The organism is Sinomonas flava (assembly GCF_039531875.1).
GTDB classification, from domain to species: domain Bacteria; phylum Actinomycetota; class Actinomycetes; order Actinomycetales; family Micrococcaceae; genus Sinomonas; species Sinomonas flava.
This window is the reverse complement of record NZ_BAAAQW010000014.1, coordinates 143,597-195,124: the sequence shown is the minus strand read 5'-3', so window position 1 is coordinate 195,124 and position 51,528 is coordinate 143,597. Positions and strand designations below refer to the sequence as shown.

The following is a 51,528-nucleotide window of genomic DNA, read 5'->3' as shown; positions in this document are numbered from 1 at the left end:
TGCAGGAGATGAGCCAGAGCGAGATCGCTGCCGAGCTCGGGGTGAGCCAGATGCAGGTCTCGCGCCTGCTGCGCCGCCTCCTGGACCGCATGCGCCGCAAGATCGCCGCCTAGACCGGCACCCCCACACCCTGAACCCCCACGCCCCCGCGAGGCGCATGCCTTCGCCTAGGTGAAGAGGCTGGACCCCACGCAGCGGGGCAGCCTGCCGTTTCACGCAGAGAAGCGCTGGGAATCAGCTCTCCGATGCCGGATCGCTTGGCCCGCCGCTTTTCGCGCTGGCCGGAGAGAGGGGGCAGGGATGCAGATGCTGTTGACAGCGTTATCCGTGGGCCCGGCCGCCTCAGCGAGGGGCGCCCGGGGAACGAGGGGCAGGATCCTCGCGGCTGCCGAGGACCTCTTCGCCACGCGGGGGATCAGAGGGGTCGGCATCGAGGAGCTGATTGCACGCTCCGGGGTGGCCAAGGCCACCTTCTACCGGCATTTCCGCAGCAAGGATGCGCTGATCCTCGCCTGTCTCCAGGGCTGGGGGCGTGCGCGAACGGCGATAGCCCAGGCGGTCCGCGCCTCCGGCACGAGCGGCAGGGACGCCCTGCTCGGCCTCTTCGACGCCCTCGACGGGTTGTTCCGTCAGGGGAAGGCGCCCGGCGCCCTCGAGCAGGTGATCATTGAGATGGGCCCGGAGCACCCCTTCGCGAAGGAGGCCGCCCGGCAGCTCGACTCGACGCTGGCGGAGATCGAGGAGATCGCCGCCGAGGCAGGGCTTGAGGACCCCGAGGGGGTGGCCTGCACGCTCCAGGCGCTCATCTGCGGCGCGGTGGTCGCCGCGGCCGAGGGAGACGCGGAGGCGGCAGCCCACGCCAAGCGGATGGCGGCGGCCCTGCCCGCCCTCGCTCCCGAGGCGCCGCCCGACGCCGTCGGGCCCGGCGGCAGCGTGCGCGGCAAGCCCTCCTGCGACTGAGCCTTCCGAGGGGCGCCCTGCCGAGCCCCCTGCAACCAATCCCCACCTTGCCCGTTCCCTTCGCCGCTGGACAGCGGCAATTTTTCTGTGCCCGGGCCTCCCCGGGGAGGTGTCCTGCGGAAAAAGTTGCGCCACACCCCTTGCTCGATCTTTGATCAAATCTTAGGATGGTGTGCAACGCATCACATGATGCGCACCTGATCACAGCGGTCCCGATCCTCTGCAGCGGGCGGGACCCCGACCCGGACTACCGCACCGGCGGCTGCCGATGACGACAGCCGCCGGCCCGCCACACACCACTCACCTCCTCTCGAGGGCCCGCCCCAGAGCGGTCCACCCACATCCGAAGGGAAACCCCCATGTCCCATGTCGTTGACGACGCTCCCCTGTCGTCGTTCCACAAGAAGCTGGCGCTCTACTCCTCCGGCGGACCGTTCCTCGACGGGTACATCCTGAGCATCATCGGCGTCGCGATGATCCAGATCACGCCGCAGTTCAGACTCTCGGCCTCCGAGCAGGGCCTCGTCGGCGCGGCGGCCCTCATCGGCATCTTCTTCGGCGCCTTCCTCGGCGGCTGGCTCACGGACAAGTTCGGCCGGCACCTGCTCTTCACCGTCGACCTCATCGCCCTGGTCGCCTGTTCGATCGCCCAGGCATTCGTGGGGGATGCCGTATGGCTCATCGTGCTTCGCCTGCTGATCGGCTTCGCCGTGGGCGCCGACTACCCGATCGCCACCTCGCTGCTCGCGGAGTTCACCCCGAGCAAGTGGCGCGGCCCGCTCCTGGGCGCCTTCGTCACCATGTGGTTCGTCGGCGCTGCCGTCGCCTACATCGTCGGCCAGTTCCTCCTGACCTTCGCCGACGGCTGGCGCTGGATGCTCGCAAGCGCGGCCATCCCCGGGCTCATCATCGTGCTCCTGCGGATGGGAACTCCCGAATCCCCGCGCTGGCTCGCGAAGATGGGCCGCCATGAAGAGGCCAACGAGGTCCTCGCCAAGGTCTACGGCCCGCACGTCACCCTCGCCGACCTTCCCGAAGAGGGTGGCGCGAACGTCGGCCTCGGCGAGCTCGTGCGCTCCGGCTATGGCAAGCGCATGGCCTTCATCACGATCTTCTGGACCTGCTCCATCGTGCCGCTCTTCGCGGTCTACGCCTTCGGCCCCGCCATCCTCGAGGCCCTCAACCTCAGCGGCGACCTCGCGCACCTCGGCTCGGCCGCGATCACCGTGATGTTCCTGATCGGCTGCCTCGTGGCCGTGTTCCTGGTGAACCGCATGGGCCGCCGGCCGCTCATCATCCACAGCTTCCTCTGGGCCGGACTCGCCCTGCTAGGCCTCGGCCTCTTCCCGAGCGCGGACCCGATGGTCATCATGATCCTCTTCGCCGCCTATGCCCTCCTCATCGGCGGGACCCAGATCATGCAGTGGGTCTACCCCAACGAGCTCTTCCCCACCGAGGTGCGCGGATCCGCCGTCGGCCTCGCCTCCTCGCTCAGCCGCATCGGCGCAGCGACCGGCACGTACCTCGTCCCGCTGGCCCTCTCCGGCCTGGGCATCGGCACCACCATGATCATCGCCGCGATCATCACGCTGCTCGGGATGGTCGTCTCGATCGCCTGGGCCCCCGAGACCCGCGGCATGACCCTCGGCCAGGCAGCGGCCCTCGAGACGGCTGCCCCCAAAGGCACCCGCTCCCGCAACCGCGTCCTGAGCTGACCCTCCTGTCCTCCCACCCAACACTCTCGAAGGAACCTGACATGAAAGACGTCGTCATCGTCGGCGGCGGTCTCGCCGGGCTCTCGGCAGCCTGGCGCCTGCGGCACTGGGACACCGTGGTCCTGGAGTCCGAGAACCGCGTCGGCGGCCGCATCCGGTCCGAGCGCCGGGGTGCATACTGGCTCAACTGGGGCGGCCACGTCTTCGCGGGCGAGGGGTCCTCGACCGACGCCCTGCTGAACGAGGTGGGCGTCACGGCCGTCCAGATCCCCGGGTCCCTCCAGGCGCTGTCGATGAACGGGACGTTCATCAAGAAGGGCCACATCGCCACGTACCCATTCCGCATCCCGATGTCGCTGGCGTCCCGGATCGACACCTTCCGGGCGGGCCTGAAGGTCGTGGCCGGTGTCGGCAAGTACACGGGAGTCGTGCGGAAGCGGTCGGGCGAGTCAGGTGCGCAGCGGCAGCAGCGCATCTACGACTTCGAGAACGAGACCTCGTTCCAGGACTTCGTCGGAGACCTGTCTGAGGACGCTGCCGCGCTCTTCAAGACCACCGTCACCCGCTCCGCCGGGGACATGGACCAGATCTCCGCCGGCGCCGGCATCGGCTACTTCAGCCTCGTCCTCGGCTTCGGCCAGGGGCTCAGCCGCGGGATCGTCGGCGGGCCGTCCACGCTGACAGAGTCGATCGCCGCCGCCCTCGGAGACCGGGTCCAGCTCGACGCCACCGTCCAGGAGGTCGTGCACAAGAAGGACTCTGTCGTGGTCCGCTACCACCAGGGAGGGATCAGCCGCGAGGTGGAGGCGCGCGCCGTCGTGCTCGCGACCACCGCGGATGTGTCCAACCGGATCGGGGTGGACCTGCCCGCGGAGCTGCGCGACGCCCTCGGCCAGATCAAGTACGGCCCGCACGTGAGCACGGCCTTCCTCACCGACGAGATCACCGCCCGGCCGTGGGACGACATCTACGCGATCGCCGCCCCGAAGCGCTCCTTCGCGATCGCACTGAACCAGGCCAGCATCGTCCGCGGCACCGAGTCCGTGCGCAAGCCCGGCGGCAGCTTCATGACCTTCTCCCCGGCCAGCCTCGGCCGGGCCCTGCTGGAGAAGAGCGACGAGGAGGTCATCGCCACCCACCTCGCCGACCTCGACGCCGTGCTGGGCCACGGCTTCGCGGACAGCGTCGTGGAGGCCCAGACCGACCGGTGGACGGTTGCCTCCCCGTACTGCTTCCCCGGTCGGGCCAAGATCCAGTCCACACTCATGCGCGGCACCGACCGCGTCTTCCTCGCCGGGGACTACCTCGGCACCCTCTACACGGAGAGTTCCATCACCACCGGGTTCTCCGCCGCCCAGGAGGCCGCAAGCCTGCTTGCGACCGAGCGGCAGAGCACCACCCCTCACCTCCGCCTGGCCGCCGGTTCCTGAACCAGGCCGCCGACCCCCCGAACGAACTTCCCAAGGAGTCACCAGCATGACCACCCAGCTCTCCGGCGTCCTCACCGCCCTTTCCACTCCATTCAACCAGGACGAGACCATCGATGTCGTCACCCTGCGCAAGGTCGTGGACCGCTCGATCGACGCCGGCGTGGACGGCGTCGTCGCCGCGGGCTCGACCGGCGAGGTCGGCGCCCTGTCCTCCGAGGAGCGCCTGCTCCTGATCGAGACGGTCATCGAGCACACCGCCGGGCGCGTCCCGGTCATCGCCCAGACCGGAGCGACCTCGACCGCCGAGGCCATCCGCCTCTCCCAGGCCGCCGAGAGGGCCGGCGCGGACATGCTCATGCTCATCACCCCGTACTACGAGCCGCTGTCCCTCGAGGAGACGGTCGCGTACATCAAGGACGTCGCCGGCTCGGTCGAGCTGCCCATCATGCTCTACAACATCCCGGCCGTCACCGGGGTGAACCTGGACCCGGCCACCGTGCGCTCCCTGGCCGAGGAGGTGCCGAACATCCGCTACATCAAGGACTCCAGCGCGAACTGGGAGCAGGCCCTCCAGCTCATCCACCACCACAGCGACGTCATCGGCACGTTCATCGGCTGGGACGCCTACCTGTACAGCGCGCTCGCCGAGGGTGCGGCTGGGGTGATGGCCGGCACGGCGAATGTCGTGCCCGAGGAGATCGTCGCCGTCGCCCGCCTCATCGCCGAGGGCGACCTCGTCGGCGCCCGCGAGCAGTGGAACGTCCTCTACCCGGTCATCGACGCGCTCCTGTCCGTGCCGTTCATCCCGTCGGTCAAGGCCGGTCTGGGGCTGAGGGGACTTCCCGCCGGGTCGCCGCGGCGGCCCACGGCAGACCTCGGTGGCGACGACCTCGCGCGCCTCAAGCAGGCTCTGGCCGCGCTCGACGCGTCCCGGTTCCAGACCGCGCACGCCTAGGGGAAAGGACCAGCACATGTCCCTCCAGACCAGCACTACGAACGCCTGCAGCGCCACGACCAGCACGGCGCAGGTCCGCAGGTCCCAGACGGCTGCCGGCCTCATCGCGGACGCCGAGCTCCCGCCCGGGGAGCACTTCATCGACGGGGCCTTCCGGCCGGGGACCTCCGGGCCGGCCACCGAGGTCATCGACCCCTGCACCGGCGGCCCGGTCGCCTCGGTCGCGGACGGGACGGTGAAAGAGGTCGACGCCGCCGTCGCGGCCGCCCTCGCCGCCAAGGAGGCGTGGGGCCGGCTCGTGCCCAAGGAGCGCTCCGAGGTCCTCCACCGGATCGCCGACCGCCTCGCCGAGCACTCCGACCTCCTCGTCCGCCTTGAGTCGGCCAACACTGGCAAGCCGCTCATGGTCTCCGAGGACGACGTCGCGGGCACCATCGACACCTTCCGCTTCATGGCAGGGGCGCTGCGGGCGACGACGTCGATGGCCGCCGGCGAGTACGCGCAGGACCACCTCTCGCTCATCCTGCGCGAGCCGCTGGGCGTCGTGGGGGTCGTGACGCCGTGGAACTACCCGCTGCTCATGGGTGCGTGGAAGATCGCCCCCATCCTGGCCGCGGGGAACACCCTTGTCATCAAGCCCTCCGAGCAGACCCCGCTGACCACGCTCAAGTTCGCCGAGCTGGTCGCGGGCCTCCTCCCGGCCGGCGTGTTCAACGTCGTCACGGGGCGCGGGTCCGTCGTCGGGCAGCGCCTCTCGGAGCACCCTGACGTGGACATGATCGCCCTCACCGGATCGGTCAGCAGCGGCAGGTCGGTGGCCCGCGGAGCCGCGGAGACACTCAAACGGGTCCACCTCGAGCTCGGCGGCAAGGCCCCGGTCGTGGTGTTCGACGACGCCGACCTCGCCGCCGCTGCCTCCTCGCTGCGGGCCGCGGGGTACTGGAACTCCGGCCAGGAGTGCGGAGCAGCATGCCGGGTCCTCGTCCACGAGTCCGTCGCCGCGGAGTTCACGGAGCTGCTCGTGCGGGAGGTCAGCACCCTCGTCGTAGGCGAGCCCGGCGCAGGGGCCGACGTCGAGATCGGACCCCTGAACTCGAAGGGCCACTACGAGAGAGTCCTAGGCTACCTCGAGCGCGCCCGGGCCGAGGGCATCCGCGCTGCGATCGGCGGCGGGGCGCTCGAGGGGCCCGGGTACTTCGTGGCCCCGACCGTGCTCGTGGACGTGCCCGACGGCGCCGAGTGCTCCCGCGAAGAGATCTTCGGCCCCGTGGTCACGGTCGAGACCTTCAGCGACGAGGCCGAGGCGATCGCCCGGGCCAACGAGGTCCCGTTCGGGCTCGCCGCCTCGGTGTGGACCGAGAGCGGGCGACGCAGCCACGATGTCGCGTCACGGATCGACGCCGGCACGGTCTGGGTCAACGCTCACCTCGTGCTCGCCAACGAGGTCCCGTGGGGCGGGTTCAAGGGCTCCGGGTATGGGCGCGACCTCTCCCTCTACGCCCTCGACGACTACTCCCGCACCAAGCACGTCATGCACAGCCGGGGGCGGTGACCCCCAGCCGTTCCGGTCGGGTCAGGCGCGGTGCAGGACGCCCTCCTGGGCGTTGGGCGCCGGCGTCTGGCCCTTGACCGGGACGTCGCCGAGGGCGTCGTCGATCGCCGCGAGCAGGTCGTCGCTGAGCTCGACGCCGGAGGCCGCCGCGTTGGCGTGGACCTGCTCGGGCCGCGAGGCGCCGGTGATGGCCGACGCCAGCTCGGTGCGGCGCAGCACCCAGGCGAGAGCCATCGTGGGGAGATCGAGGCCGGCTCCCTCGGCGACCGGGACGAGCCGCTGGACCGCCTCGAGGATCGGATCCTGGAGCACGCGGTCCTTGAACGCGTTCATGGCGTCGTTGGCGAAGCGGCTGTCCTCGGGCAGGGCCTGGCCCGGCTTGTACTTGCCCGTCAGGACGCCCTGGGCGAGGGGCGACCACACGATCTGCGAGATCCCGTTGGCCATGCAGAGCGGGAAGACCTCCTCCTCGGGGGCCTGCCAGAGCATCGAGTACTGCGGCTGGGACGAGACGAACAGGCCGGGCCCGGCGATGTCGATCGCGGCCTGGATCTGCTCGGGCCTCCACTCGCTGAAGCCGAGGTAGCGGGCCTTGCCCTGCTCGACGACCTTCTGCAGCGCCTCGATGGTGTCCTCGATCGGCACGCTCGCGTCGAACCGGTGCGCCTGGTAGAGGTCCACGTGGTCGGTCTGCAGGCGGCTGAGCGAGGCGTCGATCTGCTTGGCGATCTGGTCGGGGGAGAGCCCCTGCTCAGCCGGATCGTCGGACATCTGCCCGAAGACCTTCGTGGCCAGGATGTAGGAGTCGCGGGGGTGCTTCGAGAGGATCTCGCCCCAGGCCGTCTCCGCGGCGCCCCGGCCGTAGACGTTGGCCGTGTCGAAGAAGTTGATCCCGGCGTCGAACGCGGCCTCGGTGCAGGCACGCGTCTGCTCCGCCTCGATGCCGCCTGAGTAGGTCAGCCACGAGCCGAGGGAGATCTCCGAGACCTCGAGGTCAGAACTGCCGAGCGTGCGGTAGCGCATGGGTTCTCCTTCTCAGTAATCGCTTTCCCACATGCCTACTCCTGCGCCCGGGGGCTCGGCAAGGGGTTTGCCATGGGAAGGCAGACGACGGGCGACGGCGGCAGGTGAGTGCCGCCGTCGCCCGTCGTCGCGCTGTGCTCAGCGCCCGGTCACCTGCGCAGGTAGCCGATGACCTTGCCGATGACGGCGGCCCTCGCCTCCCGCGTGCTCACGCCCTCGAGGCCGAAGCCCATGAGCACGGTGTCCCGGGTCGCGATCGAGTTGCCGACCGGGAAGCCGGCGGCGTCCGTGCGGATCCAGTCGTTGCCGTTCGCGGCGCTCCCGGGAGGGGCGCCCGGAACGGTCCAGCCGTCCATGCCGGTCTCGAAGGAGGTCGAGCCCTGGCCCGTGGAAACCGCGACGTCGTCGACGAAGACGCCCAGCCCCTGCGTCGCCCAGTCGCTCGCGTACGCGATGGCCACCTCGACGTCCTTGCCGGCGTAGGCGGAGAGGTCGATCGACCACTGCTGCCATCCGCCGGAGTTGCCGCTCGCCGCGTTCCACGAGCCGGTCGTGCCGGTCGCCGTGCAGCTGCTCCCGCCGTCCCACGTCTGGTAGTGGGCGAGCTGCGGGTGCAGGTCGACCCACCCTGCCGCGCAGCTCTCACCTGTCGCGGTAGACGTGTGGCCGTTGGCATCGGGGAGCGTGGTCCAGTCGTTCTGGCCGGCCGTCCGCGCCTCGACGAACAGGTGGTCCCAGTCCGCCTCGGTGTCGTACGAGGTCCAGAAGGAGAGCTTCGCGCCTCCTGCCGGGACGGAGACGGTGTTCGCCAGCCGCTTGTAGGAGATGTCGGCGAGCTGGGAGTAGACGTACTGCGTCCCGGTGTGCGGGGCGTACGGGCCTCCGGGCTTGTCCCACACGGACGCCGGCCAGCTCTCGAACTGCTTGAACTTCTCGACCGGCAGGACCCCGCTCGTCGCGACGTAGGACATGGTGTCGTTCTGGTTCTTGGCGCTCTGCCCACCGTTCAGGCCCCAGGTCAGGCCTGTGAAGGGAACATCCTTCCCGAGGACGCCGAACGGCTTGCCTGTCGCATCGAGACCGTCGCGGGCCACCACGTTGTACCCGCCGAACCAGTACTGCAGGACGTCGTTGACGCCGTCCCCGGAACCGCGGAGTGCGAGGCAGCGGCGGGGGTCGACGCCCGCGGGCAGGGGTTCGCACGCAATCTCGCCCTTGGGGTCGTACATCTGCGTGCCGACGTTGCCCGTGTACTGGTTGCCGGCGGTGTCCCCGGTATAGGCCACGGCTCCGCCCTCGTTGAGGTAGGCGCGGAACTCGAGCAGCTCGTCGAGGGCGAGCCGGTCCGCGTTCCCGGGCCCGCGGCCCGCGGTGCGCGTGACGATGTCGTCCCCCGTGTACCAGATGGCGGCCTTGTAGTGGCTCAGGACGCCGAGGGCGTCGGGCGCCGTCCGATTCCGCGCGTCGACGTCGTACACGTCCGCTCCGACGCTGTTGTCCTTGAGTGCGTTGACGTAGTAGTCAAGGTAGTTCGGGCCGGATTTCTGGACCGGTGAGGCGCCGGTGTAGTCCTCGGCCGCGACGATGAGCACCTGGTTGCCGGTCTCCGAGACAGCCTTGTAGGTGAACGAGTCGCTCTTCTGGCCCCCGCCCTCGAACCAGACCTCGACCGAGTCGCCGGGACTCGTCCCGGTCACCGTGCCGCGCACCTGGTGGTAGTAGGTCGCGGCAGGCGCGTATCGTTCGCCGCCCTGCCACTCGGAGGTCGGCGCCGACTGGACGGCGCCACCGTTGACCCGCCACTTCGCGGTGACGGCCCCGACGCTGCGCTTCGCGAGGACCGCGACGGTCTGCGGGTCCCCGTAGGAGTAGGCGAAGGTCAGGTCCGCGCCGGGAATGCCGCGCTTGTAGGGGTCGTCGCTCTTGAGGTAGAAGGGCTTGGTCTGCGTGCCGAGCACCGAGACGGGATTGTCCGGTGTGAGCGCTGACTTCGCCACGGACTCGGCGAACGGAAGGTTCCGCTGGAACTCGGCCTGCACGAGTGCCTCGTCGTCGGGGAACACGAATCCGCAGCCGTCGCAGCCCTCCGAGAGCTCCGGCGTCCACGCGAGCGTTCCCAGTGCCGTGTGGGCGTAGTCGTTCGTCTCGCCGTTCGTGACGTACAGGACGTCCGAGCTCAGCCCGGGGTGGAAGTCCTTGATCGCGGGCTTGTCGAGGTTGCCGGACAGGGCGTAGTAGATCGGGTCGTCCGCCGTGGGCGTCCCGATCTGCCACCCTTCGCTGTACAGCAGCCACTGCCCGTTGGAGTGGTAGTTGACCTGGAACTTGAACTTGATCCTGTCCAGCAGGCCCTTCATCGCCACCGTCTCAGGCTCCGAGACGGGCGCCGTGCCCCGGTACGTCTCGCTCGACGGCAGCCCGGAGGAACCCTCGTCGTCGTACCCCCAGTGGTTCGGGAAGTTCCGGTTGAGGTCCACACCGTCGCCGGAGGTGATCTGCCCGTCGCCGTTGATGTCGCGGGTGTTCTTCCGCCAGAGGCGCTCGTGGTCGAACGTGAACTGGTAGCCGTCAGGGTTGGCCACCGGCACGAACCAGAGCTCCGAGGTCTGCAGGAGCTTCTTCACTTCCGGGTCGTTCTGGCGCCAGCGGTCAATGTACGAGTTCATGATCCGTCGGGTGACCTCGGTGGCAATCCATTCGCGGGCGTGCTGGGTCCCGTTGTAGAGCACCGCAGGCCTCGTTCCGTCCGCGATCCCCCCTGCGCCTTGGGTCAGCTTGATCCCGAGGATGTCGCGGCCCTGGATGGTGGTCCCGATCTTGACCAGCTTGGCGATCTGCGGATACTGCGCGGCGACCTGCACGAGCTCGTCGCGGATGCCGCCGGGCTGGTCCCAGGACCGCCAGACCTTGTAGCCCGCGGCGGCCTGCGCGGCCGCGAACTGCTTCACGGTCTGCCCGCCGTTGACCTTCTTCAGCTGGGCATTGATGCCGTGGCCGCGCAGGTAGTCGCTCTCCTGCTGGGTGAGGACGAGGTCCACGTCGACGTCGGCGCTGTCGCCGCCACGGGCCTTGGGCTCCACGTCGTGGCCGAGGCGGACGAGCTCCGCGAGCTGGGCCGGCGTGACGGTCGCAGTGTAGGCATCCAGGTCATCACCTCCCTTCGGGGCCGCGACGGACGCCACCGGCGTCAGGCCGACCAGCAGGGCGGCGACCATTCCGATGACCACAGACAGCACAGACGGACGCTTCACGAGAACCCCCACGGCTCCAGATGCGAATGTGATGCAGGTCACCATTTCATCGGCGAGTGGATTAATGCAAGGTGCGGTGAAGCGATCGCTGGTGAGCGCCGACAACGTGGGACCAGCTCATCGGACTCGCCCGGGGTAGCCTTGTGAGGCCTCCCCTGAGAGTCCGGGCCCATTGTCCCTACCCGCGTCCACCAAGGCTCCCTACTGTGAGGCTCAGTGCAGCCTCGAGACAGGCCGGGCGGCGCGTCGAAGGGTGTGGTGAGACGGATGCGTGCTTGTCGGGTCCTGTCGTCAAGGGCGGCACTGGCATCGTCGGCGGTGCTCATCCTCTTCCTGAGCGCATGCGCCCAGGGCGGCGCCGGGTCGTCGTCCGCTCCGGGCACGTCCGCGTCCTCGGGCACCGGCAATCCTGCCTGTGACCTCATCACGCCAGAGATCGCCGCGAAAGTGGATCCGACCCTCAGCGGCTCCGGAGGGGGCCAGCCGGGCAAGCCGCCCGGGAGCCCGGCCTACCTGTGCGGCTACACGAGCAAGTCGGACAAGGGCCTCAACGCATTGTCCGTCGCCCTGACGTCGCCGGCCTCGGCTGACGATATCGAGGACGTGAAGAAGACCTCGGACTGCTACCCGGTGACGGGCATCGGAGACTTCGCGTGCTTCCAGTGGACGGGGTGGTTCCGCGGCGAGGGCAGCGGGGCATCGGCAAATACGATCCTCCACGCGGTGCGAGGCACGGAGACCCTCGACCTTCGCTATCTGGCTCCGCCGCCCACCATCCCCGGATCCTCGGCCACCGGCCCATCACCCGACGGCACCGCGGTCGCGCGCGCCGTGGCCCAAGCGGCAGTTGACGCCGGCTGGGGCAATGGGACCGCGCTCGACGTCCCGTCCGCCCCGCAGGTCGGGCCCCCCGCCACCACCGACAACCCGGTCTGCGCGCTGGTGAGCGCCGACAAGGTCAAGCAGGCCTTCGGTGCGACGACAGACGCGCAGCTCCTGCCGGGGGAGACGAGCTGCCGCTACACCTTTGGGAAGCAGGGCACACCGGGGCCGGACTCCATCGTCTTCTCCGTCCAGCTCGAGAAGGGCGCCGCGTCGTCCCCCGCGTTCGGCACCCTCCAAGGCGAGAAGGTCTCGGGGGTCGGGGACCGGGCCGCGGTCACCACCGGCACGTTCCCGCGGGTCAAGTCGGATCGGCCTCCGGGCGACGAGCCGATCACCACCATCGACCTGATGGTGGTGCGGGGCAAGGACGCTGCCCTGTTCACCGTGCAGGTGCTCATCTCCCCGACCGGGCCCACACTGGACCAGACGAAGGACCAGCTGATCGGCCTGGCACGCGGGATCCAGTTCTGAGGGCGCCGTAGCCCCCGTGGCAGGCAGGCCCTCACGACAGGGAAGGAGACCCCGTGGCCGACGGCGTCCGCGACTTCGAGCCGACAATACGCACCGACTTCCACGGCGCGATGACGTACGGCAGGTATCTGGACCTCGAGCGGCTCCTGCACGCGCAGCACCCCGTGAGCGAGCCCGAGCACCACGACGAGATGCTGTTCATCATCCAGCACCAGACCTCGGAGCTCTGGCTCAAGCTCATGCTGCACGAGCTCCGCGAAGCACGTGCCCGCTTCGCCGTCGATGACCTCGGGATGGCGCTCAAGTGCCTGGCGCGCGTCAAGGCGATCCAGAAGCAGCTCACCGACCAGTGGACCGTGCTCGCCACGCTCACTCCGCGCGAGTACGCGCAGTTCCGCGGCGCGCTCGGGCACGCATCGGGCTTCCAGTCGCACCAGTACCGGGCGGTCGAGTTCATCCTCGGCAACAAGGACCGCCGCATGCTCGAGGTGTTCACCTCCGAGCCGGAGGCGCACGCGATGCTCGGGCAACTCCTCGCCGAGCCGACCGTGTACGACGAGTTCCTGCGCGCCGTCGCCCGCGCCGGCTACCCCGTCCCGGAGGAAGTCCTGGAGCGGGACGTGAGCGGGCACTGGACGATGCAGCCCGCCCTCGTGCCGGTCTTCCGCAGGATCTACGAATCCGACGACACGCCCTGGGGGCTCTACGAGGCGTGCGAGGCGCTCGTGGACGTCGAGGACAACTTCCAATTCTGGCGCTTCCGCCACCTGCGGACGGTGCAGCGGACCATCGGCCTCAAGCGGGGGACGGGCGGCTCGTCCGGTGTCGGGTTCCTCAGGCGCGCGCTGGACCTGACGTTCTTCCCCGAGCTGTACGCCGTCCGCACCGAGATCGGCACCTGACCCCTGTCGAGCGGCAGGCGCTCGCGTCAGGCACCGGTCCGCGGGGCGAACATGATGACCGCGACGCCCGCCAGGCACACGCCCGTCCCGATGACGTCCCAGCGGTCGGGTCGGAAGCCATCCATCACCATGCCCCACGCCAGGGACCCTGCCACGAACACCCCGCCGTACGCCGCGAGCACGCGGCCGAAGTTCGCGTCCGGCTGGACCGTCGCGATGAATCCGTAGATCCCCAGTGCGATCACCCCGAGCCCGGCCCACCACCACGGCTTCCCGTCGCGGACTGACTGCCACACGAGCCATGCCCCGCCGATCTCGGCAAGGGCGGCCAGGGCAAACAGGATCACGGACTTGAGGATGCTCACGCGCCCATGATGCCAGCGGCGCCCGGCACTCATTCCCGGGTCAGGCTCAGGCGAGGAGCTCGCCGACCAGCCGCCGGCAGAGGGAGTACGCCTCGTGCGTCGGGTCGATGACGGCGAAGTGGTCGCCGGTCGTCTCGTGCAGGACGGCGGGGTCCCCGGCCGCCTGCGCCGCCGTGACGTAGTCGGCCGAGAGGGCGAACGGCACCGCCTCGTCGGCGCGCGAGTGGACCGCGTGGACAGGCACGCCGATCGGCAGCGCGCGCATCGGGTCGGCGAGCCCGAAGGACCGGGCCATCTCGGGCGAGTCCGCCGAGGCCCCGCCCATGAGGTTTCGCGCCGCGCCGTTGCTGAGCCCGAGCTCTTCCGCGGCGGCGAGGCTCAGCACCCCCGCCTGGCTCACGACGCCGGCGAGCACCACACGCGGTCCCGCGCCGGGGGCGCCTTCCGGCAGCCGGTGCCGCCCCGCGGCCCACGCGGCGAGGTGCCCTCCTGCGGAATGCCCCAGGCCGACCACCCGCCCCGCGCCGAGCGCCCGCGAGAGCCGCCCGGCGTCGTCGTCCGCGAGCACGCCGAGACCCGGCACATCGGCGAGGCGGTCGATCCCGGCGGCGACGTCGAGGAACGTCGCCGGCCACCCGCCGTCGCCCGCGGACCGCGTGCCGTCCTCGAGGTCGGTCCCGGCCCGCCGGTACTCGAGGTTCCACGCGGCGAAACCCTGCGCGGCGAGGTCCGCGGCGACGGGCGCGCCGAGCTCGGCCGTGTACCTGTCGCGCCAGTAGCCCCCGTGGACCACGACGACGACGCCGCGCCACCCGCCGTCGGGCGCGGGGAGATACAGGTCGCCCCACTGGTCGGGGTGCGGGCCGTAGGGAATGCGGACGGGCTGGGTCACACCCGCGACTCTACTGCGCCGGGATACTGCCGCTGCGCATGCGCCATGGCCCTCCCGCTCGCCTCCCATCCTCGGTAGCGTGGGGCGGGTCCCAGCCCGTCGCCCCAGACCTCGCCCCCACACGGAAGGCCCCCATGCCGGCAGCCCCCTGGATCACGGACATCACTCCCCACCGCGGAGCCCTCCCGCCGCGCGCCCACCTCGACACGGACGCCGTGAGCCTGACGCTCGACGGCGAGTGGGCCTTCCGCTTCTGGCCCACCGCGGGCGGGGCGCATCCCGGCGGGGGAGCGGTGCCCGGATTCGCCGATCCCGGACTCGACGATGCCGGCTGGGACCGCGTCCGGGTCCCGCACTGCTGGCAGCTCGAGGGAATTCCCGGCGAGCCGCGCTATTCCGCGCCGGCCTACACGAACGTGCGCTACCCGTTCCCGATCGACCCGCCCGAGGTCCCGGACGAGAACCCCACCGGCGAGTACCGCCGCACCTTCGCGGCGCCGGAGGCGCCGGCGGGCGGCCGGTGGCTGCTCCGCTTCGAGGGCGTCGACTCGGCCTTCGAGGTCTTCCTCAACGGCCACCGCCTCGGCGAGGCGAAGGGGTCCCGCCTGACCCACGAGTTCGATGCCACCGAGCACCTCGCACCCGCCGGCGCCGCAGGGGGGAACACCCTCGCCGTGCGCGTGCACCAGTGGTCGTCCGGCTCCTACCTCGAGGACCAGGACATGTGGTGGCTCTCGGGGATCTTCCGCCCTGTCACCCTGCTGCACCGCCCTGACGGCGGAATTGAGGACCTCTTCGTCCACGCCTCCTACGACGCCGCCACGGGATCGGGCGAGCTCCTCGTCGAGGTTCCCGGCGCGGGGCCCGCGGGCGGCGACGCAGCCGCCGGGGCCGGGTCGGGCGCCGTCGTGCGCATCCCCGAGCTCGGGATCGAGGCGCCCGTGAACCAGCCCATCGCGGTGCCTGCCGTGGAGCCGTGGAGCGCAGAGTCGCCCCGGCTCTACCGCGGCACCGTCTCGGCCGGCCCGGCGTCGGACCCGGTGGAGACGGTCCGGCTCGCGATCGGTTTCCGCACGATCGCGATCCAGGACGCGACCCTCCTCGCCAACGGGGCCCCGCTCAGGCTCCGTGGCGTGAACCGCCACGAGTGGCACCCCGTCACTGGCCGCACGCTGGACGAGGCCACGATGCGGGCGGACGTCGAGCTCATGAAGCGTCACGGCATCAACGCTGTCCGCACGAGCCACTACCCGCCGGACGCGCGCTTCCTCGCGCTCTGCGACGAGTACGGGCTCTGGGTCCTCGACGAGTGCGACCTCGAGACGCACGGCTTCGAGCGCGTCGGCTGGCGCGGCAACCCCGCGGACGAGCCGGAGTGGCGCGACGCGCTCCTCGACCGGATCCAGCGGACCGTGGAGCGGGACAAGAACAGCCCGTGCGTGGTCGGCTGGTCGGTCGGGAACGAGTCCGGGCGCGGGACCAACCTCGCCGCCATGGCGGACTGGGCGCGCGAGCGGGACCCCGACCGGTTCATCCACTACGAGGGCGACCCGGACAGCTCCTACGTGGACGTCTACTCCCGCATGTACACCGGGCACGCCGAGACGGAGCTCATCGGGCGCGACGAGGAGGCCCCGGCCCAGGACCGTTCCAACGACTACCACCGCCGCGCGCTCCCGTTCCTCCTGTGCGAGTACGCGCACGCGATGGGCCCCGGCCCGGGCGGCCTGGCCGAGTACGAGGACCTGTTCGAGAACTACCCCCGCCTCGCGGGCGGGTTCGTGTGGGAGTGGATCGACCACGGTATCCTCCAGCGCACCGCTTCGGGCCCGGATTCCGGGGCCGAGTTCTACGCCTACGGCGGGGACTTCGGCGAGGAACTCCACGACGCGAACTACCTCGCGGACGGGCTCCTCTTCCCCGACCGCACCCCCTCGCCGGGCTTGGCCGAGCTCGCCAAGGCCTACGAGCCGGTCCGCGTCGAGCCTTCCGGCGAGTGCGTCACCGTGCGCTCGCGGCTCGCCCACACCACGACCGGGCACCTCGCCTTCCGCTGGCACCTCGCGGACGACGGCGAGCCCGTCGCCTCGGGCGCGCTGGCCGTTCCCGTCCTCGGCCCCGGCGAGTCCGCGGACGTGCCCCTGCCCGCCGAGGTGACGGCCGCGCCGGAGCCGCGCGGCGGCGTCGTGCGCGTGCTGACGGTGGGCGCGCACCTGGCGCACGACGCCGCGTGGGCGCCGGCCGGGCACGAGGTCGCCTGGGGGCAGGCGCGGCTCGGGGCCGGAGACGGAGCAGCGGTCAGGCACGGCCCGTCCCGTCCGACGGGGGACGCCCAGCCGGTCGAGACTCCGGAGGGCTGGGAGCTGGGGCCCGCCGCCTTCGACCCGTTCGGCACCCTCTTGCGGCTCGGGGACCTGCCCGTGCGCGGGCCGCAGCTGGACCTGTGGCGCGCTCCGACCGACAATGACGAGCGCGCCGAGGTGGACCCGCCCGCCCAGGCGTGGCGGGCGCTGGGCCTCGACCGGCTCCGCCACCGCGTCCTGTCGGTGATGGCCGAGGACGGGGCGCTGAGCGTGGTCGCGCATGTCATGCCGGCCGCGACGGACGTGGGCTACGAGGTCGAGTACCGGTGGCGGGCCGAGGGCGCGGCGGTGCACGTCGATGTCGTCGGGTCGCCGGTGGGGACGTGGTCCGTGCCGGTGCCGCGCCTCGGTGTGCGACTCGCGGTGCCGGCGGGGCTGGACCGCGTCCGGTGGCTGGGCCTCGGCCCGGGCGAGGCCTATCCCGACTGCGCCGCGGGGGCGCGCGAGGGCCGCTGGGAGTCCAGCGTGGCCGGACTCCAGACCCCGTACCTGCGCCCGCAGGAGAACGGTGCACGGCGCGGCGTCCGCCGGGCAGAGTTCTCAGGGAGACACGGGGGAGCGGGCCGCCAGCTGACGGTCACGGGCGGGCCCTTCATGCTCACCGCCCGTCCCTGGACCACGGAGGCGCTCGACGCCGCCGCCCATCCCACTGAGCTCGTTCCGGACCCGGACTGGCTATGGGTGAACCTCGACGCCGAGCACCACGGCATGGGGACGGCCGCCTGCGGGCCCGGGGAGCTCCCGCGGTACAGGCTGCATGCCCAGCGGTTCGCGCTGCCGCTCGCGTTCCACGTGGAGGACTAGCGGCAGGCTGTCGGGGTTTGCCCCCGCCGCCGGTCGGGTAGCGGGCGGAGGTCTGACCTCAGAGGAGGATCTGTGCCTCAGGAAGCACTCGCCGAAGCGCGATCGAAGGAGAGCCGCGTCCGGCGCTATCTCGGCCTGCTAGGGCCCGGGCTCGTGACGGGCGCGGCGGATGACGACGCGTCCGGCGTCGCGACCTACGCCCAGGCCGGCGCGAGCTTCTCGAACGCCATGCTCTGGGCGGCGCCCGTCACGCTGCCGATGATGCTCGCCGTACAGGAGATCTCCGACAGGACGGCGCTCGCTACGGGGGAGAGCCTCGGGACGCTCATCCGCAGGAAGTTCTCCCGCAAGCCGCGGATCGTGATCGGGATCCTCATCGTCGCGCTCCTCGTCGCCAACACCCTCAACATCGCGGCGGACCTCATGGCCGTCGGCCAGGGCATGCAGCTCCTGGGGGCCGGGCCTGACCAGCTCTGGGCCGCCATCGCCGGAGTGGGCATCGTGGTCACGCTGATGAGCGGATCCTTCGGCGTGATCGCGCGGGCCTTCAAGTGGCTCTGCCTGTCGTTGCTGGGCTACGTCGCCGTCCTGTTCGCCGCGGACGTCGACTGGCCGGACGTTCTGGCGGGCCTGGCGCTGGCGCAGTTCCAGTGGAGCTGGGACTACCTCGAACTGCTCGTCGGCGTCCTGGGCACCACCATCTCCCCATATCTCTTCTTCTGGCAGTCGGCCCACCGGGTGGAGGAGATGCGCGCCGAGGAGCTGGGCGGACGGTGGCCGATCGCCCTGCCCGACCGGGACGGTCCCGCTGCCCGGCAGAAGCTCCGGGCAGCGCGTGCGGACGTCTTCACTGGGATGGTCTTCTCGGTGCTCGTGATGTTCGCGATCATGGCGGCGAGCGCAGCGACCCTCGGCAAGGCCGGCGGGGTCACGATCGCCTCCGCCGCGGACGCCGCCAAGGCCCTCGAACCCGTCGCCGGGCCGGCCGCGCAGGCGCTCTTCGCGATCGGCCTCATCGGCGCCGGGATCCTGGCCATCCCGGTCCTCGCCGGTTCGGCGTCCGTGGGGCTGTCGGGGCTCCTCGGGACCCGGTGGGGCTTCGACCGGAGGCCGCGGAAGGCCCGGGTCTTCTACGGGCTGCTCGTGGTCGGCATCATCGGCGGGGTCATCCTCGCCGTCACCCTCGACGATCCGATGGGGCTCCTGGTCTTCGTCGCCATTATCAACGGCATCGCCGCGGCGCCCTTCCTCATCGTCACGATGCTCGTCTCGGGGGACCGGAAGATCATGGGGGCGTATGTCAACGGCAGGGTCGCGGCCACCATCGGCTGGGCCACGGCGGCACTCATGGCGGCGGCCGGCGTCGTCGGCGTCTGGACCACGCTCACGGGGACGGGGTCCTGACAGGGAACTCCATCCTCGGTCCTCACGGATGATCCGCCGGGTGTGACCGGGCCACGAGCCACACTCCCGCGATCGCAGCGGCTCCCGCGAGGAGGAACCCCGCGAACGCCTCGGGCGGCGCGGCGTCGGCCTCCCCGAGGACGACGATGCCGAGGGTCACGGCCGTCATCGGGTCGACGACGGTGAGTCCGGCGACGACGAGTTCGTCGCTGCCGCCAGCGTGGGCCTTCTGGACGAAGCGGGCCCCTATCACGACTGCCGCCGCCAGGCCCGCCAGGCCGGCGACGGAGAGCCAGGCGAAGTTCCCCTGGTCGATGCGTCCGAGGACCGCCTTGGCGAGCGTCGCCACGAACCCGTAGAGGACTCCGGCGACACCGGTCGAGAGGATGGCGCTCGGGCGGGTGCGGTTGCGGGCGGAGACAAGGAGCGTGGCGGCCAGGGCGAACGCCAGGAGGATCAGCGTGGTGCGGAGATGCCGGTCGTCGATCTGGACGTCCTGAGCCGACCCTGCGGCCACCGCGACGAAGGCGGCGATCCCGAGGACGCTCAGGAGGATGCCCGCCGCCCGCCGCCGGCCCGGGAGCTGGCGGGAGCTGCGGGCAGTGGCCAGAGCCGTCACGACAAGGGCCGCGGCGCCGATCGGCTGGACCACCATGAGCGGCGAGAACCGGAGGGCCGCGAGCTGCAGGAGGATCGCCGCGCCCAGCATCGCGGTTCCCGCGAGCCAGACCGGCCGGCGCACGAGGACGCGCAGCGAGGTCTGCCGGCCGCCGTGCGCTCCCACCCCGCGCCCTTGGCAGATGGTTCCGAGCGCGAGGAACACCGCCCGCACGAGCGCGATCGGGATCCCGAGCCAGTGGGTGGCGGAGAAGACCCTCGCCGCTCCCACCGAGAGGCTGGCTCCTGCGACGCGCGCCGCTTCGAGGGACAGCATCCGCGGAGCCTACCCGCGGAGTCGTCGCGACAAACACCCGTCGCAACACATGCGTTCGCATCGCGAACAGTTGTGCATCATGCGAACGCATGGCATCCTGAATGAGGGAATCCGGAGAGGCAGAGAACTCTCCAGACGTCAGCGAGGGAAGCGAGGAGCACGTGAGCGTGCCGACCATCAAGGCAGTGCGGCTGAGCCCGCGCGAGCAGCTGGGGGAGAAGCAACTCGTGGTGCTCGGGCCGTCGCTAGGGACCTCGACCGCCATGTGGGACGACGCCGCGCGGCTCCTCGGCAACGACTACGACATCCTCGGCTGGGACCTCCCCGGCCACGGTGCCTCGCCGTCGCTCGCGCCCGAGGCCGAGCTCAGTGTGGGCGACCTCGCGGACGCCGTGGTGGCCGTGGTCGACTCCATCCAGCCGGGCGCCCGCTTCCACTACGCCGGCGACTCGGTGGGCGGCGCCACGGGTGCCGAGATCGCGCTCCGCCACCCCGACCGACTCCTGAGCCTCGCGATGGTCTGCTCGTCGCCCCGCTTCAACGGTGCCGAGGCCTACGCCGAGCGTGCTGACGCCGTGGCGCAGCAGGGCACGGCGATCCGCCTCGAGGCCTCTGCCCAGATCTGGTTCGCGCCCGGCTTCCTGGGAGAGCACCCTGCGGAGTCCTCGCGCCTGCTGGACACGCTGCGGGATGCCGACCGCTTCGGCTACGCCGCCGTCTGCCGGGCCATCGCCGCCTACGACGTCCGCGACCGGTTCCCCGAGATCGCGGCCCCCTTCCTCGCCATCGCGGGCGAGCACGACTCCGTCTGCCCCCTGTCCGAGGCGCAGTGGATGGCCGAGCACGCCCAGAACGGCGCCGCCGTCGAGGTCCCGGGCGTCGCGCACATCGCCCCGACCGAGGACCCTGCCGCCGTCGCCGACCTCCTGCGCTACCACTTCCGCGCCGCCGTCTCGACCGCCACCCCGAGCTCCAAGGAGAGCAACTCATGACCGACGCCTTCGTCTACGACGCGATCCGCACGCCGTTCGGCAAGTTCGGCGGCGCCCTCGCCGGCGTCCGCCCCGACGACCTCGCCGCCCACATGGTCCGCTCCATCGTGGACCGCGCCCCAGGCCTCACCGCGGAGGCATTGGAGGGTAGCGACGGCAAGCACGGCGCGGTGGACGAGGTCGTCTTCGGCAACGCCAACGGCGCGGGCGAGGAGAACCGCAACGTGGCCCGCATGGCCACCCTCCTGGCCGGGCTCCCAGTCTCGATCCCCGGCACCACCGTGAACCGCCTGTGCGGGTCCTCGCTCGACGCCGCGATCATCGCCTCCCGCCAGATCCAGGTGGGCGACGCCGACGTCATGCTCGTGGGCGGCGTCGAGTCGATGTCGCGCGCCCCGTGGGTCCTGCCCAAGACCGAGAAGCCGTACCCCGCCGGGGACATGGCGCTGGCCTCGACCACGCTCGGCTGGCGTCTCGTGAACAAGAACATGCCCAGGGAGTGGACCGTCTCCCTCGGCGAGGCGACCGAGCAGCTGCGCGAGCGCCACGCGATCGGCCGTGACCGCCAGGACGAGTTCGCTGCCAACTCCCACAACCTCGCCGACGCGGCGTGGAACGCCGGCTTCTACGACGACCTCGTGGTCCCCGTCCCCGGCACCGACCTCACCCGCGACGAGGGCATCCGCCCCGGCTCCTCCGCTGAGAAGCTCGCGGGGCTCAAGACCGTGTTCCGCAAGGACAACGGCGACTCCTCGGGCACGACTGCGGGCGGCACCGTCACGGCGGGCAACGCCTCGCCGCTGTCCGACGGCGCCTCCGCCGTGCTGCTCGGCTCCGAGGCCGCCGCCGGCACGCTCGGCCTCGACCCGATCGCGCGCATCGCCGGCCGCGGGGCTGCCGCGAACGAGCCGCAGTTCTTCGGGTTCGCGCCCGTCGAGGCCGCCAACCGCGCCCTCGCCAAGGCGGGCATCACCTGGGACGACGTGGCCGCTGTCGAGCTCAACGAGGCCTTCGCCGCGCAGTCGCTCGCGTGCGTGGACGCGTGGAAGATCGATCCTGCGATCGTCAACCAGCACGGCGGCGCCATCGCCATGGGCCACCCCCTCGGCGCCTCGGGCGGCCGCATCCTCGGCACCCTCGCACGCTCGCTGCAGCGCAGTGGCGGGCGCTGGGGCGTCGCTGCGATCTGCATCGGCGTGGGCCAGGGCCTCGCGGTGGTGCTCGAGAACGTGTCCGCGAAGTAATCCCGCACGCATCGAAGGAGAGAGACAGGCAGTGGCACACACACTGGAATTCAAGGACTCCGTCGCGGAGGCCGTGGCGGGGATCGGGGACGGCTCGACCGTCATGATCGGCGGCTTCGGCAACGCCGGCCAGCCCTTCGAGCTCATCGACGCGCTCCTGGAGTGCGGAGCGAAGGAGCTCACCGTCGTCAACAACAACGCCGGCCAGGCGGACGAGGGCCTCGCACTGCTCATCAAGGAAGGCCGCGTGCGGAAGATGATCTGTTCGTTCCCGCGCCAGAGCGACTCGTGGCACTTCGACGCGAAGTACCGCTCCGGGGAGATCGAGCTCGAGATCGTCCCGCAGGGCAACCTTGCCGAGCGCATCCGCGCCGCCGGCGCCGGGATCGGCGGCTTCTTCACCCCCACCGGCTACGGGACGATGCTCGCCGAGGGCAAGGAGACCCGGTTCCTCGACGGCAAGTGGCAGGTCTTCGAGACCCCGATCCACGCCGACGTCGCCCTCATCAAGGCGCTCACGGCGGACGGCAAGGGCAACCTCGTCTACCGCAAGACGGCGCGGAACTTCGGCCCGATCATGGCGGCCGCCGCCAAGCAGACCATCGCGCAGGTCTCCGAGATCGTGCCGACCGGCGCCCTCGACCCCGAGAACGTCATCACCCCCGGCATCTACGTCAACACGATCGTGAAGGTGGGCTGAGAGCATGAGCGAGCAGACGACGTCGAACATCATCGAGGCAGGCACGGTTCCGCAGGCCTCCGACTCGCCCCTCGGCCGCGACGACCTCGCCAAGCTCGTCGCGAAGGACATCGAGCCGGGCTCGTTCGTGAACCTCGGGATCGGCCAGCCGACCCTGGTCTCGAACTACCTGACCGACGAGCAGGACATCACCCTCCACACCGAGAACGGCATGCTCGGCATGGGCCCGGTCGCCACCGGGGACCAGATCGACCAGGACCTCATCAACGCCGGCAAGATCCCTGTGACCGAGCTGCCGGGTGCGAGCTACTTCCACCACGCAGACTCGTTCGCGATCATGCGCGGCGGCCACCTCGACGTGTGCGTGCTCGGCGCGTTCCAGGTCTCCGCGACCGGCGACCTCGCCAACTGGCACACGGGCGCCCCGGACGCCATCCCAGCGGTCGGTGGCGCGATGGACCTCGCGACGGGTGCCAAGGACGTCTACGTCATGATGACGCTCCTGACGAAGGACGGGACGTCGAAGCTCGTCCCGGAGCTGTCCTACCCCTTGACCGGCGTGGGCTGCGTGACCCGCGTGTACACGGACAAGGCCGTCTTCCTCATCACGGCCGACGGCGTGCACGTGCGCGAGACGTTCGGGATCACCTTCGAGGAGCTCCAGGGCCTCGTCGAGGTGCCGCTGCTCCCGGGGGTGTGACGCAACGGTGGTTGAGCGGAGCGAAGCGGGCGCAACGGTGGTTGAGCGGAGCGAAGCGGAGTCGAAACCCAGCGCAACGGTGGTTGAGCGGAGCGAAGCGGAGTCGAAACCCAGCGCAACGGTGGTTGAGCGGAGCGAAGCGGAGTCGAAACCCAGCGACCAGTTCGTGCAGTCGCTCGCGCGAGGCCTCGCCGTCGTGCGCGCGTTCGACGCCGACCACCAGGAGATGACGCTCTCCGAGGTCGCCGCGCGGACAGCCCTCACACGGGCCACGGCGCGGCGGTTCCTCCACACGCTCGTCGAGCTGGGGTACGTGCGAACGGACGGTCGCGTCTTCGCCCTGACCCCGCTCGTGCTCCAGCTCGGCTACGCCTACCTGTCGGGGCAGCGCCTCCCCGAGCTGGCCCAGCCGATCCTCGAGGAGCTCTCGCACCGCAACGGCGAGTCGACGTCGCTCGCGATCCTCGACGGGACCGACATCGTCTACCTCACCCGGATCCACACCCGGCGCATCATGACCGTGGGCATCTCGCCCGGGACCCGGTTCCCCGCGCACGCCACGTCCATGGGCCGCGTCCTGCTCGCCGACCTCCCGGCGGCGGCCCTCGACGAGTACTTCGCCCGCGCCGACCTCACCCCGCTCACGCCCCGCACGCTCACCTCGCGCGAGGCGATCGAGGCGGAGCTCGCCCGGATACGCGAGGCGGGGTACGCCGTCGTCGACCAGGAGCTCGAGGTGGGCCTGCGCTCCGTCGCCGTGCCGGTGCGCGGGGCGGACGGCCGCACGGCAGCGGCGATCAACATCGCCCTGTCCGCTCGTCTCGACGACGGCACCGACCGCGACGCCGAGGTGGCCCGGATCGTGCCCCAGCTGCACGCTGCGGCGGCGTCGATCTCCGAGGCCGCCCGCGCCGTGGGTGCCGCCTGACAGGCTGCCGTGGCGTCGGCGGCCGTTCGGGGGCAAACTCGTGGGAAAGGGTGACAGGAGGACACGGCAATGGCACTTCTCGACGCCGCACTGTGGGGCGGCAAGGTCAACATCGGCGGGTGGACCGAGGCTGAGGGCGGCGCGTACGACGTCGTCGAGCCGGCTACCGGGGCCACCCTCGGCTCGGTCGGGTCCGCCTCGCGCGAGGACGTCTACCGGGCGGCGCAGCTCGCGGCGAAGGCCCAGCCCGAATGGGCGGCGAAGAAGCCCGAGGAGCGCGCCGCCGTCCTGCGCCGCGCGGGGCAGCTGTGGGAGGAGCACGCCGAGGAGATCCAGGACTGGATCGTCCGGGAGGCCGGCAGCATCCCGCCCAAGGCCCAGCTCGAGACCCACACCGCCGCGAACGAATGCTACGAGGCGGCGGCCCTGCCATCGCACCCGCACGGGGAGGTCCTGACCTCGGACGAGGACCGGTGGTCGTTCGCGCGGAGGCGCCCCGCCGGCGTCGTGAGCGTGATCGCGCCGTTCAACTTCCCGCTCATTCTCTCGATCCGCTCGGTTGCGCCGGCGCTCGCGCTCGGCAACGCGGTGCTGCTCAAGCCGGACCCGCGCACGGCCGTCTGCGGCGGCGTCACGCTGATGCGCGTCTTCGAGGAGGCCGGCCTGCCCGAGGGCGTGCTGTCCCTGCTGCCGGGTGGCGCGGAGACGGGGACGGCCGTGGTCGAGGCGCCCGAGGTGCGGGTGGTCTCCTTCACGGGCTCGACGGCGGCAGGCCGTCGGGTGGGCGAGGCGGCGGCCCGGCTGCTCAAGCGCGCCCACCTCGAGCTCGGCGGCAACAACGCCCTCATCGTGCTGCCGGGGGCGGAGATCGCCAAGGCCGCCTCGGCTGGCGCGTTCGGCTCCTTCATGCACCAGGGCCAGATCTGCATGACGACCGGGCGGCACTTCGTCCACGACTCGGTGTACGACGACTACGTCGCCGCGCTGTCCGAGAAGGCCGAGAACCTGCCCGTGGGCGACCCCTCGACGAGCCAGGTGGCGCTCGGGCCGATCATCGACGAGCGCCAGCGCGACCGCATCCACGGCATCGTCGAAGCCTCCGTCGCCCGGGGCGGCCGGCTCGCGGCGGGCGGGACCTTCGACGGGCTCTTCTACAAGCCGACCGTCCTCGCCGACCTCGACCTCGAGAACCCCGCCTTCGCCGACGAGATCTTCGGACCGGTGGCCCCGGTGACGAGGTTCTCGAGCGTGGAGGAGGTCGTGGAGCTCGTCAACGCCAACGAGTACGGCCTGTCCGTCGGCATCCTCGGCGATGTCGGGACGGCCATGAAGATTGCGGACCGCGTCCACTCGGGCAAGGTGCACATCAACGAGCAGACAGTCTCCGACGAGGCCAACGCGCCCTTCGGCGGGGTCGGCGCCTCCGGCACGGGGTCGCGGTTCGGCGGGGCGACCGCCAACATGGAGGCCTTCACGGAGGTCCAGTGGCTCACGGTGCGCCCTGACATCGCCACGTATCCGTTCTGAGCGGGGATCCTGTTGTGACCGCCGTTCCTGTGGGAATGCTGGGACTTGGGCCCGCTGGGCACTAAGTCCCTATCTCGCTGCGCTGGCGCGGCGCACCGTGAAGGCGTGGACACACCACTGACGGCCCTCGCGTCCGCGGCCCGCTTCGAGGCCGACGGGATCTATCTCGGATGGGGTTCCTTCACGGTCCAGCTGGGGAACCTCATCGTCATCTCCGTGATGATCCTGCTGTTCATCGCCGCGCTGCTCCTGCCGTTCCCGGGTGGCAGGGGTCGTCGATGACCACCCAGCCCGGGCACGCCGACGGCGTCCCGCCGGGGGGCCGGATCCTCACGTGGACCGGGAGATTCCGGGAGTGGGGCGTCCGGGAGCTCCCCCCGGACAGGCTGCTGCCCGAGACGCAGCCGAGCTACGTCGCCTCATGGATCTACGTGTTCGGCATGGGCGCGATCGCGGCGCTTCTGTATGTCATCGCCTCCGGAGTCGTCCTCGCGCTCAACGGTCCCGCCTGGTACCATGTCTCGGCGCTCGGGCACTTCATCAACAGCACCCATCTGTGGAGCGTGGAGCTGTTCTTCATGCTCATGGTCATCCACCTGTGGGGGAAGTTCTGGATGGCGTCGTGGCGCGGCGGCCGGGCCCTGACATGGATCACCGGGGTCATCGCGTTCGTCGTCTCGATCGTCACCGCGTTCACCGGCTACCTCCTCCAGACCAACTTCGACTCACAGTGGATCGCGTTCGAGGCCAAGGACGCGCTCAACGCCGTCGGGGTCGGCGCGTGGTTCAACGTCGCCAACCTCGGCCAGGTCCTCATGTGGCACATCGTGCTGCTGCCGCTCGCGGTGGGCGCCGTCGTCGTGCTCCACGTGCTCCTCGTGCGCGTCCACGGGGTCGTCCCGCCGCTCGAGGCGTCGGAGCACGACGCCCAGCTGCGGCCCGGAGCCGGCGCGGGTGAGCCGTCGTGAGCCGGGGCGCCGATCTCGACCGCCAGCCCTGGCGCGGAGCCGTGCGCGAGTACGACCTCGTCAAGGAGCTCGTCTACGCGCTCGTGGTCGTCGGGGTCCTCACGGTCGGGCTCGCAGCGGTCTTCGGATCCCCCGACGAGGCGCCGGTGACGCTCAAGCAGTGGGCGACGGCGGCGCCGTCGGACTTCGTGGCCACCGCAACGGCCGAGCTCGGCGGCACGAGCGACACCGCCGGATACGGGCCGCCGTACAACGGGACGCAGGGCGCGAGCCAGACCCTCGGCCCCCTCGACCTGCAGAGCCTCTCGGGCGTCCGGCTGCCGATCGACACAGCCAGGGACTTCGTGGTCGCCCCGCTCGAGACGCTCCCGCAGCCTCCCTCCGAGGTCTCGGCGTGGAACGCCGCGACGGACACGCAGCGCGCCGACTGGACGGCCGCGTACGCCGACGCGCTCTCCAAGGCGCCCGACGGCGACCCCTCCAAGGTGCCTTCCGGCGACTATGGCCCTGTCCCCGCCATGGACGGCGCGCTGCTCGCGATGGCGCGGAGCGGTTCGCTGGACGCAGCGCTCGACGGCGGCGCGTCGCCTGGGCTCGACCGCACCCGCGAGGTGCTGTTCCTTGGCGACGGGCAGTACTTCCAGGGGCTCGCCGAGGACCAGCACCTCACCGGCGACCAGTGGGGCATGATGAACGAGACCGGCAACTACCCGGGCCAGTCGTGGCTGTGGCTCTTCTCGTTCTGGTACCAGATCCCGCCCTTCACGGGGCTCGCGAACGCGGACCTCGTGATCACGCTCATCATGGCCGTCCTGACGCTCGCCCTCATGCTCGTCCCGTTCATCCCAGGGGTGCGCTCGCTGCCGCGGATCATCCCGGTCCACCGGCTCATCTGGCGGGACTACTACCGCCGCCGCAGAGGGTGAAGGACTGATCACTGGGCGTTCTTCGCTCCGTGGTAGAAAACTAGGGTGAACCCCCCGAACCCTGTGAACACCCCCTCTGTGAAGACGCCCAAACCTATCTCCCGCCGCATCGTCGGGACCGGTATCGCCGCGACCATCGTCATCGGCGCGGGGGCCTTCGTCCTCAGCTTCTCCGCCCTGACCGACCTGGCCGTGCGGGCAGGTATCAACCCCACGATCGCCTGGATGTGGCCCCTCATCGTGGATGGCATGATCGTTGCCGCGACCGTGGCCATCGTGGCCCTCGCAGGGCGTCAGGGGAGGGAGCAGCTCTACCCGTGGATCCTGCTGTTCTTCGGCGCGATCGTCTCGACCGCCGCGAACTCCATCCACGCGATCCTCGCCGTCCGGGCCGAGAACGGCAATGTTCCCGTCATCGTCTCGGCACTTGTCGCCGCGATGCCGCCCGTCGTCCTCCTGGCCATCACCCACCTCACGGTGCTCCTCGTGCAGTACGCCCGGTCCGCTGCCGAGACGTCCGTCCGCGCGGCCGAGGCGGCTGGTCTGGCCGAGCTCGGCGCCGAGGTCGACGCCGCGATGGCCGGGCTCGACGTCGACGCCCTCGAGGCGGCGCTGGCCGGCGACGCGCCCGAGGGTGACGCGACGTCCGCTCCGAAGCCCGCACGTCCGGCACGCAAGCCGCAGACCTCGCAGGTGTCCTCGGCAGCGACTCCGGCAGGGGGGACCGAGGAGGAGCCCAAGGCCGCCCCGAAGCGGAAGCCCCGCAAGGCGGCCGCCTCTGCGACGCCGCGCGCCTCCGCGGCGACCGGTTCTGTCCGGAAGGTGGCGGCCGCGGCTGCCAAAGAACCGGCGGCCGGGGAGCCGGCGGCCGGGGAGTCTAGTGCCGGGGATTCTGGTGCCGCGGCGGCACCCGCGCTGAAGGGCGCCGCTCGTCCGGCCGCCAAGTCGGGGCTCGGCTCCGGGCGCCCGATCATGCCCGACCTCTCGACGGTCACCTCCGTGAACCCGCTGCTCCGGGGCCCCGCACCCGCCGAGCGCTCGGCCGAGAAGGCGGACGTCACTGAATCCGTCGAGGCATCGAAGGACGCCGAGCTGTCGCCCGAACTCGAGGACGCCCGCGCCTGATCAGGCGCTGCCTGACCAGACGCTGCCGGACCAAACCGGGGCCCGTCCGAACGGCAGGGTCAGCCCGCGGCCGCAATTGTCGGGTTGAGGCGGGTTGCAGGGCATCGCACCCGCCTCAACTCGACAATTGCGCCAGAGGGGTCGGTCCAGTCGCTCCAGTCTGGCCTCAGGCGACCGGCTGCGGGGACTGCGCCTGCGGCGAGGTGAGCCGGGTGAGGGAGTCGACGTCGCGCACCGCGCCCTTGTCCGCGGAGGTCGCCATGGCGGCGTAGGCGCGCAGCGCCGCGGAGACCGGGCGCTCCCGGTTGGCCGGGTGGTAGCCGGTGGTGGCTTCGAGGCGCTCGCGGCGCGCGTCCAGTTCGGCCTGGTCCACCACGAGCTCCATCGAGCGGTTCGGGATGTCGATGCGGATGAGGTCGCCGTCCTCGACGAGCGCGATCGTCCCGCCGGACGCCGCCTCGGGCGAGATGTGCCCGATCGAGAGGCCGGACGTTCCGCCCGAGAAGCGCCCGTCCGTGATGAGCGCGCACTTCTTGCCCAGGCCGCGGCCCTTGAGGAACGAGGTCGGGTACAGCATCTCCTGCATGCCCGGCCCGCCCTTCGGGCCCTCGTAGCGGATGACGACGACGTCGCCCTCCTTGACCGTCTTGTTCAGGATCTTCTCGACCGCCTCGTCCTGCGACTCGCACACGACCGCCGGGCCCTCGAACGTCCAGATCGACTCGTCCACGCCCGCGGTCTTCACGACGGCGCCGTCCACGGCGACGTTGCCGCGCAGCACCGCCAGGCCGCCGTCCTTCGAGTACGCATGCTCGACACTGCGGATGCAGCCGCCCTCGCCGTCGGTGTCGAGGGACGTCCACTCGTTCGACTGCGAGAACGCCGTCGAGGATCGCTGCCCGCCGGGCGCGGCGTGCCAGAGCTGCTGGGCCTCCTCGGTGGCCTTGCCGCCGCGGATGTCCCACGCGTCGAGCCACGAGGCGAGGTCGGGGGAGTGGACCGAGTGCACGTCGGTGTGGAGGAGGCCGCCGCGGTTGAGCTCGCCCAGGAGCGCGGGGATGCCGCCGGCGCGGTGCACGTCCTCCATGTAGTACGTCTTGTCCTTGGCCACGTTCGGCGCCACCTTGGCGAGGCACGGGACCTTGCGGGACTTCGCGTCGATCTCCGCCAGGCCGTACTCGACGCCGGCTTCCTGCGCCGCCGCGAGCAGGTGCAGGATCGTGTTGGTCGAGCCGCCCATCGCGATGTCCAGGGCCATGGCGTTGTCGAAGGCCTGGGCCGTGGCGATCGAGCGCGGGAGGACGGAGTCGTCGTCGTCCTCGTAGTAGCGCTTGGCGAGCTCGACGGCGGTGGCGCCCGCCCGCTCGTAGAGCGCCTTGCGCGCGGTGTGGGTCGCGAGGACCGAGCCGTTGCCGGGGAGGGAGAGGCCGATGGCCTCGGTGAGGCAGTTCATCGAGTTGGCCGTGAACATGCCCGAGCAGGAGCCGCAGGTGGGGCAGGCGTTCTGCTCGATGAGGTCGATGTCGGCGTCGGAGATCGACTCGTCGACGGCGTCGGCGATCGCGTTGACCAGGTCAAGGGAGCGGACCGAGCCGTCCGTGAGCGTCACGCGGCCGGCCTCCATCGGGCCGCCCGAGACGAAGACGGTGGGGATGTTCAGGCGCATCGCGGCCATGAGCATGCCGGGCGTGATCTTGTCGCAGTTGGAGATGCACACGAGCGCGTCGGCGCAGTGCGCGTTGACCATGTACTCGACCGAGTCCGCGATGAGGTCGCGGGACGGGAGCGAGTAGAGCATGCCCCCGTGGCCCATGGCGATGCCGTCGTCCACCGCGATGGTGTTGAACTCGCGCGGGACGGCACCCGCGGCGAGGATCGCGTCGGAGACGATGCGGCCCACCGGGGCGAGGTGAGTGTGCCCGGGGACGAACTCGGTGAACGAGTTGGCGACGGCGATGATCGGCTTGCCGATGTCCGCGTTGGCGACGCCGGAGGCGCGCATCAGTGCGCGGGCGCCGGCCATGTTGCGGCCATGGGTGACGGTACGGGAGCGAAGAGCTGGCATGGGACCACACCATCACGCGCGCGCGGGCCCCCGCCAGACTGCAGTGATACTAGTAGTGAAACTACTAGCGTTCGAGGAGGTTGGGGTGGAGCCTGCAGCGCCCGCCGATGCCCGGCGCAAGGAACTGGGCGCCTTCCTGCGCAAGAAGCGCGAGCGCGCCGTCCGGGCCGAGTACGGACTCCCGCCCGTCGGGCGTGGCCGCGTGGTGGGGCTGCGCCGCGAGGAGATCGCGTTCCTCTCGGGCGTCTCGGTCACTTGGTACACCTGGCTCGAACAGGGCCGGGACATCAACCCTTCGCGCCAGGTGCTCGACGCCGTCGCGGTCAACCTCCGCCTGACCGCGCCGGAGCACGACTACATCCTGGGCCTCAGCGGCTTCGCCCCGGCCCCGCGCGAGGCGCCGGCGGCTCCCGAGCCCGTCCCCGAGCATGTCCAGCACCTCCTCGAGGCCCTCGACCCGGCCCCGGCCTTCGCCGTCACGTCCACGTGGGACATCGGCGCCTGGAACCGCGGGTACGAGGCGCTGTTCCCGGGCATCGCCTCGGTCCCGGCTCCGGACCGGAACCTCCTGCGGCTGACCTTCACGGATCCCTACGTGCGCGGCATGCTGCCGGACTGGGAGGTCACGGTGCGCAGCTTCCTGGCCGACTACCGCGCGGAGGCCGGCTCGCACGCCGACCGCGCCGCGCACGTGGAGCTGGTCTCCCGGCTGCGGCAGGACTCGGAGGACTTCGCCCGCGCCTGGGACGACCACGAGGTGCGCCGCTTCGCCTCGCGCGCCCGGACCTTCCTGCACCCCGTGGCCGGGCGCCTGGACTTCGAGCAGCACCAGCTCGTCCCCTCCGACGCCCCGACCCTGCACATCGTTGCGTACCTGCCCGCGCCGGGGTCGGACACGCGGGAGCGCATGGCCGAGCTGGTGCGGCAGGCGTCTGCGGCGGACGCGGCCGACTAGGAGGCCGCGCCGAGGTGCTCCACGATGGCCCGCGCCACCTCGTGGGGCGAGTCCTCGGTGGGGATGTGCTTGCCCTCGACCACCACGAGGTCCGCGTTCGGGATCTCCTCGACGTACCGGCGGGCGTACTCGAGCTTCTGGAAGTCGTCGTCGCGTCCCCACACCAGCCGCGTGGGGATGGCGGCCTCCTTCAGGGCGGGCACCAGGGCCAGCGTGTACCGGGAGTCCGCGGCGGCCGCCATCGCCATCCAGGAGCGCACCCGCGACGGCGCTTGCCAGGGGCTGAGGTAGTCCGCGAGCTCCTCCTCGCTCAGCGTGCGGGTGGTGCTGCCGCGGGTGGAGGTCTCTCGGGCCTTCAGCAGCTCCGCGGTGCCGGTGGAGTCGCGGACGGCAGGGTCGCGGAAGCGTTCGACGGCGGGCACCGGCCAGGAGTCGAACATCACCGCGTTCATCAGCACCATCTTCCGCACGCGGCCGGTCGGGGCCGCCAGATGCTGGGCGATGCCGCCGCCGATGTCATGCCCCGCGACGTCGAAGCTGTCGAGGCCGAGGGCGTCGGCGGCCCGGACCACGGTCTGCGCCAGGGCGGGCACGGTGGCCTGCTCGGGCGTGAGCTCACCCGTGCTCGCGCCGAACCCTGGCAGGTCCAGGGCGATGCAGCGCGCGGCCCGTCCCAGCTCCGGCAGGACGGGCGCCCAGACACGGCTCCAGAACGTCCCGTGCAGGAGGAGGAGCGGGGGCAGGTCCGGTTCTCCCGCGGCGAGGTAGGACAGCTCGTCGCCGTCGACCTCGACGGTCCTGCGGCTGACGGGATTCGGCATGCTTTCCTTCATGCTCAGGTCCGGACCGGCCTCGGCCCACGGGACAGGTCGTTCACACGGCTGCCTTGTGCCTCAGCTGAAGTGGGTCTCGGGATTCGCGTCGCCGAACCTGGCAAGGACCGTAGAGGCGACGTCGCGCAGCTTCATGTTGCGGTGCATAGAGGCGCTCTTGAGGACCTCGATGGCCTGCGCCGGGGTGCAGTTCGACTGCGCCATGATCACCCCGGCCGCGAGGTTGATCGTGGTGCGCGACTCGAGGGCCGCCGCGAGGTCCGCGGCCCTCTCGCTCTCCTGGGCGCAGCGGATGGCCAGCTGCACCGACCGGGACGCGAGGGCTGCGAGTTCCTCCGCCTCGGAGCGGAGCTCGGCAGAGAAGCCCTCGGGCTCGGTGCTGTAGCTGTTGAGCGCGGCGGTGGCCTTGGCCGAGGTCGGCAGCGGAATCGGGGTGGCGAACACCGAACGGAGGGGTGCGCCGTCGACCGCCTCACGGTAGCGGGGGTAGCGCTTCGTGGTGCGGAGGTCGGGGACGTAGACGGTGCGCTCGGTGCTCACGGACTCCTGGCAGGGGCCCTCGCCGCTCGCGTACTGGATCTCGTCCATGGCCTCCGCCATCGCATCGCTGCTCGCCACGGTGCTCCGCCGGCCGTCGCGGTCCAGCGTGACGCTGCAGGAGACCTCGCCGGTGCCGGAGAGGGCCTCGGCCGCACGCTGGGAGACGCGGGTGAGGAAGGTCGAGAGGTCGGGGCTGTCGAGCAGGAGGTCGAGCAGCTCCTCCTCGCGGGCCCGCGCCATGGCGGAGCGGCCCTCGACCTCGGCGCCGTCGGCGGGAGGCGCCGGCGCGGGCGCAGACCCGTTCGAGGGCGCTGCAGCCCGCTGTGGAGGCGCAACGACCTCCACGTCCAGTTCGCTACGGCGGTCAGGTCCGCCCACGATCTCGTCCATGATCACCCCTTTGCCTTCCCAGACGGCCCTCACCGGACCAGCGTGATCCCCAGAGTACGCCGGTCCGGCTCTTGTGCTACCCAGCCTTCCGGTGGATCGACTTGTATGTCAGGTACGCGCTCAGGCCCTCGACTCCGTACTCCGTCCCGAGCCCGGAATCGTGGCGGCCGCCGAAGGGCGCGGAGTGGTTCGATGCGAAGAAGTTGATGCCGATAGACCCCGTGTCCACCCGGTCGGCGACGGCCAGGGCCGCCTCCGGGTCGGACGAGAACACGAGGCCGCCCAGGCCGAACTCGGTGTTGTTGGCCAGCGCCACGGCCTCGTCGACGCCGCCACCGGGGGCCGAGTCGTCGTACTTCAGGATGGTCAGGACGGGCCCGAAGATCTCCTCCCGCGACACCCGCATGGACGGGGTGACGTCCGCGAACACGGTGGGCTCCACGAAGAACCCGCCCTCGAGGCCGGTCTCCGGGGCGAACGACGCCGCCCTGCCGCCCGCCGTCGCCCGCGCGCCTTCCTCGAGGCCCGACTCCACGTAGCCCATGACCGTCTCGAACTGCGACTTCGTGGCGCTGGGCCCGAAGACCGTGGACGGGTCGAGCGGGTCGCCCTGCGGCGCCGCGGCGATGACGGACCGGGCCATCTCCACCACCTCCTCGTACCGCGAGGCCGGGGCAAGGATGCGCGTGGAGATGTAGCAGGTCTGTCCCGTGTTGCGCATCGAGGAGCGGATGAGCACCTTGGCCATCGCGTCCAGGTCCGCGTCCGGCAGCACGATCGCACTGGACTTCCCGCCCAGTTCCAGGGTGACCGGGCGCAGCAGCTCCCCGCACGCCGCCGCGATGCGCCGCCCCACCGGCGTCGAGCCCGTGAACGCGACCTTGTCCACGCCGGGGTGCTTCACGAGCACGTCGCCCATCCGCCCCGAGCCGGTCACGAGGTTCACGACGCCGGCCGGCACCCCCGCTGCCGCGACGGCGTCGACGATGAACCGGATCGACAGCGGCGTGGGCGAGGCCGGCTTGATCACCACGGTGCACCCTGCCAGCAGCGCCGGGGCCAGCTTGATGACCACGAGGTTGATCGGGAAGTTCCACGGCGCGATCAGCGCGCACACCCCTACCGGCTCGCGCCGCACCACGGACTCCTGGCCCGGCGCGAACGGGAACGGTCGCACGTCCTCGCGCTCGAGGTACTCGGCGAGGGTCGCGAAGTAGCGGAAGATCCCGGCCGCGTTCGCCGCGGCCCCGCGGGTCTCCGTGATGGGCGAGCCGTTCTCGCGCGTGTTCGTCAGGGCGAGGGTCTCGGCACGGGCCTCGATCTCGTCCGCGATCCGCGTCAGGTACGCCGCGCGCTCGGAGGGGGAGAGGCGGGGCCAGGGGCCGGCGTCGAACGCCCGGCGCGCGGCGGCGACCGCGGCGTCGACGTCCTCGGCGGACCCGTCCGGCACCTCGCCCCACACCTCGCCGGTGGCGGGGTCGGTCACCGGGTTCCGGCCGGTGCCCCGGGCGGGGACGTACGCGCCGTCGATGAACATGTCGTCGACCCGCGTGTAGGGCAGGTCGAGCGCCGCGCGCCGGGCGCGGGCGTCCTGGGTGTGCGCATCCTGGGCTGTGGGCACCGTGGTCATCGGAGAACTCCCGTCTTGAGCAGCGCGTTCGAGCGCGCAAGGTCCGCCCTGGCCATCTCGACGGCGGCGGCGGTGATGAGCTCGGGCACGATCTCGGCCGCGAGCCGGTCGGTATACGTGGCCGGGTCCATCCCGAACCACGAGGAGGCCAGCGCGATCCCCGCCCGGTCGAAGCGCCAGGCACGGTCGGCGTCGCGCACGAGCGCGTCCTCGAGCGAGTAGGCGACGTGCCGCGTGTCGTGGCCGTCGATGATTGCGGTGACCCGCTCGATGAACTCGTCCGCGTACCCGAGACCCGGCAGCACCTCCTGGGCCACGAGGCAGCCCTGGTGCTCATGCTCGTACCGGATCTGCGCCTTGCGCCAGTCCCCGGTGAAGCCCTCGGACAGGATCCGCGACTCGTCCACGCGGGCCCAGCCGGTGTCATGCAGGAGGGTCGCGACGAGCACGAGCTCGCGGTCCGCGCTCGGGTAGGCGTCGCACAGCCGCTCGGCGTAGGCGACCGAGATGGGCAGGTGGATGTCGTTCCCGCGCGTCCTGGTGTACGGCACCACGGCCTTCCAGAGCGGGTCGAGGCGGCCCCCCGGGCCCGCGGTGCTGGGCGTGTCGCAGATGGCCCTGGTGTCCACGGGTCCCTCGGCGGGGATCGGGCGGACGGGGTGGGCTGCGGCGAACGCGTCCGCTCGGGCCGCGTCCACGGCGTGCTGGCCGGGCGCGGGCGACGGCGGCGGCTCGGCGCTCGCGGTCGCGCTCGCCTGCGGTGCGGCGAGGCTGGGGTGGTCAGTCATGGGATCCTCCGGTGCAAGGAAAGGGACGAGGGGGCCGGTGGGGCGAGTCGCCGTGCCGTGTCGGCCGGGACTCTGCCGGGTGGGCGGCGGTGCCGATCCGACGATCGGTGCCCGCCCGCACGATCGGTGCTGGTCCGCACCGATCGTGCGGCTGCGCACCGATCATGCGAGCGTGGCCGGCCAGGCGGCCTACGCGGCCAGGGTCTTGAGCTGGACCGTCATGTCCGCCTCGGCGCCGGCGGCAGCGACGGCGTCGGCCGGGATGTTCTGGCCCTTGGCGAGGGCGTTTTTGACGGCCATGAAGTCCAGCGGGGCGTTGACGCAGTCGGCGGCGATGATCCGGCCGGCGCGGTAGTACAGGACTGAGAACTTGCCGCGCTCGTCGTCGCGCCGGACCACGGTCTGGTCGTAGCCCATCGAGAGCCCGGCGATCTGCAGCTTGAGGTCCGCCTGGTTCGACCAGAACCACGGGATGCCGGCGTAGTCCTCGCGGCGTCCCATGAGCGAGTACGCCGCGACCTTCGCGTGCTCGATCGCGTTGTTGACGCTCTCGAGCCGGATGCGCTCGCCGGCGGGGGAGCCCGGGACCGGGTTGGGCATGTTGGCACAGTCGCCCACGGCGACCGTGGTGCCGTCCGAGGCGAGGGCGTAGCGGTCCACGACGATCCCGTTGTCCACCGCCAGGCCCATCTGCTCGGCCAGCTCCGTGTTCGGGATGACGCCGATCCCCACCAGCACGATCTGCGCCGGGATCACCTCGCCAGCACCTCCGGCACCGGCGAGCTCGACGCCGGCGACGGCCTTCCCGCCGTCGCCCGTCGCGCCCGGGACGAAGCGGGAGATGCGCGCGTCGAGGCGGATGTCCAGCCCGCGCGAGCGGTGCGCGTCGAGGAAGAACTGCGCGGTCTCCTCGCCGACGGCGCGGCCCACGAGCCGCGGCCCGTGCTCGAGCAGCACGACGTTCTTCCCCATCTTCTTCAGGCTCGAGGCGGCCTCCAGGCCGATGAACCCGCCGCCCACCACGACGACGTCGGTCGCGTCGCCGACCATGGCCTTGAGCGCCAGGGCGTCGTCGGCGTTGCGGAGGTACACGACGCCGGTGAGGTCGGCGCCGTCGACGGCGATCTTCCGCGCCCGGGCGCCCACGGTGAGGGCGAGGCGCCTGAAGGGGAACTCCGCGCCCGAGGCCGCGACCGCGACCCCGGAGCCGTCAGCGTTCTTGTCAACGCGGACGATCCGCTGGTCCTTCACGAGCGTGACGTTGTGCTCGTCCCAGTACTCGGCCGAGCGGAAGATGAGCGACTCGTTGCCCACCTCGCCCTGGAGCCATTCCTTCGAGAGGGCCGGGCGCTGGTAGGGGCGGTGGTTCTCCTCGCCGAGGAGCGTGATCGGCTCGTCGTAGCCGAGGGCGCGGAGCGAGATGGCCAGCTGGACGCCGGACTGGCTCGCACCGATGATCAGCAGGCCCGTGGGCTCCTGGCCGGGGGTGTCGGCAGCCATCTCACACCTGCGTTTCCGGGGTGGTCACGTACAGGTCCATCCCCTCGGTGAGCTTGAGCTGGCAGGACAGGCGCGAGTTCTCCTCGCGGTCCACGGCGGTGCCGTACAGCATCTCGTCCTCCATGGGCTCCATGGGCGGGAGCTCCGAGAGGCAGTCGTCGCGGACGAACACGTGGCACGTGGCGCAGGAGAGCGAGCCGCCGCACTCGGCGACGATCCCCGGCACGCCGTTGCGCACGGCGGTCTCCATGACGGAGTCGCCGGGGCGTCCCTCGATGTCCCGGACGGTGCCCTCGGCGTCGGTGTAGTGGACGGTGGTGGTCATGTCTGCTGCTCCTGGTGGGTGCTGACGACGTTTAGGGGTCAGATTCTGGGGGTCAGGTTCTGGGGGTCAGATTCTGGGGGTCAGATGAATTGCCGGCCGCCGTCGACCACGAGGGTCTGGCCGGTCATGTAGGAGGAGTCGGGGCTCGCGAGGAAGAGCGCGGCGCCCACGATGTCCTCGGGCTGGCTGGCCCGCTTGATGGCGCCGCGGTCCACGCCGTACGTGGCGGCGTTCTCCATGAGCCCGTAGCTCGCCTCGGTGAGCGTGAACCCGGGGGCGATCGCGTTGACGGTCACCCCGCGCTTGCCGAGCTCCTTGGCCAGGACCCGGGTCAGGGCCACAACCCCGCCCTTCGAGGCCACGTAGTGGGCCCACTGCTCGGAGCCGGAGTAGATTGTGGCGCTCGAGAGGTTGATGACGCGCCCGCCCTCGCCCAGGTATGGGCTGGCCGCGCGGGTCACGAGCCACGGGCCCTTGAGGTTCACGCCCATCACGAGGTCCCACTCGGCCGGGTCGATCTCCTCGAACGGGCTGCGGGTCACCGTCGCGTAGATGGCGGCGTTATTCACGACGACGTCGATGCGGCCTCCGCCGAACTCGGCGGCTTCGGCGGCCATCGCCTCGGTGGACGCCACGTCGGTGACGTCGACCTTGAGGGCCACAGCCTCGGCACCCGCCCCGCGGACGAGCTGCGCGGTCTCCTCGGCCCCGGCCGCGTTCACGTCCGCCACGGCGACGCGGTAGCCGCGGGAGGCGAAGCCGAGGGCGAAGGCCCGGCCCAGGCCCCCGGCCGCGCCCGTGATGAGCGCGAGCCGGGGGACCTGGCGGTTGCCAGAAGAAGCAGCCTGGGGGTCAGGCATGCGCCGGCTCCTGCGTGTGCTCGCCGTGCTCGTGCCCCGGCTCGCCGTGTGCGTGCGAGTGGGCGCCCGGGCCGGAAACCTCGGGCGCGTCGAGGATCTCCACGATGCCCTTCGTCCCGTCGACGCGCAGGCGCTGGCCGGTCACGATCGTCGTCGAGGCCGAGCCGGTCCCGGTGACGGCCGGGAGCCCGTACTCGCGGCACACGATCGCCGCGTGGCTCATCATGCCGCCGATGTCGGTGACGGTCGCGGCGATCTTGCCGAAGATCGGTCCCCAGGACGGCGCCGTGACGGGTGCGACGAGGATGTCGCCCTGCTGGACCTCGGAGAGGTGGTCGGCGTCCATGATGACGCGCGCCGGCCCTTCCACGACGCCGGGCGAGGCCGCCATGCCGCGGAGGCCGCCGCCGTCGACCGCTTCGCCTTCGCCCAGCCACTGCTGCACCTGCTCGGTGGTGATGCCCCAGAGCATGCGGGTGAAGGGCTCGGTGATGGAGGGCGGCGGGGTGTTGAGCGCGGGGGCCGGGCGGGCGGTCTTGAGCGCATCCACGATGGCGCGGCGGCGCTCGATCTCCTCGGGCCAGTAGCTCGGGCCGATCGGCTCGGAGGCGCCCACGCCCCACCAGGTCACGAGGTCGAAGATCGCGTCGCGGACCTCGTTGCGGCCCAGGTAGAGCAGGTCGTCGGGCTGGGTCCAGAAGCCCTCGGCGTGGAAGAGGCGGGAGAGCTCGCGGATCTTGCGCCAGAACACGCCCATGGTCCAGTGCTCGATGTAGAAGTTGTGGTTCTCCACGTACGGGTAGCACTGGGCGGCCAGGCCGCGCTTGGCGTCGAAGAGGGCGAGGTTGTCCCCGTCGAGCAGTTCGCGGTACTCCTCGACGATCCGCTCCTTCTCGGCGACGAGCGCCTCGACCGGGCGGAGGATCTCCTGCCCGGCGTCTAGGCGGGCGATGTAGTCCTTGATGTAGTTGAGCGGGATCTCGGGGTGCTCGTTCCAGTACTTGTCGTGGCCGTAGAAGCCGTTGCCCACGGTGAAGTTGAACCACGGGTCGTGGGCCTCCTCCCACCGCTGGATCCAGTGCTCGCCGCCCTCGGAGGCGCGGATCGCGCTCAGGGTGGCGTCGGCGTCGTCCGCGTTCTCGAAGGCGGATTGGATGCCGAGCTCGACGGCGAGGGCGGCGAGGCCCTTGAGCTCGTCGTCGGGGCGGAAGAGCTCCATGTCGACGCCCTGGACCATGGTGGCGATCGACTGGTCCGGGATGTTCGGGAAGACCTGCTTGCAGAAGTTGAAGAAGTCCAGATAGGCGATGTACCCGAGGTTCAGGAACTCGAAGTGGTACTGCCAGTTCTGGTAGGCGAGCTGGATGAGGCGGTCGTAGTTGTCCATGAGGACCTCGGAGCCGTCCATGGCCTTGCCGGAGTGGATGTCCTCGATCGGGACGATGGCCGGGGGCTTGGCGAAGGTGATCTTCTCCATCTCGTCGATGGTGCCCTTGACCTTGGTGTGCCACTGCTCGAGCAGGCGCGGCCAGTTCTGGAAGTAGTAGCCCACGCGCTCCTCGAAGTCCGGCACGCGCGCGGCGATCTGGTCCTCCGGGACGGGGATGGGGCTCATGTAGAGGTAGCCGAGGTGGATGCGGAACTCGATCCCGTTCGCGTTGGGGATCATGAGGTGGCGGGCGTTGTACTGGCCCAGGCACTTGACGGCGAACTCGCCGCCGATCGTCTCGAACGGCTTGAACACCGTGGGCCAGTGCTGGCTGTCGCAGAACCAGAACTTGGCGTCCTCCTGCTCCTTGAGCTTGTCCTGGAACACGAGGTAGTAGGGGTACAGCTTCTCCCAGCCCTCGGCTCCCGCGGGGACGGGGAGCTCGGACGGCTTCGGGAAGGACTTCATCGACATTGGTGTGTCCTCTGCTCTGTTCGGGTGGAACGGGATGGGTCAGGCGCTGAGCTTGATGGAGCCCCAGCTGAAGCCGCCGGACGACGCCGCGGGGCCGGGTTGCGTCGTCGTGCTCACCACGGGCTGGGGTGCCGTGGCGGGCTTGTTCGAGTGCACCGTCTCGGGCCGGGCCTGCAGGAGGAGGAGGTTCTCGCCGTCGGGGAGGTCGGCGTCGAGGGCCCACTCGATGTCCTGCGGGGTCTTGTAGTGCTTCTCGGCGCGCTTTGCGAGCGTGGCCACGGCGGTGAGCTCCGCGTCGGTGAGGCAGCGGCGGCCTCGGCGCTCGGCGTCGACCTCGCGTTCCACGAGGCGGCGGGCGGCGAGGTCCGGGATGAGCTCGGCGTGCTTGTCGCCGAGGTGCTCGTTGATGAGGGTGAGCGTGACCTTGTCCAGGACGATGTTGTCCGGGGTGACCTGGCCGGAGACGACCATCTCGCCGACGCCGTAGGAGGCGTCGATGGTGATCTTGGAGCGGTCGCCGTTGGTGGGGTCGAGGGTCATGGCGACGCCGGAGGCCTTCGCGTTGACCATCTTCTGCACCACGACGGCCATGGAGAGGCCCTCGTTCGGGATGTTGTTCTTGAGGCGGTAGATGATGGCGCGGGAGGTGTAGAGGGAGGCCCAGCACTTGCGGATGTGCTCGCTGACCGCGCCGAAGCCCTCGAGCCAGAGGTAGGTGTCCTGCTGGCCGGCGAAGCTCGCGTCGGGGAGGTCCTCCGCCGTCGCGCTCGAGCGGACCGCGACCGGGACGGGGGCGTCGAAGCGGGACATGAGGGCCTCGTAGGCCGCGACGGTCTGGGCGCGGGCCTCGGCCGGGACCGGGCGGGACTCGATGTCCGCGCGGATGGCGGCGGAGACGGCGTCGACCTCGGCGACGTCATCCGGGTTGAGCCCGGCCAGGAGCGCGTGGATGTGGTCGGTGATGCCGGCCTCGTGCATGAACGCGTCGAACTGCGCGGTCGTGACGACGAAGCCCGGGGGGACGGGCATGCCCGCGGACGTCATCGTGACGAGGGAGGCGCCCTTGCCGCCGAGGTTCGCCAGCGTCGGCTCGGTGCCGCCGTCGAAGAACTGGATGTACTGGGTGTCTGCCATGCGGGTGTCTTTCACGGTGTTGTCCATGGGGGTCAGTCCTTCCACGAGACGGGGACGGCGACGGGGACGCGGAAGGAGAGGTTCTCGCGGAACTCGATGCTCTCCGGGTCATCGACGTGGAGGTGCGGGAGCTTCTGCGTGGCCTCCTCGAGGGCGATCTTCGCCTGGAGCTTGGCGAGCATGTTGCCCAGGCAGTAGTGGATGCCGAAGCCGAAGGAGAGGTGCTCGCGGGCGTTGGGGCGGGTGATGTCGAAGGTCTCGGGGTCCTCGAACTTGGACTCGTCGCGGTTGGCGGAGCCCATGACGAGCAGGACGCCGGAGCCCTCGGGGATCTTCACGCCGCCGATCTCGGCGTCCTTGGTCGCCTTGCGGCGCCAGGCGACGATCGAGCCGGAGTAGCGCAGGACCTCGTCGATGGCGCCGGGGATCTTCTTGGGGTCCTCGACCAGTTGGGCCCAGACGTCCGCGTCCGCGGCGAGGAGGCGGAGGGCGTTGGAGATGAGGGTCGTGGTGGTCTCGTGGCCGGCGAAGAGGAGGCTGTAGGCCACCGAGGCGATCTCGTGGTCGGAGATCTCGGCGCCGTCCTTCTGGGCGGTGACGAGGTCCGCGATGAGGTTGTCGCCGCCCTCGGCGTGGGCCTTGGCGACGAGGGCGAGGCAGGCCTGCCAGTACTCGACGAGGTTGTGCGCGTGGGGGATCTGCTCCTCGTCGGAGAGGTCGCCCCAGGTCATCGCGGCGCGGGAGTCGGACCAGCGCTTGTAGTCGTCCAGCTTGGCGAGGTCCTCGCCGAGGAGGGTGAGGATCGTGATGGTCGGGACCTCGTAGGCGAGGTCCTTGACGATCTCGCCGTGGTGGGTGCCGGCGTCCTGGCCGCGGGCGATCATCGCGTCGAGGCGGTCGGCGACGTTCTGGCGGATGAACGGCTCGAGGACCTTGAATCGGCGAGGGGTGAAGGCCTTCTGGACGATGCCGCGGATGCGGGTGTGCTCCGGGGGGATGCGGGCCGAGAGGCCCGAGTAGGCGGTGAAGCCGCCCTCGTTCATGATCTGGGTGGCCTGCGGGCCGCGCTTGCGGACCGGCGCCTGGGCGTTCTCGGAGGAGAAGGTCTCCCAGTCCTCGAAGACGGCCTTGATGTCGTCGTAGCGGGTGACGACGAACATGTCGATCCGCTCGTCGTACATGACCGGCTCCTCCGAGCGGAGTGCTGCGTAGGCGGGGAACGGGTTCTTCATCTGGAACGGCTCGTAGCCGTGGTGGGTGGCGTTGCGGGTCGCCGACGGGGCATGGCCGGCATTGGTTGAAGCGGCGGCGGGGGAGCCCGTGTCCGTCCCGGCCTGGGCGCCGAATCCGAAGGGACAGCCTGTTCCCTGAGTCTCCAGTGACATCAGCACACTCCTTGATCTGGTGGCCTTCGGCTCGGCTGGGGGCCGGGCCTGTGCATCTGGATCAAGTGTGGTCCCGATCACCGGGGAGTGCGGTGGCTCACCTTCCACTGAGTGGAAGCAAGTTGCCTGGAAGCACCTAGGTTCCCCGCTCAGAAGAACATGGTTTGCGCCATTCTTTGCCTCGCGGTGGAGATCGCGGACTGGCGCCGGTTCACGGGGGCCACGATCGGTTCCTTCGTCGGCCTGGCGCCCTCGGAGCACTCCTCGGGTGCCTCCCGGACGCAGGGCCCGATCACCAAGACCGGGAACGCCCATGTCCGACGGCTTGGTCGAGGCCGCCTGGCACCACCGGGCCCGCTACACGGTGGGGAAGACGATGCGCGACCGGTGGGAGCTGGCCCCGGCCGCGGCACGGGCCAGGGGCGATGAGGGCAACCAGCGCCTGCACTCCCGGTGGGTGGGCTTCCCCGAGCGCCGCAAGCGCCCGACCGTGGCCAACGTCGCCGTCGCCCGCGAACTGGCCGGCTGGTGCTGGTCCCTGGCAGTCATGGACGACTGACCCGAAGACCGCTTCGCCGGATCCCCTCGGAGGTCGGCCGCAGCGCGTGGAGCCACACGCGGCACAGCTATGAACAGGCCCCCAGAGGGCCCACGTTCGCTCCTAGACACGCGGACCGACTTCAGCCGAACCACCGTCCTGCGGTAGCCAACCCGCGCACATCAGCCTCACCTGCGTGTCGCCGACGACACGCTCGCCGACCACCCCTCCAGCGGACCAAAGAGGCGCCGCCAGGACTCCTCCCGGCGGCGCCTCACCCCGCCCGCTTGGCAGCAGCCCACTCCATATCAGCTGTGATGCCCGGAGACGTTGTTTGATCTGGGCCTCGCCGCTATCCGACAACGGCCCCGCCTACCGGTCCCGTACCTGGAAGGACGCCTGCGCCGCCTTCGACATCAAGCCAAGTTCACCCGACCTCCCCGCCCCCAGACCAACGGCAAGATCGAGCGATGCACCGCACCATGGCCGACGGCTGGGCCTACGCGAAGCCCTACAACACCGAATGAGCCCCCAGAGCCGCGCTCCCGGTCTGGCTCCACTTCTACGATCACCACACGACAGCTCCCGTCCATCAGCCGGATCTCAAATAACCTGCTTGGGCATTAAAACTAGCCATCGAGGAAAGCCTGCGCTTAAGATCCAGGCGCTGGGGGTTGCCGTGCCCCCCCCAGAGAGGCTTGACTGGCGCCAACTGAAAGTTAACCGGCGTCGATCTTCGGAGTATATTGTATCGATTACGCGCCATCTAGGCCAAATTTGTGACTCCCGCTTGGCGGCGGCGCCAATGCCAGTTGTTCGTTGAGACCTTATCTTTCGGATAGCAACGGCCGGGGGCTTCTCCCCTTCTGCAAAGGATGTGTTGTAAATGGCAGATTTCACCGACCTGCGACGGCAGGTGCGCTCGCTTGATGGGTTTACTAAAGCAGCCTATGTCGAAGAAGTTCAGGTTCTCCGTATGGAAGCCGAAAGAGCTAGGAGATGGCGGCGGGTCGCCGATCCTCGTGAGTCGTGGGTCTACATCTCCGGCGGCGATGCGACGTGGGCCGTTGATCGGGCCTCCAGAGTGGGCCACCACGATCCCGTTGCAGCAGTTACCTTTCCTCCACTCCATTCTCAGTTAGTGGGCTGGTGGCTGTTCCACGCGTGGCGGTCGATCGACCTCGTGAGTGCAGGTCTCAGCGCGCATGAGCACGGTACGACGAGCATCGCGGCGATTACATCTCGAGCGTTGATCGAGGAACTCGGATGCCTCGTCACGGAAGTGCGCCAGATCAAAGCAGCGTGGGAAGTGGTTAAGCGGGCAGACCTCAATCCTGTGCGTCGAGGTGAACTGGCGAAGAACCAGCTCGGTTCCGTGCTGGCGAGATTCTTGTTTGCAACCCGTATGTCCTCTAAGCCCGCGAATGCGCCTGATGCAACAAATGTACTAACGTACATCAAGAAGTTGGATAAGTTGTCCAAGAGCTCTAAGTTTTCGGAATGGTATGACTGGCTGTCAGATGCTTCCCATCCAGCTTATGGAGCGAGGCTTGTCTACGTGACCAATCCTATGAGACATGCGACCGGTGCCGTGATGCTACGTTTCCACAGCCGCTCGCCGCTACACTTAGAGAAGTCGAGCGGTGAGCGGGTCGATTTCACTTACGATATTGAAGAAAAGGCCGAAACGGCGCTCGAGAGTTGCGGCACTCTTCTAATCAAATACTTGAAGACGGCGCTCAGTTTAGTAGACGACTTCGGCCTCACGACGTCCGCCGCAACCCTTACCAGCAGAACATACTGGCGTAATCTGCTTCCTGCAGCGTCAGGGGACGAATGCGCATGTGGCTGCGGACCGTGGGCGCAGAGCATTCACGTTTGGGAAGGTGGAGTCCAAGACCTTCCACCACTGAATGGCTAAGAGACGCCGGCTGCTACCGGGCAGCCGAGAACTCTTCTAGGTCCAGCCACGGCGCGCGTCGGCTCTGGTGAGCCGTTCGCACCCGTCGGGATGCTCGTCTGCTGGCTAGGACAGCAGCCACATCCCTTCCCTTCCAGGCGCTCCACGACGCGCGTCTACATCCAAAGGCGGCTCTTCCGTTTTCCGCGGGAATGGTCCTGCTGGGATGGGTGTCACGCTACTGTTTGAGCGGCGCTCCTGGGCGGGATACGCGTCGTGTAGTCGTCTGCGTTGCTGAAGCTGCGTCCGGGCGCTTGATGATCTTGATCGCGGTGTTGTTCGCCTCGACCTTGGCCGTGGTCGCGCCGGTGGTGATGGGGACCTTGGTCTCGGTCCACCACCGCTTCACCGTCCGCAGGAGCCGCTTCGTCTCCGGCGTGGGTGCCGCGTCGACGAGGCCCTCGAGGATGCTCAGGCTGTCCGACGCCTCATGAAGCGAGCCGGAGGCGAGGAGGGTGCGCCGCTGCTGCTTGGCCTCCCAAGCCGCCTGCAGCTGCCCGGTGGGGTCGTCTGCGGCGAACAGTGCGCGGGGGACCGGCCCGGCCGCTGTCGGAGAGGGCGCCGGCGGCTCGTAGGAGCAGGCGCCGGTTCGCCCACCCCGGTTCGGTGGTGCGCCGGCGGCGATCCCTGATCTCCTGGCTCAGCCGCTGCCTCGCCTCCCCGACCGCCTGGTTCGCGAGTTGGATGAGGTGGAACGCGTCGACGGACACCGCGGTGCGGGGCAGCCACATGCGCAGGGCCTTGCGGAACGCCCCGGACGGGTCGATCGCCACGACCTCGACCCCGAGCCGCCACGCCAACGGCCGGGCGAACAGCCACTCGCCCACGCCTGCGCTGTCGCGACCGTTCACGACGCCCAGGACCCGGCCGGTGTCCAGATCCACGACCGTGGTCATCCACGGCTCGATCCGCACCGACGGCGATGATTCCTCCTCGCGGTACCAGCCCACGGAATGGTACCTGTGCTCGTCGATCTCGAGCCGCTTTGGGGCCACGGCATCCACGTCCGGCAGGGTCGCGGCGGCGGCATCCAGGGCCTTCTGCACAAGCCACCACGACACCCCGTACGCCCTGGCCCCCTCGAGCGCGGCACGGCCGGAGCGGACCACGGCGTCCACGAGGGCGCCCCGCAGGCGGGCTCTCGACCTCGCCCGCGTCGGGACCTGTGCGGTGGCCTCGCTGAAGGACCCGCGCGGGCAGGGCGGCTCGTCGCAGAAGAACCTGCGCTGGCGCCAGAAGACCTCCACGGTGCCTGCGAGAGAGACGTCCCGCAGTCGCTGCAAGCGGGTGTCCTTCAGTGCTGGGAGACGACCCCACAGCCGACGCATCCGGTCGGGGCACCGCTCCGGCAGTAGTCTCAACGGTGAATGGGGCGGATGCCAAGGCATGTCACTGCCACGCTCAGGACACGGTACTCGGGCAGGTTGAAGATCATGGTGGCAGCGCAGCGCTGCCCCGCCGTAGCCTCGGTCAAGGCGCGTGGCTCCTGTCGGTGACGGATGACTAGACACCACCCATCCAACAGGGCCGCGAGCCCCTTCAGGCTCCACGCCACGAGCCCCATTCTCGACCAAACGCGAAGAGCCATCTAAACCGTCGCGGACTCCGCCGCCCAGATCGCCCGGCTCGGCAAGACCCTGCGCCGCAAGCGTGCCGCCCAGTCTTTTGGGACTGCACAGCATATCTCCGACAGACTTCACCGTCAGCCGTTGCCGAAACGCGATTTAATAAGGGTTGCCCACATTCGAACGACCTCAGCGTCCTCCGATTTAAGGATGCGTACATGGGCCAAGCGGTTCCGAATTGGGATCAGCTGTTCCTGGAGTTTCCGCCAGATAACGGCTTCAACGCCCAAATTGTCAAACTTGTCCGAGCGGACAATTTCCATGAGCTCGCCGAGAGTAAGCCATTCCAGCGGGTCTCGAAGGTCGGTAACCGACTTGGCCGCCACATTGGTGTCAAGCTGCGCGCGCCTGAGCACTTCGCCGTTTCGGGCTCCCAGCACCGAAGCACGCCAATTGTCCTGGTATTTTGCAAGAGCTGCTGATCGCAATGCATTTCGTATTTTTCGTTCTATAAACCACAGTCCGGACGTAACGTCTGGGAGGATCGCTGCGGGGGTGGCGGACTCGCTGATGTGGGCGGCTAAGGCCTCGCGCAGAAACCGGGCGGTCCCGGGTAAAGCTAGGAGTGGCTTACCGTCATCGCCCACCTTGATGATTCCGCTACCACGCAGGCCCTCAAGTTCGCGGGCTTCAAGAAACTCAAGACCATCCGTCCCTTTAGGGTTGACTTCGAAAAGCGCATGATCCAGTGCGGCAATTAGGCCTTGGCCGATCTCACGGAGCGCAGCTCGAAATACCTCCGTATCCAGGGGACCGCCAAACCCCACGGCTGGCCACGACCACCCTAATGGCAGCCGATCAGTCGTAGAAGGAGGAATCTCCTGCTTCGTGAGCAGGGGGAGGGTGACGAGCGCAGCATCTTCCAACACTGAACTCCCTGGGACAGATCTGAAAGATAGGCGCGGCGCACGCGACATTAGTCCGACCATCTTGCCTTCATCGAGAAGAGAAATGATTATAGACCGAACCTCCCCCAGAACTTCGGCAGCATAGTCGACGCACTCCTCGAGGTCCGTGATGATGAGCGTCGTAGCTGAATGCGATAGGCGCTTCCACTCATGTCGCTGGCCGACGGTCACAAGCACACCTCGAAGGTTACTGAAAATACCCGGCCGAAGCGGCTCAAAGGCGAACCCCATCTGAACAAAGATCAGTCTGTGGCGAGCTAAATGTTTTGATATAAGTTCGACTCTACTCAGGCACGCCTCATCGATGAGGGCGTTCACAGGAGGCTCAACACGGTCGCGGCCTGATATTCTTGACCTTCCTTTTCTACGAGACCAAGGCTAAGCAGATGCTGCAGCTCCAGTGGGTTGTCGTTCGCGATTTCCCCAAACTCATTTGGAGTTTCAATCAAAATCTCAAGCATCAAAGCTTCGATGGGATAGTAACGTCGCACGTAGTTCATCATTTCATTTATGTTTCCGGCGACGGTCCTCTTCCAATCGTCTATCGTGCGGAGCACATCGGGCCTCGAGATTCGTCTCTGGAAGACGTCGACCGGCAGTTGCTGTACCACTGCTGACGCGAGACTGCGGTACAGGAAGGCATGTCCACCGGTCGCCTCGAAGAAGCTTTCAAGCGCCGCCGATTCGATCTGAATGCCCATGCGCCCTCCGATTGACGTTGCCAGTTCGTCTGCCTCATCGCGATCAAACGGCGCCAGGAAGTGCGTCTTGGCCCAGGAGAAGAGCGGGTTGGGGCGCCCGAATAGACGACCGTTCTCCACAATGGCACTCGTTAGACCGGAGAGCATGAAAGTGAAATTGCTGTTTTCCTGCACTAAGCTTCTCAGCGCGCCTAGGAATTGCGATACCGACGTCATATCGCCTTCGCTTATGTCAATGCGGTCTGATGGGGTTAAGTACTCAATCTCATCAAGAAGCAGTACAATGCTAACACCTCTCTTTTCTAGAGCGCGAAGCACGCTTTGCATAGAGCGACGGAAGTCCGAAATATCTGAACCTTCATTCAGTTGACTTACTGCGCCATATGGTAGGTTTCTGTTCTTAAGCGCCTCGATGATGTCGACACGAAGGTCCTTGATCAAACTCGGGATGGGATCCGTTGGCGGTGAAGGGAGGCTTTCGAGGTCACGGAGGATGACGACTCTGTTCTCCGAAGAAACATCATCAGTCAACTGGCTTAGAACGCTGGTTTTTCCCGCTTTCCTTAACCCGAACAGGCCTGCCACGCGTTGGTTCTTGACGTCGTCGCGAAGGGCTTGCATGAGCTGACGGCGACCGAAGAAGCGATCGCCGCGAACAGGCGTCGATTCATAGAAAAGGTCGCGAGCATAGATGTAATCACGAAGCAGGGATACTAGGGACACAGGATCGGTCTCATCGATACTGCTAAGAGGAATCGCTAAAAATCCACCTTGGGACCAGTCGTCCAGCTTCTGACGTGCACGGGGATCAGGTGACCATACGAAGACAATGTCGGGTGTGACATCTCGCTTGAGTTGTCGTATTGCGCTCTTCGCAGCTTCCAGTTCCCGGATTTGGAGGTCTGCATAGGGGCTGTAGAAGAACATCACTTCTCGGGTAAGCCCGAACGCTGCTTCTATGGCGCCGCTGAAGCGAACCAGCGATAGTGAGCAATTTTGGAGACCGCTGACCGAGCACTTTTGAGCATGGACCATCTGAGAACCGAGCTCAGCCAAGGCTTTTCTGTGCTGGCGGACCACAGGGAATCGCGCCTCGAGCGCAAGGATGTGTCCGCGGAGGTTATCATTAGAGGGGGGTTTGATAGCTCCCGCGCGCCACCCACTGGAAATTGGGCTGGTAGACATTTCCCTCCGTCGCATGTTCCTCTTCTTTGGAAGACAGGTTACACGCTGGAGGGGAGATGGATGACGTGTCGTCCCTATGCGTCGACCGCATGCTCCCTTCGATTCGACGGCACCTTCCAGCAGGCCTGGGTGGTCGTGTGTTCTGCATGCCTAGGGGGGCAGATCCGGCGAACCTCTACAGTCATGCAAGTCCGTCGTATCGGAGGAGGGCAACGTGTCGATCGTGGCGGTTCTTTCTCAGGGTGAGCGCCACGCCGTCGGCAGCCCTTACACCGTTGTTGCGGCAATTCGTTCAGGGCCATAGCCTTGGTGAACGCTCATGGGAGGCTCTGGTAATTGCCGGTTGCGAACGTGACGAGGGCACGGGTTGTTCGCATCCCGGATCTGGATGGGCGGATTCAAACGCAAACCCGTCCGGTGACACGCCCTCAAACGGTAGGCTGTGGCGTTCGCTCCTCGTCGGTCTCGATCACATCGGTTGCGGCGGGCGGCACGTACCGACGGCTGTCGGCCACCGCCAAGCGAGTGCGTGGGGGCGTCAATTCTGGGCGTGAAGGAGCACTCGCCGGCCGCGTTTCCACCCTCGTGCCCGACTAGGCGGATCTCGACGAATCCGGGCATGCCCTCGTCCCAGTCGGCTCAGGTCCGCACCGGGACCGGGGCCTTCAGCAGGAACCGGGGCTTGGTATGGGACTGGCCCCGCCGCACCATCCGCGACCACGCCGCAGCGAGGCGGCGGTCGTTCGTGCCGCGCTCATCTGGCACAGCAGCGCCGCCTCCTCCTCGGCCTGCTCCAGTTCCCCCTCATGGCGCAGTATCGGTACAAGGGTCGGGAGCATGGGTGCGAGGCGCTTGCCGACCGGGCCACGAAGCACTGCCCAACATCTCTCCAGCGCGGAGATGACCCGCGGCCTGTGAAGGGGCCGGCGCGGCTGGCGGCGGCGATCCTCGCGCAGCGCCTTCCCGCAGCGCCGCCCGGGCATAGTCCGGGTACCATCCGGTCAGATCGACCAACTCATCGAGTATCCGGCCCTTCCCCGCCCGGGCGCGTCTCGATAGGCGAGAACCTTCTTCTTCGTCACTGCCTGCCGCTGGGACATCGTCAGCTCCATGGAAACGCATAGCCACCCGCCGACTACCCCAGAGGGAACCACGCCGCCATACGGAGGTTTCCAGATGAGGGGCATCGACCCCGGCCACACGGAGTTCTTCCATGAGTCAACTCGCCCTCTTGGCGCCGGCCGCCAGACGAGTGGATCTTGCGTGACTCAACCAGTGCTCGCGAAG

General features: G+C 69.5%; 43 protein-coding genes and 1 pseudogene. 23 read left to right on the top strand and 21 right to left on the bottom strand.

Going from position 1 to position 51,528, the window contains the following annotated elements; genetic code table 11:
* Window positions 1-8 precede the first annotated feature (8 nt).
* The 6 genes from ABD298_RS18385 to ABD298_RS18360 all read left to right on the top strand — a co-directional run bounded on the left by ABD298_RS18385 (window position 9) and on the right by ABD298_RS18360 (window position 6,612).
* Window positions 9-113: a sigma factor-like helix-turn-helix DNA-binding protein gene (locus tag ABD298_RS18385; RefSeq protein WP_344300580.1), complete on the top strand. Its 105-nt coding sequence runs from the start codon at window positions 9-11 to the stop codon at window positions 111-113.
* Window positions 114-300: 187 nt separating this feature from the next.
* Complete coding sequence (locus ABD298_RS18380) at window positions 301-960, top strand: TetR/AcrR family transcriptional regulator (protein ID WP_344301288.1); 660 nt, start codon at window positions 301-303, stop codon at window positions 958-960.
* Between the two features lie 359 nt (window positions 961-1,319).
* The gene (locus tag ABD298_RS18375; protein WP_344301287.1) at window positions 1,320-2,675 is read left to right on the top strand and encodes an MFS transporter; all 1,356 of its coding nucleotides are present in this window, start codon (window positions 1,320-1,322) and stop codon (window positions 2,673-2,675) included.
* A gap of 41 nt (window positions 2,676-2,716) precedes the next feature.
* Window positions 2,717-4,105: a protoporphyrinogen/coproporphyrinogen oxidase gene (locus ABD298_RS18370; protein WP_344301286.1), complete on the top strand. Its 1,389-nt coding sequence runs from the start codon at window positions 2,717-2,719 to the stop codon at window positions 4,103-4,105.
* Between the two features lie 46 nt (window positions 4,106-4,151).
* The gene (gene dapA, locus ABD298_RS18365; RefSeq protein ID WP_344301285.1) at window positions 4,152-5,060 is read left to right on the top strand and encodes a 4-hydroxy-tetrahydrodipicolinate synthase; all 909 of its coding nucleotides are present in this window, start codon (window positions 4,152-4,154) and stop codon (window positions 5,058-5,060) included.
* Between the two features lie 16 nt (window positions 5,061-5,076).
* On the top strand, window positions 5,077-6,612 hold the full coding sequence (locus ABD298_RS18360; RefSeq protein WP_344301284.1) for an aldehyde dehydrogenase family protein: 1,536 nt from the start codon (window positions 5,077-5,079) through the stop codon (window positions 6,610-6,612).
* A gap of 21 nt (window positions 6,613-6,633) precedes the next feature.
* On the opposite strand, the gene ABD298_RS18355 is transcribed toward ABD298_RS18360, so the two are convergent.
* Together ABD298_RS18355 and ABD298_RS18350 are read right to left on the bottom strand one after the other, a co-directional pair.
* A complete protein-coding gene (locus ABD298_RS18355) occupies window positions 6,634-7,635 on the bottom strand; it encodes an aldo/keto reductase family protein (protein WP_344301282.1) in 1,002 nt (333 codons plus the stop codon).
* Between the two features lie 149 nt (window positions 7,636-7,784).
* A complete protein-coding gene (locus tag ABD298_RS18350; protein WP_344301280.1) occupies window positions 7,785-10,871 on the bottom strand; it encodes a M14 family metallopeptidase in 3,087 nt (1,028 codons plus the stop codon).
* 333 nt (window positions 10,872-11,204) lie between these two features.
* Here ABD298_RS18350 and ABD298_RS18345 point away from each other — a divergent pair, with 333 nt between their 5' ends.
* Window positions 11,205-12,242: a hypothetical protein gene (locus ABD298_RS18345; RefSeq protein ID WP_344301279.1), complete on the top strand. Its 1,038-nt coding sequence runs from the start codon at window positions 11,205-11,207 to the stop codon at window positions 12,240-12,242.
* Between the two features lie 53 nt (window positions 12,243-12,295).
* Window positions 12,296-13,144, top strand: coding sequence for a tryptophan 2,3-dioxygenase (kynA, locus tag ABD298_RS18340; protein ID WP_344301278.1), 849 nt, complete (start codon window positions 12,296-12,298; stop codon window positions 13,142-13,144).
* Between the two features lie 26 nt (window positions 13,145-13,170).
* Here kynA and ABD298_RS18335 read toward each other — a convergent pair whose 3' ends face one another.
* Window positions 13,171-13,509 (bottom strand): YnfA family protein, encoded by a 339-nt coding sequence (locus tag ABD298_RS18335; RefSeq protein WP_344301277.1) that lies wholly within the window; start codon window positions 13,507-13,509, stop codon window positions 13,171-13,173.
* A gap of 46 nt (window positions 13,510-13,555) precedes the next feature.
* Entirely contained in the window at window positions 13,556-14,401 is an 846-nt protein-coding gene (locus ABD298_RS18330) for an alpha/beta hydrolase family protein (protein ID WP_344301276.1), read from the bottom strand.
* Between the two features lie 134 nt (window positions 14,402-14,535).
* Between ABD298_RS18330 and ABD298_RS18325 the strand changes: the two genes are divergently transcribed.
* Complete coding sequence (locus tag ABD298_RS18325; protein WP_344301275.1) at window positions 14,536-17,568, top strand: glycoside hydrolase family 2 TIM barrel-domain containing protein; 3,033 nt, start codon at window positions 14,536-14,538, stop codon at window positions 17,566-17,568.
* Window positions 17,569-17,640: 72 nt separating this feature from the next.
* Entirely contained in the window at window positions 17,641-18,972 is a 1,332-nt protein-coding gene (locus ABD298_RS18320; RefSeq protein WP_344301274.1) for an Nramp family divalent metal transporter, read from the top strand.
* 22 nt (window positions 18,973-18,994) lie between these two features.
* Here ABD298_RS18320 and ABD298_RS18315 read toward each other — a convergent pair whose 3' ends face one another.
* Window positions 18,995-19,906 (bottom strand): DMT family transporter, encoded by a 912-nt coding sequence (locus tag ABD298_RS18315; protein ID WP_344301273.1) that lies wholly within the window; start codon window positions 19,904-19,906, stop codon window positions 18,995-18,997.
* A gap of 161 nt (window positions 19,907-20,067) precedes the next feature.
* Here ABD298_RS18315 and ABD298_RS18310 point away from each other — a divergent pair, with 161 nt between their 5' ends.
* The 10 genes from ABD298_RS18310 to ABD298_RS18265 all read left to right on the top strand — a co-directional run bounded on the left by ABD298_RS18310 (window position 20,068) and on the right by ABD298_RS18265 (window position 29,016).
* Window positions 20,068-20,898 (top strand): alpha/beta fold hydrolase, encoded by an 831-nt coding sequence (locus tag ABD298_RS18310; RefSeq protein ID WP_344301272.1) that lies wholly within the window; start codon window positions 20,068-20,070, stop codon window positions 20,896-20,898.
* The gene (locus tag ABD298_RS18305) at window positions 20,895-22,142 is read left to right on the top strand and encodes a thiolase family protein (protein WP_344301271.1); all 1,248 of its coding nucleotides are present in this window, start codon (window positions 20,895-20,897) and stop codon (window positions 22,140-22,142) included. The genes ABD298_RS18310 and ABD298_RS18305 overlap by 4 nt, the downstream gene beginning before the upstream one ends.
* 31 nt (window positions 22,143-22,173) lie before the next feature.
* A complete protein-coding gene (locus ABD298_RS18300) occupies window positions 22,174-22,842 on the top strand; it encodes a 3-oxoacid CoA-transferase subunit A (protein ID WP_344301270.1) in 669 nt (222 codons plus the stop codon).
* Between the two features lie 4 nt (window positions 22,843-22,846).
* Complete coding sequence (locus tag ABD298_RS18295) at window positions 22,847-23,542, top strand: 3-oxoacid CoA-transferase subunit B (RefSeq protein ID WP_344301269.1); 696 nt, start codon at window positions 22,847-22,849, stop codon at window positions 23,540-23,542.
* 121 nt (window positions 23,543-23,663) lie between these two features.
* Complete coding sequence (locus tag ABD298_RS18290) at window positions 23,664-24,470, top strand: IclR family transcriptional regulator domain-containing protein (protein WP_344301268.1); 807 nt, start codon at window positions 23,664-23,666, stop codon at window positions 24,468-24,470.
* A gap of 69 nt (window positions 24,471-24,539) precedes the next feature.
* On the top strand, window positions 24,540-25,997 hold the full coding sequence (locus ABD298_RS18285) for a benzaldehyde dehydrogenase (RefSeq protein WP_344301267.1): 1,458 nt from the start codon (window positions 24,540-24,542) through the stop codon (window positions 25,995-25,997).
* A gap of 105 nt (window positions 25,998-26,102) precedes the next feature.
* Entirely contained in the window at window positions 26,103-26,279 is a 177-nt protein-coding gene (locus ABD298_RS18280; protein WP_344301266.1) for a hypothetical protein, read from the top strand.
* Window positions 26,276-26,965 carry a cytochrome b N-terminal domain-containing protein gene (locus ABD298_RS18275; RefSeq protein ID WP_344301265.1) on the top strand — a complete coding sequence of 230 codons (690 nt, stop codon included), beginning with the start codon at window positions 26,276-26,278 and terminating at the stop codon, window positions 26,963-26,965. Before ABD298_RS18280 ends, ABD298_RS18275 begins: the two co-directional genes overlap by 4 nt.
* Window positions 26,962-27,891: a hypothetical protein gene (locus tag ABD298_RS18270; protein WP_344301264.1), complete on the top strand. Its 930-nt coding sequence runs from the start codon at window positions 26,962-26,964 to the stop codon at window positions 27,889-27,891. The genes ABD298_RS18275 and ABD298_RS18270 overlap by 4 nt, the downstream gene beginning before the upstream one ends.
* A gap of 45 nt (window positions 27,892-27,936) precedes the next feature.
* Window positions 27,937-29,016 carry a DUF2637 domain-containing protein gene (locus ABD298_RS18265; protein WP_344301263.1) on the top strand — a complete coding sequence of 360 codons (1,080 nt, stop codon included), beginning with the start codon at window positions 27,937-27,939 and terminating at the stop codon, window positions 29,014-29,016.
* Between the two features lie 166 nt (window positions 29,017-29,182).
* Here ABD298_RS18265 and ilvD read toward each other — a convergent pair whose 3' ends face one another.
* Entirely contained in the window at window positions 29,183-31,081 is a 1,899-nt protein-coding gene (gene ilvD, locus ABD298_RS18260; RefSeq protein ID WP_344301262.1) for a dihydroxy-acid dehydratase, read from the bottom strand.
* 85 nt (window positions 31,082-31,166) lie between these two features.
* Here ilvD and ABD298_RS18255 point away from each other — a divergent pair, with 85 nt between their 5' ends.
* A complete protein-coding gene (locus tag ABD298_RS18255; protein ID WP_344301261.1) occupies window positions 31,167-32,036 on the top strand; it encodes a helix-turn-helix transcriptional regulator in 870 nt (289 codons plus the stop codon).
* Here ABD298_RS18255 and ABD298_RS18250 read toward each other — a convergent pair.
* The 10 genes from ABD298_RS18250 to ABD298_RS18205 form a co-directional block, all read right to left on the bottom strand.
* Window positions 32,033-32,857, bottom strand: coding sequence for an alpha/beta fold hydrolase (locus tag ABD298_RS18250; RefSeq protein WP_344301260.1), 825 nt, complete (start codon window positions 32,855-32,857; stop codon window positions 32,033-32,035). The genes ABD298_RS18255 and ABD298_RS18250 overlap by 4 nt on opposite strands.
* A 72-nt stretch (window positions 32,858-32,929) precedes the next feature.
* On the bottom strand, window positions 32,930-33,799 hold the full coding sequence (locus ABD298_RS18245) for a GAF and ANTAR domain-containing protein (RefSeq protein WP_344301259.1): 870 nt from the start codon (window positions 33,797-33,799) through the stop codon (window positions 32,930-32,932).
* A 76-nt stretch (window positions 33,800-33,875) separates the two neighbouring features.
* Window positions 33,876-35,429, bottom strand: coding sequence for an aldehyde dehydrogenase family protein (locus ABD298_RS18240; RefSeq protein ID WP_344301258.1), 1,554 nt, complete (start codon window positions 35,427-35,429; stop codon window positions 33,876-33,878).
* Window positions 35,426-36,217: an HD domain-containing protein gene (locus ABD298_RS18235; RefSeq protein ID WP_344301257.1), complete on the bottom strand. Its 792-nt coding sequence runs from the start codon at window positions 36,215-36,217 to the stop codon at window positions 35,426-35,428. The genes ABD298_RS18240 and ABD298_RS18235 overlap by 4 nt, the downstream gene beginning before the upstream one ends.
* 189 nt (window positions 36,218-36,406) lie before the next feature.
* Window positions 36,407-37,717, bottom strand: a complete 1,311-nt coding sequence (locus ABD298_RS18230; protein ID WP_344301256.1) for an NAD(P)/FAD-dependent oxidoreductase — start codon at window positions 37,715-37,717, stop codon at window positions 36,407-36,409.
* Between the two features lies 1 nt (window position 37,718).
* Entirely contained in the window at window positions 37,719-38,042 is a 324-nt protein-coding gene (locus ABD298_RS18225; RefSeq protein WP_344301255.1) for a 2Fe-2S iron-sulfur cluster-binding protein, read from the bottom strand.
* Between the two features lie 80 nt (window positions 38,043-38,122).
* Window positions 38,123-38,902, bottom strand: a complete 780-nt coding sequence (locus ABD298_RS18220; protein ID WP_344301254.1) for an SDR family NAD(P)-dependent oxidoreductase — start codon at window positions 38,900-38,902, stop codon at window positions 38,123-38,125.
* Entirely contained in the window at window positions 38,895-40,805 is a 1,911-nt protein-coding gene (locus tag ABD298_RS18215) for a PEP-utilizing enzyme (RefSeq protein WP_344301252.1), read from the bottom strand. The genes ABD298_RS18220 and ABD298_RS18215 overlap by 8 nt, the downstream gene beginning before the upstream one ends.
* A gap of 39 nt (window positions 40,806-40,844) precedes the next feature.
* Window positions 40,845-41,939, bottom strand: coding sequence for a PEP/pyruvate-binding domain-containing protein (locus ABD298_RS18210; protein WP_344301293.1), 1,095 nt, complete (start codon window positions 41,937-41,939; stop codon window positions 40,845-40,847).
* 32 nt (window positions 41,940-41,971) lie between these two features.
* Entirely contained in the window at window positions 41,972-43,324 is a 1,353-nt protein-coding gene (locus ABD298_RS18205) for a cytochrome P450 (RefSeq protein WP_344301251.1), read from the bottom strand.
* A gap of 180 nt (window positions 43,325-43,504) precedes the next feature.
* On the opposite strand from ABD298_RS18205, the pseudogene ABD298_RS18730 reads away from it, so the two are divergent.
* Window positions 43,505-43,883 (top strand): annotated as a pseudogene (locus ABD298_RS18730) (transposase); the annotation flags it as partial.
* A gap of 865 nt (window positions 43,884-44,748) precedes the next feature.
* Window positions 44,749-45,783, top strand: coding sequence for a hypothetical protein (locus tag ABD298_RS18190; protein ID WP_344301248.1), 1,035 nt, complete (start codon window positions 44,749-44,751; stop codon window positions 45,781-45,783).
* A gap of 217 nt (window positions 45,784-46,000) precedes the next feature.
* On the opposite strand, the gene ABD298_RS18725 is transcribed toward ABD298_RS18190, so the two are convergent.
* The 5 genes from ABD298_RS18725 to ABD298_RS18165 form a co-directional block, all read right to left on the bottom strand.
* On the bottom strand, window positions 46,001-46,315 hold the full coding sequence (locus tag ABD298_RS18725) for a transposase (protein ID WP_425564499.1): 315 nt from the start codon (window positions 46,313-46,315) through the stop codon (window positions 46,001-46,003).
* Window positions 46,251-47,105, bottom strand: coding sequence for a transposase (locus ABD298_RS18180; RefSeq protein ID WP_344301246.1), 855 nt, complete (start codon window positions 47,103-47,105; stop codon window positions 46,251-46,253). Before ABD298_RS18180 ends, ABD298_RS18725 begins: the two co-directional genes overlap by 65 nt.
* Window positions 47,106-47,524: 419 nt before the next feature.
* Entirely contained in the window at window positions 47,525-48,673 is a 1,149-nt protein-coding gene (locus tag ABD298_RS18175; protein WP_344301245.1) for a hypothetical protein, read from the bottom strand.
* Window positions 48,670-50,136 carry an ATP-binding protein gene (locus ABD298_RS18170; protein ID WP_344301244.1) on the bottom strand — a complete coding sequence of 489 codons (1,467 nt, stop codon included), beginning with the start codon at window positions 50,134-50,136 and terminating at the stop codon, window positions 48,670-48,672. Before ABD298_RS18170 ends, ABD298_RS18175 begins: the two co-directional genes overlap by 4 nt.
* 744 nt (window positions 50,137-50,880) lie before the next feature.
* Entirely contained in the window at window positions 50,881-51,006 is a 126-nt protein-coding gene (locus tag ABD298_RS18165) for a hypothetical protein (RefSeq protein ID WP_344301243.1), read from the bottom strand.
* Window positions 51,007-51,528 lie beyond the last annotated feature (522 nt).

What these genes read in the sequence shown, in the direction of transcription:
- ABD298_RS18385 (WP_344300580.1), top strand. Translation starts at nt 9, where the DNA reads ATGAGCCAGAGCGAGATCGCTGCCGAGCTCGGGGTGAGCCAGATGCAG.
- ABD298_RS18380 (WP_344301288.1), top strand. Translation starts at nt 301, where the DNA reads ATGCAGATGCTGTTGACAGCGTTATCCGTGGGCCCGGCCGCCTCAGCG.
- ABD298_RS18375 (WP_344301287.1), top strand. Translation starts at nt 1,320, where the DNA reads ATGTCCCATGTCGTTGACGACGCTCCCCTGTCGTCGTTCCACAAGAAG.
- ABD298_RS18370 (WP_344301286.1), top strand. Translation starts at nt 2,717, where the DNA reads ATGAAAGACGTCGTCATCGTCGGCGGCGGTCTCGCCGGGCTCTCGGCA.
- dapA (WP_344301285.1), top strand. Translation starts at nt 4,152, where the DNA reads ATGACCACCCAGCTCTCCGGCGTCCTCACCGCCCTTTCCACTCCATTC.
- ABD298_RS18360 (WP_344301284.1), top strand. Translation starts at nt 5,077, where the DNA reads ATGTCCCTCCAGACCAGCACTACGAACGCCTGCAGCGCCACGACCAGC.
- ABD298_RS18355 (WP_344301282.1), bottom strand. Translation starts at nt 7,635, where the DNA reads ATGCGCTACCGCACGCTCGGCAGTTCTGACCTCGAGGTCTCGGAGATC.
- ABD298_RS18325 (WP_344301275.1), top strand. Translation starts at nt 14,536, where the DNA reads ATGCCGGCAGCCCCCTGGATCACGGACATCACTCCCCACCGCGGAGCC.
- ABD298_RS18315 (WP_344301273.1), bottom strand. Translation starts at nt 19,906, where the DNA reads ATGCTGTCCCTCGAAGCGGCGCGCGTCGCAGGAGCCAGCCTCTCGGTG.
- ABD298_RS18305 (WP_344301271.1), top strand. Translation starts at nt 20,895, where the DNA reads ATGACCGACGCCTTCGTCTACGACGCGATCCGCACGCCGTTCGGCAAG.
- ABD298_RS18295 (WP_344301269.1), top strand. Translation starts at nt 22,847, where the DNA reads ATGAGCGAGCAGACGACGTCGAACATCATCGAGGCAGGCACGGTTCCG.
- ABD298_RS18285 (WP_344301267.1), top strand. Translation starts at nt 24,540, where the DNA reads ATGGCACTTCTCGACGCCGCACTGTGGGGCGGCAAGGTCAACATCGGC.
- ABD298_RS18275 (WP_344301265.1), top strand. Translation starts at nt 26,276, where the DNA reads ATGACCACCCAGCCCGGGCACGCCGACGGCGTCCCGCCGGGGGGCCGG.
- ilvD (WP_344301262.1), bottom strand. Translation starts at nt 31,081, where the DNA reads ATGCCAGCTCTTCGCTCCCGTACCGTCACCCATGGCCGCAACATGGCC.
- ABD298_RS18250 (WP_344301260.1), bottom strand. Translation starts at nt 32,857, where the DNA reads ATGCCGAATCCCGTCAGCCGCAGGACCGTCGAGGTCGACGGCGACGAG.
- ABD298_RS18245 (WP_344301259.1), bottom strand. Translation starts at nt 33,799, where the DNA reads ATGGACGAGATCGTGGGCGGACCTGACCGCCGTAGCGAACTGGACGTG.
- ABD298_RS18240 (WP_344301258.1), bottom strand. Translation starts at nt 35,429, where the DNA reads ATGACCACGGTGCCCACAGCCCAGGATGCGCACACCCAGGACGCCCGC.
- ABD298_RS18235 (WP_344301257.1), bottom strand. Translation starts at nt 36,217, where the DNA reads ATGACTGACCACCCCAGCCTCGCCGCACCGCAGGCGAGCGCGACCGCG.
- ABD298_RS18230 (WP_344301256.1), bottom strand. Translation starts at nt 37,717, where the DNA reads ATGGCTGCCGACACCCCCGGCCAGGAGCCCACGGGCCTGCTGATCATC.
- ABD298_RS18225 (WP_344301255.1), bottom strand. Translation starts at nt 38,042, where the DNA reads ATGACCACCACCGTCCACTACACCGACGCCGAGGGCACCGTCCGGGAC.
- ABD298_RS18220 (WP_344301254.1), bottom strand. Translation starts at nt 38,902, where the DNA reads ATGCCTGACCCCCAGGCTGCTTCTTCTGGCAACCGCCAGGTCCCCCGG.
- ABD298_RS18215 (WP_344301252.1), bottom strand. Translation starts at nt 40,805, where the DNA reads ATGTCGATGAAGTCCTTCCCGAAGCCGTCCGAGCTCCCCGTCCCCGCG.
- ABD298_RS18210 (WP_344301293.1), bottom strand. Translation starts at nt 41,939, where the DNA reads ATGGCAGACACCCAGTACATCCAGTTCTTCGACGGCGGCACCGAGCCG.
- ABD298_RS18205 (WP_344301251.1), bottom strand. Translation starts at nt 43,324, where the DNA reads ATGTCACTGGAGACTCAGGGAACAGGCTGTCCCTTCGGATTCGGCGCC.
- ABD298_RS18190 (WP_344301248.1), top strand. Translation starts at nt 44,749, where the DNA reads ATGGCAGATTTCACCGACCTGCGACGGCAGGTGCGCTCGCTTGATGGG.